54 protein-coding genes and 1 riboswitch (1 of these 55 running past the window's edge) are annotated in these 57671 nt (G+C 45.9%); of the genes, 34 read left to right on the plus strand and 20 right to left on the minus strand.

The window, feature by feature from the left end:
* Nucleotides 1-196: 196 nt before the first annotated feature.
* The 3 genes from hemG to AB4274_RS11650 are packed head-to-tail and all read right to left on the minus strand — an operon-like array spanning nt 197 to nt 2850.
* Nucleotides 197-724: a menaquinone-dependent protoporphyrinogen IX dehydrogenase gene (gene hemG, locus AB4274_RS11640; protein ID WP_017058824.1), complete on the minus strand. Its 528-nt coding sequence runs from the start codon at nt 722-724 to the stop codon at nt 197-199.
* Nucleotides 725-734: 10 nt separating this feature from the next.
* Complete coding sequence (locus AB4274_RS11645; protein WP_008223210.1) at nt 735-2192, minus strand: TrkH family potassium uptake protein; 1458 nt, start codon at nt 2190-2192, stop codon at nt 735-737.
* A 34-nt stretch (nt 2193-2226) separates the two neighbouring features.
* Entirely contained in the window at nt 2227-2850 is a 624-nt protein-coding gene (locus AB4274_RS11650; RefSeq protein ID WP_017058823.1) for a YigZ family protein, read from the minus strand.
* Between the two features lie 227 nt (nt 2851-3077).
* Between AB4274_RS11650 and fadB the strand changes: the two genes are divergently transcribed.
* The 3 genes from fadB to AB4274_RS11665 all read left to right on the plus strand — a co-directional run bounded on the left by fadB (nt 3078) and on the right by AB4274_RS11665 (nt 7662).
* Nucleotides 3078-5249, plus strand: coding sequence for a fatty acid oxidation complex subunit alpha FadB (gene fadB / locus AB4274_RS11655; protein WP_017058822.1), 2172 nt, complete (start codon nt 3078-3080; stop codon nt 5247-5249).
* Between the two features lie 26 nt (nt 5250-5275).
* Nucleotides 5276-6439 carry an acetyl-CoA C-acyltransferase FadA gene (fadA, locus tag AB4274_RS11660; RefSeq protein WP_017058821.1) on the plus strand — a complete coding sequence of 388 codons (1164 nt, stop codon included), beginning with the start codon at nt 5276-5278 and terminating at the stop codon, nt 6437-6439.
* A 242-nt stretch (nt 6440-6681) separates the two neighbouring features.
* Nucleotides 6682-7662, plus strand: coding sequence for an MDR family oxidoreductase (locus tag AB4274_RS11665; RefSeq protein WP_017058820.1), 981 nt, complete (start codon nt 6682-6684; stop codon nt 7660-7662).
* A 135-nt stretch (nt 7663-7797) separates the two neighbouring features.
* Here AB4274_RS11665 and AB4274_RS11670 read toward each other — a convergent pair whose 3' ends face one another.
* Together AB4274_RS11670 and AB4274_RS11675 are read right to left on the minus strand one after the other, a co-directional pair.
* Nucleotides 7798-8739: a LysR family transcriptional regulator gene (locus AB4274_RS11670; RefSeq protein ID WP_017058819.1), complete on the minus strand. Its 942-nt coding sequence runs from the start codon at nt 8737-8739 to the stop codon at nt 7798-7800.
* Nucleotides 8740-8895: 156 nt separating this feature from the next.
* Nucleotides 8896-9081, minus strand: a complete 186-nt coding sequence (locus tag AB4274_RS11675) for a hypothetical protein (RefSeq protein ID WP_004736674.1) — start codon at nt 9079-9081, stop codon at nt 8896-8898.
* 149 nt (nt 9082-9230) lie between these two features.
* Here AB4274_RS11675 and tusA point away from each other — a divergent pair, with 149 nt between their 5' ends.
* The gene (gene tusA, locus AB4274_RS11680) at nt 9231-9482 is read left to right on the plus strand and encodes a sulfurtransferase TusA (protein ID WP_004736675.1); all 252 of its coding nucleotides are present in this window, start codon (nt 9231-9233) and stop codon (nt 9480-9482) included.
* Nucleotides 9483-9565: 83 nt separating this feature from the next.
* Here tusA and AB4274_RS11685 read toward each other — a convergent pair whose 3' ends face one another.
* Nucleotides 9566-9820: a hypothetical protein gene (locus AB4274_RS11685; RefSeq protein ID WP_017058818.1), complete on the minus strand. Its 255-nt coding sequence runs from the start codon at nt 9818-9820 to the stop codon at nt 9566-9568.
* Nucleotides 9821-9967: 147 nt separating this feature from the next.
* Nucleotides 9968-10525: a TMEM165/GDT1 family protein gene (locus AB4274_RS11690; protein WP_004739245.1), complete on the minus strand. Its 558-nt coding sequence runs from the start codon at nt 10523-10525 to the stop codon at nt 9968-9970.
* A gap of 34 nt (nt 10526-10559) precedes the next feature.
* A riboswitch (yybP-ykoY riboswitch) is annotated at nt 10560-10735 on the minus strand.
* Nucleotides 10736-10945: 210 nt separating this feature from the next.
* On the opposite strand from AB4274_RS11690, the gene glyQ reads away from it, so the two are divergent.
* From glyQ to AB4274_RS11710, 4 genes are all read left to right on the plus strand, one after another.
* On the plus strand, nt 10946-11863 hold the full coding sequence (gene glyQ, locus AB4274_RS11695) for a glycine--tRNA ligase subunit alpha (RefSeq protein WP_017058815.1): 918 nt from the start codon (nt 10946-10948) through the stop codon (nt 11861-11863).
* A 2-nt stretch (nt 11864-11865) separates the two neighbouring features.
* Nucleotides 11866-13932, plus strand: a complete 2067-nt coding sequence (gene glyS / locus AB4274_RS11700; protein WP_017058814.1) for a glycine--tRNA ligase subunit beta — start codon at nt 11866-11868, stop codon at nt 13930-13932.
* Nucleotides 13933-14134: 202 nt separating this feature from the next.
* Nucleotides 14135-16222 (plus strand): alpha-amylase, encoded by a 2088-nt coding sequence (locus tag AB4274_RS11705; RefSeq protein WP_102397892.1) that lies wholly within the window; start codon nt 14135-14137, stop codon nt 16220-16222.
* 254 nt (nt 16223-16476) lie between these two features.
* Nucleotides 16477-17727 (plus strand): valine--pyruvate transaminase, encoded by a 1251-nt coding sequence (locus AB4274_RS11710; RefSeq protein WP_137001708.1) that lies wholly within the window; start codon nt 16477-16479, stop codon nt 17725-17727.
* A 106-nt stretch (nt 17728-17833) separates the two neighbouring features.
* On the opposite strand, the gene AB4274_RS11715 is transcribed toward AB4274_RS11710, so the two are convergent.
* Nucleotides 17834-18268: an Hsp20 family protein gene (locus AB4274_RS11715; protein WP_009848140.1), complete on the minus strand. Its 435-nt coding sequence runs from the start codon at nt 18266-18268 to the stop codon at nt 17834-17836.
* Between the two features lie 142 nt (nt 18269-18410).
* Here AB4274_RS11715 and AB4274_RS11720 point away from each other — a divergent pair, with 142 nt between their 5' ends.
* Nucleotides 18411-18533 (plus strand): hypothetical protein, encoded by a 123-nt coding sequence (locus AB4274_RS11720; protein ID WP_267869012.1) that lies wholly within the window; start codon nt 18411-18413, stop codon nt 18531-18533.
* 239 nt (nt 18534-18772) lie between these two features.
* Here AB4274_RS11720 and gyrB read toward each other — a convergent pair whose 3' ends face one another.
* From gyrB to dnaA, 4 genes are all read right to left on the minus strand, one after another.
* Nucleotides 18773-21190 carry a DNA topoisomerase (ATP-hydrolyzing) subunit B gene (gene gyrB, locus AB4274_RS11725; RefSeq protein ID WP_017058811.1) on the minus strand — a complete coding sequence of 806 codons (2418 nt, stop codon included), beginning with the start codon at nt 21188-21190 and terminating at the stop codon, nt 18773-18775.
* Nucleotides 21191-21207: 17 nt separating this feature from the next.
* Nucleotides 21208-22287: a DNA replication/repair protein RecF gene (gene recF / locus AB4274_RS11730; RefSeq protein WP_017058810.1), complete on the minus strand. Its 1080-nt coding sequence runs from the start codon at nt 22285-22287 to the stop codon at nt 21208-21210.
* A gap of 53 nt (nt 22288-22340) precedes the next feature.
* Nucleotides 22341-23441 carry a DNA polymerase III subunit beta gene (gene dnaN / locus AB4274_RS11735; RefSeq protein WP_017099673.1) on the minus strand — a complete coding sequence of 367 codons (1101 nt, stop codon included), beginning with the start codon at nt 23439-23441 and terminating at the stop codon, nt 22341-22343.
* An 81-nt stretch (nt 23442-23522) separates the two neighbouring features.
* Nucleotides 23523-24944 (minus strand): chromosomal replication initiator protein DnaA, encoded by a 1422-nt coding sequence (gene dnaA, locus AB4274_RS11740; protein WP_017058808.1) that lies wholly within the window; start codon nt 24942-24944, stop codon nt 23523-23525.
* A gap of 311 nt (nt 24945-25255) precedes the next feature.
* Here dnaA and AB4274_RS11745 point away from each other — a divergent pair, with 311 nt between their 5' ends.
* From AB4274_RS11745 to glmU, 23 genes are all read left to right on the plus strand, one after another.
* A complete protein-coding gene (locus AB4274_RS11745; RefSeq protein ID WP_009848135.1) occupies nt 25256-26005 on the plus strand; it encodes an amino acid ABC transporter substrate-binding protein in 750 nt (249 codons plus the stop codon).
* 135 nt (nt 26006-26140) lie between these two features.
* The gene (locus tag AB4274_RS11750; RefSeq protein ID WP_009848134.1) at nt 26141-26812 is read left to right on the plus strand and encodes an amino acid ABC transporter permease; all 672 of its coding nucleotides are present in this window, start codon (nt 26141-26143) and stop codon (nt 26810-26812) included.
* The gene (locus AB4274_RS11755; RefSeq protein WP_017063027.1) at nt 26809-27546 is read left to right on the plus strand and encodes an amino acid ABC transporter ATP-binding protein; all 738 of its coding nucleotides are present in this window, start codon (nt 26809-26811) and stop codon (nt 27544-27546) included. Before AB4274_RS11750 ends, AB4274_RS11755 begins: the two co-directional genes overlap by 4 nt.
* Nucleotides 27547-27752: 206 nt before the next feature.
* The gene (gene rpmH, locus AB4274_RS11760; protein WP_004735800.1) at nt 27753-27887 is read left to right on the plus strand and encodes a 50S ribosomal protein L34; all 135 of its coding nucleotides are present in this window, start codon (nt 27753-27755) and stop codon (nt 27885-27887) included.
* Nucleotides 27888-27932: 45 nt separating this feature from the next.
* Nucleotides 27933-28256, plus strand: a complete 324-nt coding sequence (rnpA, locus tag AB4274_RS11765; protein WP_017055478.1) for a ribonuclease P protein component — start codon at nt 27933-27935, stop codon at nt 28254-28256.
* Nucleotides 28223-28480, plus strand: a complete 258-nt coding sequence (yidD, locus tag AB4274_RS11770; protein WP_004735802.1) for a membrane protein insertion efficiency factor YidD — start codon at nt 28223-28225, stop codon at nt 28478-28480. Before rnpA ends, yidD begins: the two co-directional genes overlap by 34 nt.
* Before the next feature lie 2 nt (nt 28481-28482).
* Nucleotides 28483-30105, plus strand: a complete 1623-nt coding sequence (yidC, locus tag AB4274_RS11775; protein WP_372112115.1) for a membrane protein insertase YidC — start codon at nt 28483-28485, stop codon at nt 30103-30105.
* A gap of 130 nt (nt 30106-30235) precedes the next feature.
* On the plus strand, nt 30236-31597 hold the full coding sequence (gene mnmE / locus AB4274_RS11780) for a tRNA uridine-5-carboxymethylaminomethyl(34) synthesis GTPase MnmE (RefSeq protein WP_029235098.1): 1362 nt from the start codon (nt 30236-30238) through the stop codon (nt 31595-31597).
* A gap of 50 nt (nt 31598-31647) precedes the next feature.
* Nucleotides 31648-32082, plus strand: coding sequence for an FMN-binding protein MioC (mioC, locus tag AB4274_RS11785; protein ID WP_017058804.1), 435 nt, complete (start codon nt 31648-31650; stop codon nt 32080-32082).
* 482 nt (nt 32083-32564) lie between these two features.
* Nucleotides 32565-34460, plus strand: coding sequence for a tRNA uridine-5-carboxymethylaminomethyl(34) synthesis enzyme MnmG (gene mnmG, locus AB4274_RS11790; protein WP_017058802.1), 1896 nt, complete (start codon nt 32565-32567; stop codon nt 34458-34460).
* Complete coding sequence (gene rsmG / locus AB4274_RS11795; RefSeq protein ID WP_017058801.1) at nt 34460-35092, plus strand: 16S rRNA (guanine(527)-N(7))-methyltransferase RsmG; 633 nt, start codon at nt 34460-34462, stop codon at nt 35090-35092. The genes mnmG and rsmG overlap by 1 nt, the downstream gene beginning before the upstream one ends.
* Before the next feature lie 14 nt (nt 35093-35106).
* The gene (locus tag AB4274_RS11800) at nt 35107-35880 is read left to right on the plus strand and encodes a ParA family protein (RefSeq protein ID WP_029235097.1); all 774 of its coding nucleotides are present in this window, start codon (nt 35107-35109) and stop codon (nt 35878-35880) included.
* Between the two features lie 23 nt (nt 35881-35903).
* Nucleotides 35904-36785, plus strand: a complete 882-nt coding sequence (locus AB4274_RS11805; protein WP_017058799.1) for a ParB/RepB/Spo0J family partition protein — start codon at nt 35904-35906, stop codon at nt 36783-36785.
* Nucleotides 36786-36977: 192 nt separating this feature from the next.
* Nucleotides 36978-37367: a F0F1 ATP synthase subunit I gene (locus AB4274_RS11810; RefSeq protein ID WP_017058798.1), complete on the plus strand. Its 390-nt coding sequence runs from the start codon at nt 36978-36980 to the stop codon at nt 37365-37367.
* An 8-nt stretch (nt 37368-37375) separates the two neighbouring features.
* Complete coding sequence (atpB, locus tag AB4274_RS11815; protein WP_017058797.1) at nt 37376-38173, plus strand: F0F1 ATP synthase subunit A; 798 nt, start codon at nt 37376-37378, stop codon at nt 38171-38173.
* A gap of 48 nt (nt 38174-38221) precedes the next feature.
* Complete coding sequence (gene atpE / locus AB4274_RS11820) at nt 38222-38479, plus strand: F0F1 ATP synthase subunit C (protein ID WP_004411110.1); 258 nt, start codon at nt 38222-38224, stop codon at nt 38477-38479.
* A gap of 59 nt (nt 38480-38538) precedes the next feature.
* Nucleotides 38539-39009, plus strand: coding sequence for a F0F1 ATP synthase subunit B (gene atpF / locus AB4274_RS11825; RefSeq protein ID WP_032545592.1), 471 nt, complete (start codon nt 38539-38541; stop codon nt 39007-39009).
* A gap of 15 nt (nt 39010-39024) precedes the next feature.
* Nucleotides 39025-39558 (plus strand): F0F1 ATP synthase subunit delta, encoded by a 534-nt coding sequence (atpH, locus tag AB4274_RS11830; protein WP_017058795.1) that lies wholly within the window; start codon nt 39025-39027, stop codon nt 39556-39558.
* 13 nt (nt 39559-39571) lie between these two features.
* Nucleotides 39572-41113: a F0F1 ATP synthase subunit alpha gene (atpA, locus tag AB4274_RS11835; RefSeq protein WP_102321083.1), complete on the plus strand. Its 1542-nt coding sequence runs from the start codon at nt 39572-39574 to the stop codon at nt 41111-41113.
* A 48-nt stretch (nt 41114-41161) separates the two neighbouring features.
* A complete protein-coding gene (gene atpG / locus AB4274_RS11840) occupies nt 41162-42028 on the plus strand; it encodes a F0F1 ATP synthase subunit gamma (protein WP_016794171.1) in 867 nt (288 codons plus the stop codon).
* 34 nt (nt 42029-42062) lie between these two features.
* Nucleotides 42063-43466, plus strand: coding sequence for a F0F1 ATP synthase subunit beta (gene atpD / locus AB4274_RS11845; protein WP_048610850.1), 1404 nt, complete (start codon nt 42063-42065; stop codon nt 43464-43466).
* Nucleotides 43467-43484: 18 nt separating this feature from the next.
* Nucleotides 43485-43907: a F0F1 ATP synthase subunit epsilon gene (locus AB4274_RS11850; protein ID WP_004735742.1), complete on the plus strand. Its 423-nt coding sequence runs from the start codon at nt 43485-43487 to the stop codon at nt 43905-43907.
* A 183-nt stretch (nt 43908-44090) separates the two neighbouring features.
* Nucleotides 44091-45452 carry a bifunctional UDP-N-acetylglucosamine diphosphorylase/glucosamine-1-phosphate N-acetyltransferase GlmU gene (gene glmU, locus AB4274_RS11855; RefSeq protein WP_029405665.1) on the plus strand — a complete coding sequence of 454 codons (1362 nt, stop codon included), beginning with the start codon at nt 44091-44093 and terminating at the stop codon, nt 45450-45452.
* A 124-nt stretch (nt 45453-45576) separates the two neighbouring features.
* Here glmU and punC read toward each other — a convergent pair whose 3' ends face one another.
* On the minus strand, nt 45577-46788 hold the full coding sequence (punC, locus tag AB4274_RS11860) for a purine nucleoside transporter PunC (RefSeq protein ID WP_017063021.1): 1212 nt from the start codon (nt 46786-46788) through the stop codon (nt 45577-45579).
* 163 nt (nt 46789-46951) lie between these two features.
* Here punC and punR point away from each other — a divergent pair, with 163 nt between their 5' ends.
* Complete coding sequence (gene punR, locus AB4274_RS11865) at nt 46952-47866, plus strand: DNA-binding transcriptional activator PunR (RefSeq protein ID WP_017058788.1); 915 nt, start codon at nt 46952-46954, stop codon at nt 47864-47866.
* Nucleotides 47867-47966: 100 nt separating this feature from the next.
* Here the strand turns inward: punR and ilvA are convergent, their stop codons facing one another.
* From ilvA to ilvG, 5 genes are read right to left on the minus strand one after another with little or no spacing between them, the layout of a single operon-like run.
* Entirely contained in the window at nt 47967-49511 is a 1545-nt protein-coding gene (gene ilvA, locus AB4274_RS11870) for a threonine ammonia-lyase, biosynthetic (RefSeq protein ID WP_102321081.1), read from the minus strand.
* 2 nt (nt 49512-49513) lie between these two features.
* Complete coding sequence (gene ilvD, locus AB4274_RS11875) at nt 49514-51355, minus strand: dihydroxy-acid dehydratase (protein WP_372112118.1); 1842 nt, start codon at nt 51353-51355, stop codon at nt 49514-49516.
* 32 nt (nt 51356-51387) lie between these two features.
* A complete protein-coding gene (locus AB4274_RS11880) occupies nt 51388-52356 on the minus strand; it encodes a branched-chain amino acid transaminase (protein ID WP_171733076.1) in 969 nt (322 codons plus the stop codon).
* 12 nt (nt 52357-52368) lie between these two features.
* Nucleotides 52369-52653 carry an acetolactate synthase 2 small subunit gene (gene ilvM, locus AB4274_RS11885; protein WP_017055442.1) on the minus strand — a complete coding sequence of 95 codons (285 nt, stop codon included), beginning with the start codon at nt 52651-52653 and terminating at the stop codon, nt 52369-52371.
* A 1-nt stretch (nt 52654) separates the two neighbouring features.
* Nucleotides 52655-54301 carry an acetolactate synthase 2 catalytic subunit gene (gene ilvG / locus AB4274_RS11890; RefSeq protein ID WP_136982682.1) on the minus strand — a complete coding sequence of 549 codons (1647 nt, stop codon included), beginning with the start codon at nt 54299-54301 and terminating at the stop codon, nt 52655-52657.
* Between the two features lie 472 nt (nt 54302-54773).
* Between ilvG and AB4274_RS11895 the strand changes: the two genes are divergently transcribed.
* On the plus strand, nt 54774-56297 hold the full coding sequence (locus tag AB4274_RS11895; RefSeq protein WP_017058783.1) for a YifB family Mg chelatase-like AAA ATPase: 1524 nt from the start codon (nt 54774-54776) through the stop codon (nt 56295-56297).
* A 62-nt stretch (nt 56298-56359) separates the two neighbouring features.
* Here AB4274_RS11895 and AB4274_RS11900 read toward each other — a convergent pair whose 3' ends face one another.
* Both AB4274_RS11900 and AB4274_RS11905 read right to left on the minus strand, forming a co-directional pair.
* Nucleotides 56360-57316, minus strand: coding sequence for a DUF2860 domain-containing protein (locus tag AB4274_RS11900; protein ID WP_065584153.1), 957 nt, complete (start codon nt 57314-57316; stop codon nt 56360-56362).
* Between the two features lie 140 nt (nt 57317-57456).
* Nucleotides 57457-57671: the end of a thiol:disulfide interchange protein DsbA/DsbL gene (locus AB4274_RS11905; protein ID WP_017063015.1), read on the minus strand. The gene runs 385 nt beyond the window's last position; 215 of the gene's 600 nt are visible here — the last part of the coding sequence; its start codon lies off the right edge, out of view; its stop codon occupies nt 57457-57459.

A 57671-nucleotide genomic window follows, 5' to 3' on the forward strand; every position in this document is an offset into this window, starting at 1 on the left:
AAAACTTTTTTCAAGCGCTTGGCTTGGCTAATTTGGCTTGCTGATTCGTTCTGGTTTCCTAAGAAGCCATCCCGTGTCAGCGAGGTGGCATTATAGAGATTTCGATCACACTGGCAAGCCCTTTTTTAAGTTTTTTTCGTTTTTTTATTCGTTCGATTAAAAAGAACTCAAAACGCCTCAAAAGTAGGCTTTTATCTTACATATTCTTCAGTTTTTCAGTGAACAAAGAGACTTTTTCCCAGTTTGTGTACTCAACTTCCTTCGTTGTATCCGTTTCACCACCTGTCATATTCATAATAAAGCGGATCATGGTTCTATCGAACCAGTTATAACGTGGGTAATAGAGGGCACCTGCAAATACACCGATTAAAGTCGGCTGCCATGGAGACTTGGTAAGGAACTTCTTAATATACGCACTGCCTTCTGGTGTATCTTTGCCTTGGTCTTCTTTACGCGCCGTTAAGTTAACACAGAAGAACGCAACCTTGCTTGATTGCAACTGAGTAAGGTTGGCATCAATAAATTGATATAGCTTCTTATTAAGGTGGCCATAACGAATCGATGCGCCAATCAACACTCTGTCGTACTGAGCAAAGTCCACCTTGCCAATAGTGTGCAGATCTTGAAGCTCACATTCGAACTCACTCATTTCTTCTTTTATATAGTTCAAGATTTTCTTGGTCTGCCCTTCACGGCTTGAATACAAAAATAGAACTTTTGCCACAATGTTGTCCTTAGCTACGCCAAAACGTAGGGGTCAATAAGATTAATAAGGTGAAGATTTCTAGTCGGCCAAACAGCATAGATACGATAAGTACCCATTTTGCTTTGTCGTTCACATCGCCAAAGTGCACCGCGACTTCACCAAGGCCCGGGCCAAGGTTATTTAATGTCGCCGCTACCGCAGAGAAAGCACTCAACTCGTCCATACCAGTTGCAATAAGAGCCAGCATACAAACCACAAACACTAATGCGTATGCAGAGAAGAAGCCCCAGACCGCATCTACAACACGTTGTGGTAGTGCAGAACCGCCAACCTTGATGGTATAGACAGCCCGTGGGTGAACAAGACGCTTCATTTCACGAGCACCTTGCAGAGTAAGTAGTAAGATTCGAATCACTTTCATACCACCACCCGTAGAACCTGCACATCCCCCTATAAAAGAAGAGAACAAAAGCAGTACGGGTAAGAACAATGGCCACTCTGAGAAACCCGTCGTTGTAAAACCCGCGGTCGTAGAGATAGACACGGTTTGGAACAAGGCTTGGTCGAAAGCATCGTAGTACGAATCATAAGAGTGATGATTGAGCAGTAATAAGAAACAAACCAAGAACAGTACTGCCTGAATAAAGATAAAGGCGCGGAACTCAGGATCTTTCCAATAATACTTAGGATGCACACCTCCTGAAGCAAATGCAGCAAAGTGAAGCGAATAGTTACATGCGGATATAAGAAGGAACACAACTGTAATCATGTTGATCGCAGGGCTATTGAAATACCCCATGCTCGCATCGTGAGTCGAGAAGCCACCAATCGCAATAGTAGAGAAGCTATGACTGATGGCATCAAAGAAGCTCATCCCAGCAAGCCAAAACGCCACTGCACAAGCAATGGTTAAGCTCAGGTAGATGTACCAAAGCGCTTTTGCCGTTTCAGCAATACGCGGAGTCATCTTGCTATCTTTTACTGGACCCGGGATTTCAGCACGATATAACTGCATACCACCGATACCCAGAACAGGGAGGATAGCTACCGCTAATACGATGATACCCATACCACCAAACCATTGTAGGAACTGACGATAAAAAAGAATCGCCTTAGGCAGATCATCGAGGCCGACAATTACGGTCGCACCTGTCGTAGTTAATGCAGAGAAGGATTCGAAGAAAGCATCGGTTACCGACACATTGGGGTTATCGGCGATCAAAAACGGCAGCGCACCCGCACTACCGATTACCGTCCAAAACAGAACAACAATCAAAAAGCCATCACGCGCTTTCAATTCATGCTTATAACGTCGGTTTGGAAACCAGCAAGTTGCTCCACAGAATAAGAGAACGAAGAAGGTCGTCACAAATGGCACACCCGCACCATCTCGATAGATCAGTGCGACGAGCGCAGGAGCAAGCATTGATACACTAAAAAGTGCTAATAATAATCCGACGATTCGAATAATTGAGCGAAATTGCATGAGCTATTGAACGAAGCGAAATGCTTCACACTTCCTAGTTGTCTTTGACTTTCGTTACCAGTGCCTTAGCACCGCTTTTATTGATCATGGTTTGGGTAAACGAATCTACCTGAAGGAGCTCTATTTCAATAATAAGCTCAACTTGAACACCATAATCCGCTTGGACCTCAACAGCCTGATGCTGAGCCATGATGGATTGTGCGATCGGCACAAAGCCATAGTCTAACTCTAGCCGTAATTTTGTGGTTATTTTTTTCTCGATAGTTTGAAGCAGCTTGAGAGCTTGTTGTACGCCACCGCCGTAAGCCTTAACCAAACCGCCGGTTCCAAGCTTAATTCCGCCAGAGTAGCGCGTCACAACAGCCGTTAATTCACCGACACCAGAGCCCGATAGTTGCGCCAAGATAGGCTTACCCGCTGTACCCGAGGGTTCACCATCATCACTGAAACCCCAAAGCATTGAGTCTTCAGGTCGACCAGCAACAAAACCCCAACAGTTATGTCGTGCTGAAGAATGCTCTTTTTTCACCTGTTCTACGAACTGTTTTGCAGCTTCAACACTTGGAGTATGAGCAAGATGCGTAATAAAGACGCTCTTTTTTATCTCTTCTTCAAACAGAGCCGACGCAGAAGGTATTAAATAAGGCTGTTCATTCATATCGTTAACTTAGTTAATAAGAGCGACGAAGTGTATCACGCGTGAATAATAAGGGTTAGAGGATCTGTGCCATCGCACAATGTTAAACAATTGTTTAAAAAATGTATTGAAATTAATCAAGCAGAGGTACAGACTAAGACAACTGGTCTTACCAGGTATTCTACAATAATAGAAAGATAACAAGATTCTCTCAAACAATCGTGGATTGTATGTCATGGAGATAGACAATGATTTACCAAGCTAACACCCTACAGGTAAAGGAATTACAAGATGGTATTGCGGAATTAAGCTTCTGTGCACCAGCCTCTGTAAACAAACTCGACCTTGCTACTTTAGAATCACTAGATAAAGCGTTAGATGCTCTTAATGCTCACGCAGGATTACGTGGTTTAATCTTAACTTCAAACAAAGACGCGTTCATTGTAGGCGCAGACATCACTGAATTTCTTGGCCTATTTGCTAAGCCAGAAGCAGAACTTGATGAATGGTTAAGATTCGCTAATTCAATCTTCAGCAAGCTCGAAGACCTTCCTGTCCCAACTCTTTCAATGATGCGTGGCCATGCCCTTGGCGGCGGCTGTGAATGTGTACTCGCTACCGATTTCCGTATCGGTGACAAGACCACCAGCATTGGTCTACCTGAAACCAAACTTGGCATCATGCCTGGTTTTGGTGGTTGTGTGCGCCTACCTCGTGTTATCGGTGCTGACAGCGCAATGGAAATTATCACGCAAGGCAAAGCATGCCGTGCAGATGAAGCGCTTAAAGTTGGCTTGTTAGATGCGATTGTTGAAACAGACCAGTTACTAGAATCGGCAATCAATACCGTTTCTCTGGCTGCTAATGAAAAATTAGACTGGCAGCTACGCCGTAAACAAAAGACATCAGCGCTTTCACTAAGCAAACTCGAAGCGATGATGAGCTTTACCATGGCGAAGGGCTTAGTTGCTCAAAAAGCAGGGCCTCACTACCCAGCTCCGATTACTTCTGTGATTGCGATTGAAGAAGCAGCACGCAGCAATCGCGATGCAGCACTCGACATCGAACGTAAGCACTTCGTTAAGCTAGCGAAATCGGAAGAAGCAAAAGCATTAGTTGGCTTATTCCTGAATGACCAGTACATCAAAGGCTTAGCGAAACAAGCGGGTAAGTCAGCAAACAAAGCAACTGAGCGTGCAGCCGTACTTGGTGCAGGTATCATGGGCGGCGGTATTGCTTACCAATCAGCTCTAAAAGGCGTGCCAGTGATGATGAAAGACATCGCACAAGCATCGCTTGATCTAGGTATGAACGAAGCATCTAAGCTGTTGAATAAACGCTTATCACGCGGTCGCTTAGATGGATTCAAGATGGCAGGTATTCTGTCTTCTATTACTCCAAGCCTGCATTACGCGGGTGTAGAACAGTCGGATGTGATTGTTGAAGCAGTAGTAGAAAACCCGAAAGTAAAAGCAGCAGTACTGAGCGAAGTGGAAGGTTTGGTTGGTGAAGACACGGTTCTAACATCAAACACCTCTACAATTCCGATCAACCTGCTAGCGAAATCACTGAAGCGCCCAGAAAACTTCTGTGGCATGCACTTCTTTAACCCTGTGCATCGCATGCCTTTGGTTGAGATCATCCGTGGTGAACAAACTTCAGAAGAGACCATCAATCGCGTGGTTGCTTACGCAGCGAAGATGGGTAAATCCCCAATCGTTGTTAACGACTGCCCAGGCTTCTTCGTTAACCGTGTACTTTTCCCTTACTTTGGCGGTTTCAGCATGTTGCTACGCGACGGTGCTGATTTCACTAAGATCGATAAAGTGATGGAGCGCAAGTTCGGTTGGCCAATGGGCCCGGCTTACTTACTAGACGTTGTAGGCCTAGACACTGCACACCACGCACAAGCTGTGATGGCGCAAGGTTTCCCAGAGCGTATGGGCAAAGAAGGTCGTGATGCGATTGATGCACTTTACGTTGCTGAAAAATACGGTCAGAAAAACGGTAGCGGTTTCTACACATACAGCGTAGACAAGCGTGGTCGTCCGAAGAAGACCTTCTCTGAAGACATTCTTCCTATCTTGGCTGACGTATGTCAAGCACCACAAGATTTTGATGACCAAACAATTATCCAGCGCGTGATGATTCCAATGATCAACGAAGTGGTGCTTTGTCTAGAAGAAGGCATTATCGCGACACCGCAAGAAGCGGATATGGCACTGGTTTACGGTTTAGGCTTCCCTCCATTTAGAGGCGGCGTATTCCGCTACTTAGACAGTGTGGGCATTGGTAACTTCGTTGAAATGGCGAAAGGCTACCAAGACTTAGGTGCAATGTACCAAGTTCCTCAGCTATTGCTTGATATGGCAGCGAAGGGCGAAAGCTTTTACGACAGCCAACAAGCCAGTTCTCTGTAACCCACATTTGGAAAAGGAATAGCAAAATGAAAAATGTAGTTGTTGTTGATTGCCTTCGCACCCCAATGGGACGTTCCAAAGGTGGAGCTTTCCGTCACACTCGTGCTGAAGATCTGTCTGCACATTTGATGAAAGGCATTTTAGAGCGCAACCCAGAAGTAAACCCTGTCGAAATTGAAGATATTTACTGGGGTTGTGTACAACAAACACTAGAGCAAGGCTTCAACGTTGCACGTAACGCTGCCTTGCTTGCTGGTCTACCGATTGAGATTGGTGCTGTAACAGTCAACCGTTTATGTGGTTCATCTATGCAAGCTTTGCATGATGCAACTCGCTCTATCATGGTTGGTGATGCTGAAATCTGCCTGATTGGTGGTGTGGAGCACATGGGCCACGTACCAATGAACCATGGTGTTGATTTTCACCCAGGCATGTCAAAACACGTAGCAAAAGCGGCCGGCATGATGGGGCTAACCGCTGAGATGTTAGGCAAAATGCACGGTATTAGCCGTGAAGACCAAGATGCATTCGCAGCACGCTCACATGCTCGCGCTCAAGCAGCTACGGTTGAAGGTCGTTTCAAAAATGAAATCCTGCCAACCGAAGCTCACGCTGCAGACGGTTCTCTGTTCACTCTGGATTACGACGAAGTCATTCGCCCAGAGACAACAGTTGAAGGCTTATCCCAGCTGCGTCCGGTATTTGACCCAGCAAACGGCACAGTAACAGCAGGTACTTCATCAGCTCTGTCTGATGGTGCTTCTGCAATGCTTATCATGAGCGAAGAGAAAGCTAACGCACTTGGCCTTAAGATTCGCGCTCGCGTGAAGTCTATGGCTATCGCTGGCTGCGATCCTTCAATCATGGGTTACGGCCCAGTACCAGCAACCCAAAAAGCACTTAAACGTGCAGGACTAACCATTGAAGACATGGGTGTGATTGAGTTAAACGAAGCGTTTGCTGCTCAATCTCTACCTTGTGCTAAAGACTTAGGTCTACTGGATGTTGTTGACGAGAAAGTAAACCTTAACGGCGGTGCGATTGCTCTGGGTCACCCACTAGGCTGTTCTGGTTCTCGTATCTCGACGACGCTAATCAACCTGATGGAAGCACAAGACGTGAAATACGGCTTGGCGACTATGTGTATTGGTTTAGGCCAAGGTATTGCAACGGTATTTGAACGCCCATAGCGTTTACTGACTGTAATATTTGAAGGGTAATCTTTTGTGCAGCTATATTTATATAGCTGCACTTTTTATTGCTTGGCATCCAACAATGCATCGATTGTGTTCAGCTAACTCAACGAGAGAAAAACCAACCCTGACATCTATGCACAAAACGCATATATTCAATGTTGATGTTTCATTATTTTTTCTCGGATGATTCAACTAAAGTTACTTCAGTTTCCTAATATTCCTCCACGGAGCAGATCATGTTTAAAGCACTTGTACTAAACCAAGAAGACAAAAAAACTATCGCGTCAGTTTCTCAAATTGAAGAATCTCAATTACCAGAAGGTAACGTGAAGATTGATGTTAGCTACTCTTCTTTGAACTACAAAGATGGTTTGGCGATTACAGGTAAAGGGCGCATTGTTCGCAACTTCCCTATGGTTCCTGGTATCGACCTTTCTGGTGTGGTTTCACAATCTGATGACCCTCGCTACAAAGCAGGTGACGAAGTGGTTCTAACTGGTTGGGGTGTTGGTGAAGGTCACTGGGGCGGCATGGCTGAGAAAGCAAGCCTAAACGGTGACTGGTTAGTGCCGATGCCTAAAGGTCTAGACGCTAAGAAAGTAATGGCGATTGGTACAGCAGGCTTCACAGCAATGCTTTGTGTTCAAGCTATTGTCGATGCTGGCATCAAGCCTGAAGACGGTGAAATCCTAGTTACCGGCGCAAGTGGCGGTGTAGGTAGCGTATCTATCACTCTACTAAACCAACTGGGCTACAAAGTGGCAGCAGTGACTGGCCGTGCTTCTGTAAACGGTGAACTACTTAAATCACTAGGCGCGACACGTATTGTAGAGCGTGCTGAACTAGAAGAACCAGCTAAGCCACTAGAAAAACAACTGTGGGCTGGCGCTATCGATACGGTAGGCAGCAAAGTGCTTGCGAAAGTATTGGCGCAAATTGATTACAACGGTGCGGTTGCGATGTGTGGTCTAGCTGGCGGTTTTGACTTACCAACCACGGTAATGCCATTCATTCTGCGTAACGTTCGCCTACAAGGTGTTGATTCTGTAATGTGCCCTCGTGAAAAACGTATTAAAGCGTGGGAACAACTGGCTGAGCTACTACCAGAATCTTTCTACGCTCAAGCAACCAAAGAAGTGTCTTTAGACGGTGCAATTCAAGCAGCAGAAGACATCACTAACGGTCAAATCACTGGTCGCGTAGTCATTAAACTATAGGCTCTCAAACATAAAGTTATCAAACCTTAAGCAACAGCTTTAGGCTTGGATAACCCAAAACAACAAAGGGCTGATTTTTATCAGCCCTTTTGCGTTTTTGTCATTCGGGTCAAGTGAACTCAGACTCAGATCCGGTTAACCCAAACCGACATCCGCAATCCGTTTTTGAATCAACTCACCACACTCTTCTTTTACCACTCTTCTTAACCATTGTTGTGAAGCAGAAGAATCGCAACGCGAGTGCCAGATCAGTGAGTAATCAAACGGCATAAATTCAAATGGTAATGGCTTAACAACCAAGTCATAACGCTCTGCTACCAAATAAGCCAAATCAGCAGGCACAGTAATCACCAACGGCATTCTATCGACAATCGCCAATGCCGCTTCAAGGTGATAAGCACGCAGTACCATTTTTCTGGGTTGTTGATTAGCTAAAGCGTTGTCCAATAAAGCCTTAACACCATCACTGATCGCAATCATCGCATGTGGGAGTGAAACATAGTCTGCAAGGCTTAAAGGTTGATCGGCTAATGGATGGTTTTTAGATAACAGACACGACACACCAACCGGCCCCAAGACTTCTTGATGAAGTGGTGCAATGCTGCCACTCGGACGACAGATCGCCATATCAACGCGTTCGGTGCTGAGCTGTTTAAACAAATGCTCATGCTGCAACGGAGCAAACTCCAAAGAGATATTGGGTGCTTGTTCATAAATCTTAGGCAACGCATAAGGCAAGATGGTTTGCATCGCATAATCGGTGGTAGCGATCAGAAAACGTTCGCTGCAATAGTAAGGGTCAAAGTCACTCGGACTCAGCAATTGGCGAAAAGACTCCAAAGGCTGATCAATACGCTGACTGATCTCGAGTGCTTTCTTGGTAGGAATAAGGTGCTGACCTTGACGTGTAAACAACGGATCGTTTAGTAATTCTCTTAAACGCCCTAATACTCGACTGGTTGCGGATTGGCTTAAGTTAAGACGAAGCGCGGCCTGGCTTACGCTGCCCTCTTCAATCAATACCTTTAAAGCGACCAATAAATTAAGGTCTCTACGATAGATGTCTTCTAATTCCACGCCACTTACCTAGCTGTATACGATTGCCATTAGTCACTAAGTTGTTTATAGCATGCTTTAGATAAAAAAAATCCCGCAATTACGCGGGGAAGCCCAAGAAAATTTGGGGATAGTGTCGGAATGTTGTCGTATCGGAATTCGCTTGCTGTATTCGGGTTAGTGCTCTTGCTCTTCGGCTATGCCTTGCCAACGGCGCATCTCTACCCAAATACCAATAATCGTTGCTACTATGCCAAAAATAGGCATCAGTGAGGTCTCTGTCGATGAGCGTAGTACTAACGCACAAAAAGAAATAAAACAGAGAACCGAATAAATTGTTAATCTATCTAATCCTGTCAACATCGCCACTCCTTAGCTAGTTGCCTTTGCTTCAAGTTGTTATCAACTTGTTAACTAAGTTATAGGAAATGATTCTGTTTGCCAAGCACTTATTGCATATTTTTTCTGCAGACGTATTATTCACTCGTTAGATAGATATAGAGATACAAACCATGACATTCAAACCTGAACTGGCAACCCATACTTTAGAAGCTGAAGGCCTGCGTTGCCCGGAACCAGTAATGATGGTCAGGAAGACAATTAGAAACATGCAGGATGGCGATGTGTTACTGGTAAAAGCTGACGATCCTTCGACAACTCGAGATATTCCGAGCTTTTGTCGATTCATGGATCACCAGTTGGTAGGCCAAGCAACAGAAACGTTGCCTTACCAGTATTTGATCAGAAAGGGATTGGAGGCGTAACGCCCCACCGACTATCAAGTATCAAAAAAGCCGCTCGTACCTTATGTTCTTAAACAGAACTCAGAGTACGAGCGGCTTTTTGTTTATTCGCTTCTAGATTTGTTTTGCAGATGCTCCAGCTGATGCTGAATTTCTCGGATATCTTTGCGCATCGGAATAATATGCGCGACCCGAATCCAAGCCTCTACCGCAAGTGCAGTCATGATGATGGCACCCGCGACCATTGGCAGCCACATGTCCGTCAACACCATGCCTAACAGTGTAAGTGCAAGACCAAAAGTAAATAGATAACTTTGGCTTTGTGGAGTAATACCCATATAACGCGTCAACATAATCATGCCCTCGTGTTCTTAACTCACAAGATTAAAATATCATGACAAGTATGACAGTTATATGTCCATTCGCTCGATAAACCCCACAATACTGTAAGAGTATGACCTACAACACATTACTCTACTGATTGAGTATAATAAGACTCAAAACACTTACGAGTAAAACGCAGCAGCGATAGCTAAACCCACGAATAGCAAGGCTGTGATCTTACGAATCAGATCAAGAGGCATCTTATCAGCAGACAGCTTACCGATGATCACCACAGGCACATTTGCCAGCAACATACCAATGGTTGTACCCAGAATCACCCACGCTAATGCATCCGCATATTGAGCCCCTAGGATAGAGGTCGCAATTTGGGTTTTATCGCCGATCTCAGCAATAAAGAAAGCGATAAAACTGGCGACAAACGGTCCTCGGTTTGAGATCTGTTCATCGTCATCTAACTTATCGGGAATCAAAATCCAGCCAGCCATCGCAATGAAACTGACCACCAGCACCCACTTTAATACTTCAGGTGAAAGATAATCAGCAACCACGACCCCGAGCCATGCAGCAAGGGCATGATTGGCAATGGTGGCAAAGAAGATAGCCGCAATGATAGGTATCGGTTTTCGATATCGACTGGCTAATAAAAGGGATAGCAACTGGGTCTTATCACCGATCTCGGCTAAGGCGACAGTTGTAATTGAAATTGCTAAAACGCTCACGACATGCTCATTTGGGATGGAGATTATTATATTTAACCAAAGACAAACCTCGCGCCCCATCCCGGTTCACGATGCTTGTCTAAGGTCTTGCTAAGCGCCACCAAGGTGGTGGTTGCCTCGAACGCCATGATGATTTTGCATCAATTATGTTGACGAACGAACTCATTCAATAGGATATGAATAAGTAAGCTACTCCCCAAAGACCGCGAGATTTTAATCACCCACGCTTTCAAACACAAGTGTCAAACTTATCAAAATATCCACTTGTGCCGAAAAACAAACATTAAAGGCAAAAAAATCCACTAAACGACATTTTAGACCACTAATTAAACAAGATTACCCCTACTCGCTTTACGAATATCTCGGTATACTCAGAGGTTATTTTTCTCATTCATTTAAAAGAATCGCGCGAACCTGACTATGCAAAAATACGATATCAAAACCTTCCAGGGAATGATCCTCGCGCTGCAGGATTACTGGGCTCAAAACGGTTGTACCATTGTTCAACCTCTAGATATGGAAGTAGGTGCAGGCACCTCTCACCCAATGACATGTCTACGAGCACTTGGCCCAGAGCCAATGTCTACAGCTTACGTTCAACCTTCTCGTCGTCCGACCGATGGCCGTTACGGTGAAAACCCTAACCGTCTGCAGCACTACTACCAATTCCAAGTAGCGCTAAAACCATCGCCAGACAATATCCAAGAGTTGTACCTAGGCTCCCTAGAGGTTCTTGGTGTTGACCCACTTGTTCACGACATTCGCTTCGTTGAAGATAACTGGGAAAACCCAACACTAGGCGCATGGGGCCTTGGTTGGGAAGTATGGCTAAACGGCATGGAAGTAACTCAGTTTACTTACTTCCAACAGGTTGGCGGCCTTGAGTGTAAGCCAGTAACTGGCGAGATCACTTACGGTATCGAGCGTCTAGCAATGTACATCCAGGAAGTAGATTCTGTTTACGACCTAGTATGGAACGTAGCACCAGACGGTTCTAACGTGACTTACGGTGACATCTTCCACCAAAACGAAGTTGAGCAATCGACGTACAACTTCGAGCACGCAGACGTAGATTTCCTATTCACTTTCTTCGACCAGTGCGAGAAAGAGTGTAAAGAGCTACTTGAGCTTGAGAAGCCACTGCCGCTTCCAGCTTACGAGCGCATTCTAAAAGCAGGTCACGCATTCAACATCCTTGATGCGCGCAAAGCTATCTCTGTAACAGAGCGTCAACGTTACATCCTTCGTATCCGCAACCTGACTAAATCAGTTGCTGAAGCGTACTACGCGTCACGTGAAGCGCTTGGCTTCCCAATGTGTAAGAAGGAAGGTAAATAATCATGGCGAAGAATTTTCTAATTGAACTGGGTACGGAAGAGCTTCCACCAACAGCACTTCGTTCTCTAGCAGAAGCGTTTGCTTCTAACTTTGAAGCAGGTCTTAAAACGGCTGAGCTTTCTCACGAAGGCATCAAGTGGTACGCAGCACCTCGTCGTCTAGCACTTAAAGTAACTGCACTGGCTGAAGGCCAAGCAGACAAAGTGGTTGAGAAACGTGGCCCTGCTGTTTCTGTGGCATTCGATGCTGAAGGCAACGCGACCAAAGCGGCACAAGGTTGGGCTCGTGGTAACGGTATTACTGTTGAGCAAGCTGACCGTCTGAAAACAGACAAAGGCGAGTGGCTTCTTTTCAAACAAGAAGTAGCTGGCAAACCAGTTCAAGAATTGGTGATGGACATTGCTGCGAAAGCACTGGCTGGCCTACCAATTCCTAAAGCAATGCGCTGGGGTAACTCAGACATTCAATTTATCCGTCCAGTAAAAACACTGACAGTACTACTAGGTGATGAGCTTGTTGAAGGCGAAATCCTAGGCGTAGCATCTGCTCGTACTATCCGTGGCCACCGTTTCATGGGCGAACAAGAGTTCACAATCGACTCTGCTGACCAATACCCTGCGATCCTAGAAGAGCGCGGTAAAGTAATGGCAGATTACGAAGCGCGTAAAGCGATCATCCTTGCTGATTCGCAAAAAGCGGCAGCTGCGGTTGGCGGTACAGCTGACCTAGAAGATGACCTTGTTGAAGAAGTAACGTCTCTGGTTGAATGGCCAGTAGTACTGACAGCGAAGTTTGAAGAAGAGTTCCTAAAAGTCCCTTCTGAAGCTTTGGTTTACACCATGAAGGGTGACCAAAAGTACTTCCCTGTTTACGATGACAACAAGAAGCTACTACCGAACTTCATCTTCGTATCGAACATCGAGTCTAAAGAGCCTCGTCACGTTATCGAAGGTAACGAGAAAGTGGTACGCCCACGTCTTGCTGATGCTGAATTCTTCTTCAACACAGACCGTAAGCGCCCGCTTATCGACCGTCTTGCTGAACTAGACCAGGCTATCTTCCAGAAGCAATTGGGTACTATCAAAGACAAAACAGACCGCATCACAGAGCTTGCAGGCTACATTGCTGAGCAAATCGATGCTGACGTTGAAAAGTCTAAGCGTGCTGGCCTACTGGCTAAGTGTGACCTAATGACCTCTATGGTATTCGAATTTACGGATACTCAAGGTGTGATGGGCATGCACTACGCGACTCACGACGGTGAAGACGAGCAAGTTGCACTGGCACTTTACGAGCAATACATGCCTCGTTTCGCGGGTGACGATCTACCAAGCACTGGTATCTCTTCAGCAGTAGCAATGGCAGACAAGCTAGACACTATCGTAGGTATCTTCGGTATTGGCCAAGCACCAAAAGGTTCTGACCCATTTGCACTTCGTCGTGCGTCTCTAGGTGTGCTACGTATCATCGTTGAAAACGGCTACAACCTAGACCTAACCGATCTGATCGGCAAAGCGAAAGAGCTACTAGGCGACAAGCTGACTAACAAAAACGTAGAAGCTGACGTTATCGACTTCATGCTAGGTCGTTTCCGCGCATGGTACCAAGATGCTGGTTTCAGCGTTGATATCATCCAAGCGGTACTAGCACGTCGTCCAACTAAGCCTGCTGACTTTGACCAACGTGTTAAAGCGGTTTCTCACTTCCGTGAACTGGAAGCAGCAGAAGCACTAGCAGCAGCGAACAAGCGTGTAGGTAATATCCTTGCGAAATTCGATGGCGAGCTACCAGCTGAAATCGACCTAACGCTTCTTCAAGAAGACGCAGAGAAAGCACTGGCTGAAAACGTTGAAGTAATGACGGAAGCACTAGAACCAGCATTCGCAACAGGTAACTACCAAGAAGCCCTAAGCAAGCTTGCTGATCTACGTGAACCAGTTGATGCATTCTTCGATAACGTAATGGTTATGGCTGATGACGAAGCGCTTAAGAAGAACCGTCTAACGCTACTGAACAACCTACGTAACCTGTTCCTACAGATTGCTGACATCTCTCTACTGCAAAAATAAGCACAAGTGAGACAATTACTCTAAGTCATACTCTGAGTAATTAACGGTAAACACCCAAAGGGAAGCGAAAGCTTCCCTTTTTGTTTTTGTGAACCAAGCATTTGTTTGTAGAGGTCTTATTGATTAACTGAATGAAACAGCACTCAGACTGTAGAGGGCATTGTTTGCTATAACTGACCTGTTTATTCAGGGGAAGGGAACAATGAAAAAAACAGTACTCGCGCTTTCAATACTCGCACTCAGCGCATGCAGCCAAACCAGTGACAACAACCTATTACTGACAATTGATAACGACACTGTCGTATTCGAATCATCCGGTAAAGGCACCGTGATTGCAGAACAGGAACTCGCGAAAGGTAGCTATACCTTCTCTATCAGCGATACTCAAAATACCTGTGGCACCAACTATGCGCTGGCTGAAGAAAACCGCATCAAATTCAATAAACCCCTTCGCCTAGACGACTGCGCCGAGAAGTCTGAATTAGATATCAAGATCTTTCGCGCTAACACCTATCAGTTTATGCTCAACCCACAAACCAATGAACTGACCGTTCAGATAAAGCCGAAGCAACAACAAGTACAAAGCTTTGCTTGTCCGGTTCCTAGTGACGAACCAACCATCATCGACGTTGCTCAAACCTTTGATGATGGCACCGTGGTTAGAGACGCTCTTTCAGGCAAACAAGTCACAGTAACGAATGGCAGCGTCACCATGCAGCCAGCAGAAAATAGCCAAGGTGTTCTGCTGCTTGAGAAAGTAGAACCAGAAACCAAAGCTGACTTTAGTTGGGATAACGCCACGGTTTACTTCGTAATGACTGACCGTTTCCACAATGGTAATCCTGATAACGACAACAGTTACGGTCGCAGCCAAGATGAACAAGACGAAATCGGCACCTTCCACGGTGGTGACTTGGCAGGCTTAACCGAAAAACTCGATTACATAGAATCACTCGGTGCTAATGCTATCTGGATAACGTCTCCGTTAGAGCAAATCCACGGCTGGGTTGGCGGCGGTGATCGAGGTGACTTCAAACACTACGGCTACCACGGCTACTACCATCAAGATTGGACCAAGCTCGATGACAACATGGGCACCGAAGACGAGCTAAAAACCTTCATCGATACCGCGCATAGCAAAGGCATTCGTGTTGTTTGGGATGTGGTAATGAACCACACCGGCTATGCGACGCTTGCCGACATGCAAGAGTTTGATTTTGGTAAGCTCAACCTAACTGACGAAGAAGCCAAACAAACACTTGGCGAAAACTGGACAGATTGGCAACCTGCCAAAGGTCAGAACTGGCACTACTTCAACAACTACATCTCTTACAGCGACAAAGAAGCGTGGGAAAAGTGGTGGGGCAAAGCTTGGCTACGCAGCGATATCGGCGCCTATGACTCTCCGGGCTACAATAACCTCACCATGTCTTTGGCGCATCTGCCCGATTTCAAAACAGAGTCGACAGAGACAATCGGGCTGCCTAATTTCTATCGCAATAAGTCCACCAGCGCGACCGATGAACTCAAAACACCTCGTAACCATTTAATCACTTGGTTATCGGATTGGGTGCGCGAATATGGTGTCGATGGTTTCAGGGTCGATACCGCTAAACACGTTGAACTCGAAGCATGGGCAGAACTGAAAGAGAGCACCAACCAGGCACTTGCCGAGTGGAAACAGAACAACCCAGACAAGGCCTTGGATGACTTACCCTTCTGGATGACTGGCGAAGTATGGGCACACAGCGTGGTCAAATCAGATTACTTCGCTAACGGATTTGATTCGATCATCAACTTTGAATTCCAGAGTGATATCGCACCAAAGGCGCTCAAGTGCCTATCCGATCTTGATGCTGATTACCTTCGATACGCAGAGAAGATCAACAACGACAGCGAGTTCAACGTACTGAGTTACCTTTCGTCTCACGACACCTCGCTATTCTGGACACAACATGGCAGTGACTTTGCAAAACAAACCAAAGCTGCAAACGCGTTGATGCTGGCTCCCGGTGCGGTACAGATCTATTACGGCGATGAAATCGCCCGAGACTTTGGCCCAACGGGTTCTGATCCAATGCAAGGCACACGCTCAGACATGCCTTGGGATCAAATCACTGGCGAACGTGCAGAGCTGCTAGAACACTGGCAAGCGCTTGGCCAATTCCGCCAACGCCACCCAGCCGTTGCTCAGGGTAAGCACATCATCCGTAACAGCAAGGGCTACTATGCGTTCGAACGCCAATACCAAGATGACAAGGTATTAGTCGTTTATACCGGTTCGAACTAAACCTTCATTAACATAAACACCAGAAACTAAAGGGGAAGCTTAGGCTTCTCCTTTTTTTATCGCTAAAGGTACGTTCAATAAGCAAGCTGTCACTCATTAACCAAACTTTATAGAAGTTTTTTACGTGTTAGAGCATTTGGCGCTATGCGTCGCAAAAACATTGCGGTATGTTCAAGGAATACACTGATGGCAGACATAAGGTCTGCCTTAATGACACGTAACAAGCAATCACAATGAATTAGGTAAAATTAGTAATGCAGTTCTCTAAGTTTGGCGAAAAGTTTAATCGATACTCTGGAATCACTCGTTTAATGGATGATTTGAATGATGGCCTGCGCACTCCTGGCGCAATCATGCTCGGTGGTGGCAACCCAGCCGCTATCCCTGCCATGCTCGATTACTTTAACCAAGCCAGTGCCGACATGCTCGCCAGTGGAGAACTCATCGCCGCCCTCGCCAACTACGATGGTCCGCAGGGTAAAGACAGCTTCATCAAATCGTTAGCGGCAATGCTGAAAGAGACCTACGGTTGGGACATCAGCGAGAAGAACATCAGCCTGACTAATGGCAGTCAAAGTGGCTTCTTCTACCTATTCAACCTGCTAGCAGGCCAACAGCCTGACGGCTCACATAAGAAAATCCTACTGCCGATCGCACCGGAATACATCGGCTACGGCGACGCGGGTATTGATGACGATATTTTTATCTCTTACCACCCAGAGATCGAACTGCTAGAAAACCGTCAGTTTAAATACCACGTTGATTTTGAAAAACTAAAGGTTGATGACTCAGTCGCGGCTATCTGTGCATCTCGTCCAACCAACCCAACGGGTAACGTACTGACCGACGAAGAAGTGCGTAAACTGGATAAACTGGCGCGTGAAAACAACATCCCACTGCTGATCGACAATGCTTACGGCCTGCCGTTTCCTAACATCATCTTTGAAGATGTCGAACCGCTCTGGAATGAAAATACGATTCTGTGCATGAGCCTTTCTAAGCTTGGTTTGCCGGGTGTGCGTTGCGGTATCGTAATTGCGAGTGAAGAAGTAACACAAGCATTGACCAACATGAATGGCATCATTAGCTTAGCGCCAAACAGTGTTGGCCCTGCAATTGCCAATCACATGATTGAAAAAGGCGATTTACTGCGCTTAAGTAGCGAGGTAATCAAACCTTTCTATAAAGATAAGTCACTACGTGCAGTTGAACTGTTACAAGACGCTATCGACGACCCTCGCTTCCGTATTCACAAGCCTGAAGGCGCTATCTTCTTATGGCTATGGTTTGATGAGCTGCCGATCACCACCATGGAACTGTACGACCGCCTTAAAGCTCGCGGCGTATTGATTGTTCCGGGTGAATACTTCTTTATCGGCCAAGAAGACGAGTGGGATCATGCTCACCAGTGCTTACGCATGAACTACGTACAAGATGATGAGGCGATGCAGAAAGGCATTGCTATCATTGCTGAAGAAGTGAAAAAGGCTTACTCAGAGCAGTAATAAGAGCTTTTAGCTTACCGCAGGTCAAATACAAAAAGAGCACCTCATTAGGTGCTCTTTCACTTTTACTTCCCGATATTTTTTAGCTCTAAGGAGCTAACAGTAATTAGCCTTCTAGTAGACTATTACCATTGATAGCAATCTTACGTGGTTGCATCGCTTCTGGGATTTCGCGTTCGAGGTCGATGTGAAGAAGACCATTTTCCATGCTTGCTCCTACCACTTTTACGTAGTCAGCCAGTTGGAATTTACGCTCGAAATCGCGCTCTGCGATACCTTGGTATACGAAGGTTTTCTCTGCTTCTGCTTTACGCTCACCTTTCACAATTAGCATGTTCTCTTTCTGAGTCAGATCTAATTGGTCATCAGCAAAACCAGCGACTGCCATAGTAATACGGTAGTTGTTCTCGTCTTTTTGCTCGATGTTGTATGGAGGGTAACCGCCAGAAGAGTTCTTCGATGTATTCGCTTCCATCATGTTGAATAGACGATCGAAGCCGATTGCGTTGCGGTAAAGTGGAGTGAAATCTACAGTTCTCATAATGCTATCCTTTTAGTAAGCAATAGTCTTAGCTGCGAATTTTACTTGGATCTAACCTGTGTGTGACCCAGTAAACAGCTAAGAGATTCAATTCGCATTCCTCGGGTTTCACCTCTATTGGCGACAACGCTGGGACATGGCAATGAATCAATTTTTAAGTTGTGTGCTGCCAAAGTTATCCTCTATTGAGCGATACTTCGTTAGCGGTAATGAAGGTTCTGTTTCTTCTCTTGTAGAGCAAGACAGTCATCCTCTTCACAAATAGATATATGGATTGAGCAAAATAGTTTCAAGGGGTTATTTTCAATTATTTTTGCAACTCAATATTTTTCAATATCTTACAAACATAAAAAAGCACCATCCAAAGGATAGTGCTTTAAAATGATTTTAGTTTTTTGAGACGAAGCTATTTGGCTTTAGTTCAAGGAAGAGGCGCGGAGCATACGAATGTATGTGAGCACCTCTGACACAGAAATTAAGCCAAAGAGCGAAGTATCAAAGAGACTAAACGTCTAGGTTTGCTACTTTCAGTGCATTCTCTTCGATGAAGTTACGACGAGGTTCAACTTGGTCACCCATTAGCGTCGTAAACAACAAATCAGCACCAACAGCATCTTCAATTGTTACTTGCATCATACGGCGAGTTTCAGGATCCATCGTGGTTTCCCAAAGTTGATCAGGGTTCATCTCACCTAGACCTTTGTATCGCTGTAGGCTTAGACCACGACGAGACTCTTTCACTAACCAGTTCAGAGCATCAACGAAGCTAGAAACTTCTTGAGTACGCTCGCCACGCTTAATGTAAGCGCCTTCTTCAATCAAGCCATCAAGTGCTTCAGAAAGGTCCGCTAGCTTACCAAACTCTTTAGAGTTAATAAGATCGATGCTCAGAAGATGCTCATGAGTCACACCATGAGTACGAACCACAATCTTAGGAACGCTTAAGCCTAGCTCTTCGTGTTTTTCAACTTCAAGGCTGTATTGGCTCGCACCTACTTCTTTCGCGTTTAGCTGCTCAACAAGCTGCTTACCCCAAGCTTCAACTGCCGCGTCATCATGACACTGCTCGGCCGTTAGACGAGGAACGTAAATCAGTTCGTGAACCAATGCGCGTGGGTAACGGCGGCTCATACGATCAACAAGCTTGATGCCTGCATTGTATTGCTGAACAAGCTTCTCTAAACCTTCACCTGCAAATGCTGGCGCTTCAGGGTTTACGTGCAGTTCTGCGTTGTCTAAAGCCAAAGATACTTGATACTGGTTCATCGCATCTTCATCTTTAATGTACTGCTCTTGCTTACCTTTCTTCACTTTGTAAAGTGGCGGTTGAGCAATGTAGATGTAGCCACGTTCAATCAGCTCTGGCATTTGACGGTAGAAGAACGTCAGTAGCAGGGTACGGATGTGAGAACCATCGACATCGGCATCGGTCATGATGATGATGTTGTGGTAACGCAGTTTATCTGGGTTGTATTCGTCACGACCAATACCACAACCAAGAGCGGTGATTAGCGTTGCTACTTCTTGAGAAGACAGCATTTTATCGAAACGTGCTTTCTCTACGTTAAGGATTTTACCTTTCAGCGGTAGGATTGCTTGGTTCTTACGGTTACGCCCCTGCTTAGCTGAACCGCCAGCAGAGTCTCCTTCCACAATATATAGTTCAGACAGTGCAGGATCTTTTTCCTGACAGTCAGCAAGCTTACCAGGAAGACCCGCTAAATCTAATGCGCCTTTACGACGAGTCATTTCACGAGCTTTACGCGCTGCATCACGAGCACGTGCTGCATCAATAATTTTAGAACAAACTGTTTTCGCTTCACCTGGGTTCTCAATAAGGAACTCAGACAACTTCTCACCCATTGTAGATTCAACGGCAGACTTCACTTCTGAAGAAACCAGCTTATCTTTAGTTTGGCTTGAGAACTTAGGATCAGGCACTTTAACAGAAACAATCGCCGTCAGACCTTCACGAGCATCATCACCAGAGGTCGCAGTCTTCGCTTTCTTAGAGAAGCCTTCCTTGTCCATGAAGCTGTTCAGAGTACGCGTTAGCGCCGCACGGAAACCTGCTAAGTGAGCACCACCATCGCGTTGAGGGATGTTGTTGGTGAAACAGTAGATGTTTTCTTGGTAGCCGTCATTCCACTGCATCGCAACTTCAACGGTAATACCGTCTTCGCGCTCAGAGTTAAAGTGGAAGATTTTTTGGATGATTGGCGTTTTGTTAGTATTAAGGTGTTCAACAAACGCTTGGATACCGCCTTCGTATTCGAAGTGATCCATTTTGTCTTCTTCGCGCTCGTCAATTAGCTTAATTGATACACCTGAGTTCAAGAATGATAGCTCACGTAGACGCTTAGCTAAAATGTCGTAATGGAACTCGATGTTAGTGAAGGTTTCTTCACTCGGCCAGAAACGAATCTCTGTACCTGTTTTATCCGTGTCACCGATAACCGCTAGTGGCGCTTGAGGCTCACCGTGGCTGTAGGTTTGAGTGTGGATTTTGCCACCGCGGTGGATAGTAAGAGTAACTTGCTTAGAAAGTGCGTTAACTACTGAAACACCAACACCGTGCAGACCACCAGATACCTTGTACGAGTTATCATCGAACTTACCACCCGCGTGAAGAACCGTCATGATTACTTCGGCTGCAGATACGTTTTCTTCTGGGTGCAATTCTGTTGGAATACCACGGCCGTCATCGCTCACAGACACAGAACTATCTTCATGGATAGTTACAATGATGTCATTACAGTGACCAGCTAGCGCTTCATCAATAGAGTTATCTACCACCTCAAAAACCATGTGGTGCAGACCGGTACCATCATCCGTGTCGCCAATGTACATTCCAGGACGCTTACGTACCGCATCCAGACCCTTCAGTACTTTAATACTCGATGAATCGTAATTATCTGACATAGTTACTCTCTGACTAATTATCCTTGCTCTATTTTGCCATGTTCCACATGAAACATCCTGCTATTTTCGTCATGCATATCTGCAATCTGATCAGCGGTAATAGAGCTTACAAAAACTTGAGCCTGGGTCGCCTTTAAACACTCAGCAAGACGTGCTCGGCGTTGGCTATCTAATTCGGAAGCGAAGTCATCTATCAAATAGATGCACTGCTTACCTGTCATTTGAGTGAGGTGTTGCCCTTGTGCTACTCGTAGCGCGCACACCATCAACTTCAATTGACCTCGTGACAAGACATCTTCCACTGGAGTGCCGTTCACTTTTATCTTCAGATCCGCTTTGTTTGGCCCACTAAAGGTGTAACCAAGCTGCTGATCCCTTTCAAAATTCTTTTCTAATATATCGGCGTACGGGGTGTCTTTGTCCCAGCCACGATAGTAGTTAATCTTTATCTCAAACTCAGGAAGGAAGGTCGCACAGATTTCTTCGGCGACTTCTTTGAGCTGATCAACGTAGGTGGCACGCCACTGACTGATGCTTTCTGCTAAACGGGCCAATTCTTGGTCCCAATAGCTCAGCTCTCGATAGTGCGTTGCCGTTTTCAATAAGGCGTTTCGCTGCTTATTGAGGCGCTTTACCCTGCCCCACGCATCATAAAAGCCCGACTCACTGTGGAAGACTCCCCAATCAATGAATGCTCGGCGATGCTTAGGTCCATCGGTTAGTAAATCAAACCCTTCAGGGTGAATCAACTGCAAAGGTAAGACTTGAGCTAACTGAGCCAACTTTTGCCCAGTTTGACCGCTTATTTTAACCTCTGTCGTGCCATCGCGCTGCTTATTAATGCCAATTGGCAGCTCAAATTGATCCGAGGTCATAAAACGGCCATGTACAAACAGCTCACTACACTCGTTTTGTATGATACGACCGGTAAGTGAACTCTTGAATGAGCGACCATGTCCGAGCAGATACACAGCTTCAAGGACACTGGTTTTGCCGCTTCCGTTAGCCCCTATAAGAAAGTTAAAGCCTGATGACGGTTGAATGTCACAGGCTTCAATATTTCTAAACTGCTTAACGATTAAGCGCGATAAAGGCATAACGTCTTCATATTAATCTTCAATCACGACTCGGTAGGTCAACATAGGGCTGCTTATAAGCGAATTGGCATAACAACGTACATCGCGCTGTCATCTTGTGCGTTCTCGATAAGAGCACTCGCATTGGCGTCTGACATTGAGATGCGAACCTGTTCACAACGCAGTGTGTTCAGAACATCCAATACGTAGCTTACGTTGAAGCCAATCTCTAGCGCGTCACCGTCGAAGTTAACATCGAGTACTTCTTCTGCTTCTTCTTGCTCTGGGTTGTTCGCGGTAATGCGCATCTCGCTATCCACAAGGTTAACGCGAACACCACGGAATTTTTCATTCGATAGAATCGCAGCACGAGAAAATGCTGAACGTAATTCATCACAGCCAGCTTCAAGTGTCTTGGTGGTATTTTGCGGCATTACGCGGCGATAATCAGGGAAACGACCATCAACCAGCTTAGAAGTGAAGACATAGTTGTTCACTTCAGCTCGCACGTTAGAGTTACCAATTTGCAGTGTTACTGGCTGTTCAGGTGCATCCAATAGCTTCACTAACTCTTGAACACCTTTACGAGGAACAATGATCTGCTTCTGAGCAAAATCCGCACCCAGTTGTGCTTGAGATACTGCCATACGGTGACCATCGGTCGCTACGCTGCGCAGGATAGAGCCTTCAATCTCAAACAACATACCGTTGAGGTAGTAACGAACATCTTGGTTCGCCATTGAGAATTGTGTTTTCTCGATAAGACCGCGAAGTTCAGCTTGTGTCACTGACACTTCAACTTCACTGCTCCAGTCTTCAATATTTGGAAAATCTGCCGCAGGTAATGTTGCTAAAGAGAAGCGGCTACGACCAGAGCGAACCTGAATACGGTCACCATCCAATACCACCGTGATCACTGAGTTATCTGGCAATCCACGGCAGATATCTAGGAATTTACGTGAAGGTACTGTAATGCTACCCGCTTCGAAATCACCTTCAAGCGTTACACGGCTGATCAGTTCAACTTCTAGATCCGTCGCTGTCATCGACAACACGTTATCTTCTACTTTAATCAGTAGGTTTCCTAGAATTGGAAGCGTTGGCCTGCCACCGAGTGCGCCAGATACTTGTTGTAATGGCTTAATCAGGTGACTACGTTCAATGGTAAATTTCATATCTTGCTCTTACGGTCTAAATGGCACTGCGTAATAGTACGTGGCCAAGATTCTGCTTATTAAGGTTAAGAATACTGTGTATTAAGAAGAAAGGGTACGAATCAAGTTCGAATAATCTTCTTTAATGTCGTGGCTCTCTTCACGCAGCTGAGCAATCTTACGACAAGCATGTAGTACCGTCGTGTGGTCACGACCACCGAATGCATCGCCAATCTCAGGCAAGCTGTGGTTTGTTAGCTCTTTCGCCAGTGCCATCGCCAATTGACGTGGACGAGCAACAGAACGAGAACGACGCTTAGACAATAGATCAGCGACTTTGATTTTGTAGTACTCAGCGACTGTCTTTTGAATGTTATCAATAGTGACCAGTTTTTCTTGCAGGGCAAGTAAGTCACGCAGTGCTTCACGCACGAAGTCGATCGTGATCGGGCGGCCAGTGAAGTTTGCATTCGCAATAACACGGTTCAATGCGCCTTCCAGTTCACGAACGTTAGAGCGTAGACGCTTGGCAATAAAGAACGCCACTTCATCCGCAAGGTGAATTTGGTGGTCTTCGGCTTTCTTCATCAAGATCGCAACACGTGTCTCAAGCTCTGGTGGCTCAATCGCTACCGTCAAACCCCAGCCGAAACGAGATTTAAGACGATCTTCTACCCCGTTGATCTCTTTTGGATAACGGTCAGACGTTAGGATGATCTGTTGGTTGCCTTCAAGCAGCGCGTTAAAGGTATGGAAGAACTCTTCTTGAGAACGCTCTTTATTAGCAAAGAATTGGATGTCATCGATAAGCAATGCATCAACACTACGGTAGTAGCGCTTAAATTCTTCGATCGCGTTGTTTTGCAGAGCCTTTACCATATCCTGAACAAAACGCTCTGAGTGCATGTAAACCACTTTCGCATTCGGCTTATTATCAACAATGGCGTTACCCACCGCATGCAACAAGTGCGTTTTACCTAAACCAGTGCCGCCGTATAGGAACAACGGGTTGTAGGCTGTACCTGGGTTATCAGAAACCTGACGTGCCGCAGCCAAACCGAGTTGGTTCGACTTACCTTCAACAAAGTTATTGAACTTATGTTTTGGGTTCACGTTTGAGCGGTGATTCAAGTCAACCGCGACAGGCTCTTCATCACGCCAGATATTATGGACAGGTTTGCGAGCTTGTAATTGCGCAGGTGCTGATGACTCAGCGGCCACATCAGCTGCAGTGCGAGTCTGAGTTGGTGTCGGTGTCGCAGGCTTTGGTGCAATCACACGCTTGCTTCCCACTTCAAAATGAAGATGTGGGATATCGTTACCGCAATATTCTTGCAGCAGACGGTTAATGCTATTTAGATACTTATCACGAACCCAATCGAGTACGAAACGGTTCGGTGCAAATAGAGTTAGAGTATTGTCATTGAGTTCCGCTTGTAACGGACGAACCCACATACTGAATTCTGTAGCTGGTAACTCTTCTTGAAGCTGTTGCAAACACTGCAACCAAAGCGAAGATGACACGGTGCCCTCACTCTATTTAAAGTAATATGAAATGACCGCTAATTTTACCTGTTGATAAGTCAGATCACCAGCAATTGATCACAGATCCAGTGAATAAGATCCAAGTTATTCACAATAAATTTGTAATTTATCGGTGGATCCACACATCTTGCCCCTAATTTACTCACACAATGATCCACTTATGCCCGGATCCTTGCTAGTTATCCCCAAATCGGGAATTCAATCTGGTTATGGTTAATAACATCTGGTTATTTATTCTAGTGAGCATTTTCCCAGTAACATCCAAACCCATAAATATAAGGAGTTACCAAATGAATAACTGGATTAAGGCTGCAATTGCGGCTATCGCACTCTCTGCTGCTACTGTTCAAGCTGCGACTGAAGTTAAAGTCGGCATGTCTGGTCGCTATTTCCCGTTTACGTTCGTTAAACAAGACCAGCTACAGGGTTTTGAAGTGGATTTATGGGATGAGATCGGTAAGCGTAACGATTACAAGGTTGAATACGTAACGGCAAACTTCTCTGGTCTGTTTGGTCTTCTTGAAACGGGTCGCATCGATACCATTTCAAACCAAATTACAATGACGGATGCACGTAAAGCGAAATACCTATTCGCAGACCCATACGTAGTAGACGGCGCACAAATTACCGTTCGTAAAGGTAATGACAGCATTAAAGGCATCGAAGACCTTGATGGCAAGACGGTTGCGGTAAACCTAGGCTCAAACTTTGAACAACTGCTTCGCAGCTACGACAAAGATGGCAAGATCAATGTAAAAACCTACGATACAGGTATTGAACATGACGTGGCACTGGGTCGTGCCGATGCATTCGTAATGGATCGCCTATCAGCACTAGAGCTTATCAAGAAGACTGGTCTACCATTACAACTAGCAGGTCAGCCATTCGAAACAATTGAAAACGCTTGGCCTTTCGTCGACAACGATAACGGCAAAAAACTGCAAGCAGAAGTAAATGAAGCATTAGCAGCAATGCGCGCAGATGGTACGCTAGAAAGTATCTCTCAGAAATGGTTTGGTGCGGACATTACTCAGAAGTAATTACTCACTTTCTCCATTCAAGGCCCACTGCTTTATACAGCGGTGGGCTTTTTGCTTTTGTGCACTGATTAAAAAACCTGATACAACAGTACTTACATATAGAACAACACTGCCAATAAAAATACGAGATAGATTATGGGATTTGACTTTAATTACATGCTAGAGCTGTTGCCAATACTACTGAAGTATTTAGGCACCACGATGGAGATGGCGACCTGGGGCTTGTTCTTTGCTCTGATCCTGTCTCTGATACTGGCGAATATTCGTGTATTCAAAATCCCAGTGCTCGACCAACTGAGCCAGCTGTACATTAGCTTCTTCCGAGGCACACCACTGTTGGTGCAGCTGTTCCTCCTTTATTACGGCTTACCACAAGTCTTCCCGTGGATGGTTGGGTTGGATGCCTTCAGCGCCGCTGTGATTGGCTTAACCCTGCACTTTGCCGCGTATATGGCAGAAAGTATTCGTGCCGCGATTATCGGTATTGATCGCAGCCAGATGGAAGCCAGCCTTTCGGTCGGTATGACAACCAGCCAAGCGATGCGCCGAGTGATCTTACCGCAAGCAACTCGCGTGGCACTGCCGTCGTTGATGAACTACTTCATCGATATGATCAAGTCGACTTCACTTGCCTTCACCCTAGGTGTCGCCGAAATCATGGCTAAAGCTCAGATGGAGGCTTCTTCAAGTTTCCGCTTCTTCGAGGCTTTCTTAGCAGTCGCACTGATTTACTGGGGCGTGGTGGTTATCCTCACTCGTATTCAAATTTGGGCCGAAGTGAAACTGAATAAGGCGTATGTACGATGATCAAATTACAAAGTATCCACAAGCAGTTTGGTGACACCGAAGTTTTGAAAGGGATCGACCTAGAAATCAAACAAGGTGAGATAATTGTCATCATAGGTTCAAGTGGTACGGGTAAATCTACCCTACTGCGTTGTGTGAATTTTCTAGAGCAAGCCGATCAAGGCACGATTTCGATTGATGATATCAAGGTTGATACTCAGAAACACACTAAGGCAGAGGTGCTTGCACTGCGTCGTAAGACCGGTTTTGTGTTCCAAAACTATGCACTGTTCGCTCACCAAACCGCGAGACAGAATATTGCTGAAGGTTTAATTACCGTTCGTGGTTGGAAAAAACAGCAAGCCCATGAAAAAGCACAACAAATACTTGATGATATTGGCTTAGGTGACAAAGGTGATAGCTACCCAGCCGCGCTCTCTGGTGGCCAGCAACAACGGGTGGGTATTGGCCGTGCAATGGCACTACAACCCGAGCTTTTACTGTTTGATGAGCCGACTTCAGCGCTCGATCCTGAGTGGGTTGGCGAAGTGCTTAACCTAATGAAAAAACTGGCAAATCAGCATCAAACCATGCTGGTGGTTACCCATGAAATGCAGTTCGCGAGAGAGGTCGCAGACCGAGTGATCTTCATGGCTGACGGTCATATTATCGAGCAGGGATCTCCACAGGATATTTTTGGTAATCCACAGGATCCTAAATTAAAAAAATTCTTAAATAAGGTTGGGATCGACTAAGGATCCTTGTGATTTTAGTTATTCTACGTATAATCCCCCGACCGGAATTTTAGTTAACCCAATCATTGACACTTTTTGTGACAGTGATTACAATTCCGCCTCTTTGTTGAGAGGCGTCGGTTTTCCTTTCTTATATAAAGAAGAGAAAAAATGCCCACGCCGGGTTTAACAAAAACCTAAAACTACTGATCAGTAAGGTAATTACAATGAAACGCACTTTTCAACCTACAGTTCTAAAGCGTAAGCGTACTCACGGTTTCCGTGCTCGCATGGCTACTAAGAACGGTCGCGCAACAATCAATGCACGTCGTGCAAAAGGCCGTAAGCGTCTTTCTAAGTAATCTTTGATTATTTTGAATAAGCTAGCCTTCGGTCGGGAGTTACGCTTGTTAACTCCCGAACATTATCAAAATGTCTTCAAGCAAGCTCATCGAGCTGGCTCCCCTCATTTCACCATCATTGCCCGAAATAACTCTCTTTCAAATCCTCGTCTTGGATTAGCCGTTCCGAAAAAGCAGATTAAAACCGCCGTGGGTCGTAACCGATTCAAGCGTCTTACTCGTGAAAGCTTTCGTAACACTCAACACAAACTTCCTAACAAAGATTTTGTTGTAATCGCTAAGAAGAGCGCGCAAGATTTAAGCAATGAAGAAATGTTCAAGCTACTCGACAAATTATGGCTTCGCCTGTCTCGCCCTTCGCGTGGATAGCGCTAATACCCATCTATTTTTATAGATGGTTTATTAGTCCACTCATCGGCCCACGCTGCCGATTTACTCCAACCTGCTCTTTATATGCGATAGAAGCGTTGAAAGCTCACGGTTTTGTAAAAGGGTGTTGGTTATCAGGCAAACGTCTATTAAAATGCCATCCTTTGAACGAAGGGGGCTTTGACCCCGTTCCACCAGTCCAAAAACAAGACAGAGATAAATAACGATGGATTCTCAACGTAATATCCTGTTAATCGCATTGGCTTTGGTTTCTTTCCTACTGTTCCAACAATGGAACGTAGCTCAGAATCCAGCACCACAAGCGGTTGAGCAGGCACAATCTGGCAGCACCCTACCAGCGCCATCTTATGCAGATGATCTAGACCCGGCTCCTGGTCAAGTTGCTTCTTCTGCTAAAACTATCACAGTAACAACTGATGTACTGACTCTGTCAATTGATACGGTTGGTGGTGATGTCGTTAAAGCAAACCTAAACGATTACTCTGCTGAGTTCGATTCTGAAGATACGTTTGTTCTTCTTAAAAACGAACCAGGTCACCAATTTATCGCACAAAGCGGTCTAGTGGGTCCTCAAGGTATCGATTTAAGCAGCACAAACCGCCCAAGCTACACAGTTTCAGCAGACAGCTTCACGCTTGCTGATGGTCAGGATGAACTACGCATCCCGATGACTTACCAAGCGAACGGCCTTGATTACACGAAAACATTCATCCTTAAGCGTGGCAGCTACGCAATGGATGTTGAATACGATGTAGTCAACAACTCTGGTAACAACGCGACATTCGGCATGTACGCTCACCTGCGTCAGAACGTAATGGATGACGGCGGTAGCCTAACAATGCCAACTTACCGTGGTGGTGCTTACTCTACGGAAGATACGCGTTACAAAAAATACAGCTTCGACGACATGCAAGATCGCAACCTGTCTCTTAACCTATCAAACGGTCAAGGTTGGGCAGCGATGATTCAGCACTACTTTGCAAGTGCATGGATCCCACGCGACGAAGCAGGCAGCAACCTTTACACTCGTGTAATTGGTAACCTTGGCGACATCGGTGTTCGCATGCCGAACAAAACCATCGCTACTGGCGACGAAGCAAACTTCAAAGCAACGCTTTGGGTTGGTCCTAAACTTCAAGACCAAATGGCTGCTGTTGCACCTAACCTAGACCTAGTAGTTGACTACGGTTGGTTATGGTTCATTGCTAAACCACTTCATACTCTGCTTTCGTTCATTCAAGGCATCGTTGTGAACTGGGGTCTGGCAATCATCTGTCTAACTTTCATCGTTCGTGGTGCTATGTACCCACTAACGAAAGCTCAGTACACGTCTATGGCGAAAATGCGTATGCTTCAGCCTAAGCTGACTGCAATGCGTGAGCGTATCGGCGACGACCGTCAACGCATGAGCCAAGAAATGATGGAGCTTTACAAGAAAGAGAAAGTAAACCCACTAGGTGGCTGTTTACCTATCCTTCTGCAAATGCCTATCTTCATTTCGCTATACTGGGCACTAATGGAGTCTGTTGAACTGCGTCACTCACCGTTCTTCGGTTGGATTACTGACCTTTCAGCACAAGACCCATACTACATCTTGCCACTTCTGATGGGTGCTTCAATGTTCCTAATCCAGAAGATGAGCCCGACAACTGTAACGGATCCAATGCAGCAGAAGATCATGACCTTTATGCCGGTTATGTTCACATTCTTCTTCCTGTTCTTCCCTTCAGGTCTGGTTCTATACTGGCTAGTATCGAACATCGTAACTCTGATTCAGCAAACGCTTATCTACCGCGCGCTGGAAAAGAAAGGCTTACATTCTAAGTAAGTTCGATAATAGAAAGAGACAAAGAAAGGCGACCAAAAGGTCGCCTTTTTGTTTTTAGCTGATTACAATTCAGCTAATTGATTAATCGTGAGCGCCCCTTTTTGGCTTTCACATGCTAGCAGGCACAACTATGACTACAGATACGATTGTTGCTCAAGCGACTGCACCCGGCCGTGGCGGCGTCGGTATTATTCGCGTTTCAGGCCCACAAGCAGCCCAAGTTGCGCTTGAAGTTACCGGCAAAGTACTGAAACCACGTTACGCTGAGTACACCCCTTTTAAATCTCACGATGGTTTAGAGCTAGACCAAGGCATCGCGCTTTACTTTCCTAACCCGCACTCGTTTACCGGTGAAGACGTTTTAGAGCTGCAAGGCCACGGTGGTCCTGTGGTAATGGATATGCTCATCAAGCGCATCCTCGCTATTCCAGGGCTACGCGCAGCACGCCCAGGTGAGTTCTCGGAGCGTGCCTTCTTGAACGACAAGATGGATTTAACCCAAGCAGAAGCGATTGCTGACCTCATTGATGCCAGTTCAGAAGAAGCGGCGAAATCAGCTCTGCAATCGTTGCAAGGTGAGTTCTCGAAACGCATTAATACGCTGGTGGACTCTCTGATTCACTTACGCATCTATGTTGAAGCCGCTATCGACTTCCCAGAAGAAGAGATTGATTTCCTTGCTGACGGTAAAGTAAGTGCTGACTTACAAGCTATCATCGACAACCTCGAAGCGGTTCGCCAAGAAGCCAATCAAGGTGCCATCATGCGTGAAGGTATGAAGGTGGTGATTGCAGGTCGTCCTAATGCCGGTAAGTCGAGCTTACTGAATGCATTATCGGGTAAAGACTCCGCGATTGTGACTGATATTGCAGGTACAACCCGTGATGTACTTCGTGAACATATCCATATTGATGGTATGCCACTGCACATTATTGATACCGCAGGCCTGCGTGAAGCCTCGGATGAAGTCGAAAAAATCGGTATTGAACGCGCTTGGGAAGAAATTGCTCAAGCCGATCGCGTTTTATTTATGGTCGATGGCACCACTACCGATGCAACCGACCCGAAAGATATCTGGCCAGATTTCGTTGATCGTCTGCCGAATAACATCGGAATGACCGTGATTCGTAACAAAGCCGATCAAACCGGTGAAGATCTCGGGATTTGCCATGTTAATGATCCAACTCTGATTCGACTATCAGCAAAGACGGGACAAGGCGTTGATGCACTACGTAATCACTTAAAAGATTGCATGGGCTTTGCTGGTGGCAATGAAGGTGGCTTCATGGCACGTCGTCGCCACTTAGATGCCCTAGAACGCGCATCTGAGCATCTAGATATTGGCCAGCAACAGCTCGAAGGCTATATGGCAGGGGAAATCTTGGCAGAAGAACTGCGTATAACGCAGCAACACCTTAACGAGATTACTGGTGAATTCAGTTCCGATGACCTACTCGGCCGTATCTTCACCTCTTTCTGTATTGGTAAATAACCTTTAAAGGCCGGCTCATGCTGGCCTTTTTCTTTAGTAAGGACAGCTTAATGATCCACATTATTACAGGCAGCACCTTAGGTGGTGCAGAGTACGTTGGCGATCACCTTAATGATCTTCTTGAAGAGCAAGGCCACGAGATCACCCTTCATAATCAGCCTGAATTCGATGATATTCCCCAACAAGGCTTTTGGTTGCTGGTGACTTCAACTCATGGTGCGGGTGAATTTCCAGATAATATTAAGCCGTTTATCGACGCATTGACCCAGCAATCTCCAGATTTAAGCCCGGTTCGCTTTGCTGTCGTGGCGCTTGGTGATTCGAGTTACGATACCTTCTGTTTGGCGGGAAAATCAGTCCACAGCCAGATGAAAGAGCTCGGTGCTCAGCCTATTTCTGACTGTTTTACCATCGATGTATTGGAAACTCCGGTACCAGAAGACGCAGCAGAAGCTTGGTTCAACGATCATAGCGACCAGTTTTAACCTCTCTCCTCTCTCAAAAAGCGGCTTATGCCGCTTTTTTTGTCTCTGAACATCGTGATTGTGAATAACTTTTTTTCAAAAACATCGAAAATTAGCGATCTATTTTCAATTTCTGCTGTGGATAAGATCATACATATACGGTGATTAACCTATAGTTATCCAAATAACAAGTTTTAGGCTAATTTCCTCCTGTGAATAAGTAGCCATTTTGATCCCAGCTAATCCTCATCCTGATCAAAGTTAGATCACATCATTTGATCCAAAAAAGATCCATGATCTCGTTGATCATTTCCGACTTATCCACAGATACCCTCGATCCTAATAATAGATCTAATAAAAGATCTCCTTAAAGATCTTATCTATATTAATTAAAAACAGCTTTTTCGAAAAATCCCAAAAACGTTTTCTCAGGCTATGAAAACAGGTAGAATATCGCTCCTTTTTATCAATCTAGAAAACGTTTGAATACCTGAGGTCGGTTCATGCTTTATCACGAAAAATTTGACGTCATCGTTGTTGGTGGTGGCCATGCAGGAACGGAAGCCGCACTCGCATCTGCACGTACTGGTCAAAGTACGTTATTACTTACTCATAATATCGATACACTAGGACAAATGTCTTGTAACCCAGCCATTGGCGGGATCGGTAAGGGCCACTTGGTAAAAGAGGTCGATGCAATGGGTGGATTAATGGCGCAAGCTATTGATCATGCAGGTATTCAGTTCAGAACATTGAACGCATCAAAAGGCCCTGCGGTTCGTGCTACTCGTGCACAAGCTGACCGCGCACTGTACAAAGCCTTTGTTCGTAACGTTCTTGAAAACACGCCAAACCTGACTTTGTTCCAACAGTCGGTTGATGACTTGATCGTTGAACAGGATCAAGTGGTAGGTGTGGTAACGCAGATGGGCCTTAAGTTCCGCGCAAGCGCTGTGGTTCTGACTGTGGGCACATTCCTAGGCGGCAAGATCCATATTGGTATGGAAAGTTCTTCAGGTGGCCGTGCTGGTGATCCACCATCGATCGCACTGGCTGACCGTCTTCGTGATCTTCCATTCCGAGTTGATCGCCTGAAAACAGGTACTCCTCCTCGTATCGATGCGCGTAGCGTTGATTTTTCTGAGCTTGAGGTTCAGCACGGTGATAACCCGACGCCTGTTTTCTCGTTCATGGGCAGCCGAGCTCAACAACCTCGTCAAATTCCATGTTACATCACGCATACCAATGAAAATACGCATGACGTAATTCGTGCCAACCTTGATCGCAGCCCTATGTACGCGGGTGTGATTGAAGGCATTGGCCCTCGTTACTGCCCTTCGATTGAAGACAAAGTAATGCGTTTTGCTGACAAGAACAGTCACCAAATTTTTATTGAGCCAGAAGGTCTAACGACTCACGAGCTATACCCGAATGGTATCTCTACCAGTCTGCCGTTTGATGTACAGGTTCAAATTGTTCGTTCGATGAAGGGCTTTGAAAATGCTCATATCGTTCGCCCTGGCTATGCGATTGAGTACGATTTCTTTGATCCTCGCGACCTTAAGCTGACTTACGAAACTAAGTTTATCAAAGGTCTATTCTTTGCGGGTCAAATCAACGGTACCACTGGCTATGAAGAAGCGGCTGCACAAGGCTTGATGGCCGGTCTGAATGCAAGTTTGTTTACTCAAGGCAAAGAAGGCTGGAGTCCACGTCGTGACCAAGCTTACATGGGCGTGCTTATCGACGACCTATCTACCATGGGTACCAAAGAACCTTACCGCATGTTTACGTCTCGCGCGGAATACCGTCTGCTGCTTCGTGAAGACAACGCCGATATCCGCTTGACTGAAAAGTCGCGTGAACTTGGCCTTGTTGATGACGCTCGTTGGGCTCGTTTCAACGAGAAGATGGAAAACATGGAGAAGGAGCGTCAACGTCTGAAAGAGACTTGGATTAATCCAAAATCTGAAGATATTGATCAACTGAACCAAATTCTGAAAACACCAATGTCTCGTGAAGCGAGCGGTGAAGATCTTCTTCGTCGCCCTGAAATGACTTATTCACAGTTAACCGCATTGGATCGTTTTGGTCCTGCACTGGAAGATCAACAAGCGTCTGAGCAAGTTGAGATCCAAGTGAAGTACGATGGTTACATTCAGCGTCAACAAGACGAAATTGAAAAATCACTGCGTCATGAAAACACCAAACTGCCTGCTGATATCGATTACAGCAAGGTAAAAGGACTTTCTAACGAAGTGGTTCTTAAACTAACGACAGCTAAGCCTGACTCAATTGGTATTGCTTCGCGAATTTCAGGTATCACACCTGCAGCAATCTCAATTCTGTTGGTTTACTTGAAAAAACACGGCCTGTTGAAAAAAGGTGAGGAAGCATAATGAGCGCATTACGCGAAAAACTGGATCACCTTATTGGCCAGACTGAACTTGAAGTATCTGAAAAACAACGTGGCCAGTTGGTTGGCTACGTTGAGTTACTGAACAAGTGGAACAAAGCTTATAACCTAACATCAGTTCGTGACCCACAAGAAATGATGGTGAAACATATCTTAGATAGCATCATTGTTAGCACTCACTTACAAGGTAAGCGCTTTATCGATGTGGGTACGGGACCTGGTCTTCCTGGGATTCCGCTCTCAATCATGAATCCAGACTGCGAGTTTTACTTGCTAGACAGCCTAGGTAAGCGTATTCGTTTTATCAAACAGGTGATTCATGAGCTGGGTATCGACAACGTGGTACCGGTTCAAAGTCGCGTTGAAGAATTTCAACCAGAAGAAAAGTTTGATGCAGTGCTCAGTCGTGCATTTGCGTCAATGACAGACATGGTAGAGTGGTGTCACCATTTACCTAAAGAGCAATCCGGTGTATTTTTGGCTCTTAAGGGACAACATCCTAGAGACGAAATCGACCTGTTACCTGAATGGTGTTCAGTGACAGACATTAAAGCTTTGCAAGTGCCAGAGCTTGATGGAGAGCGTCATCTAGTTACTTTATCGCGTCAGGGATAATCAGCGAGGCCATAGTGGGTAGAATCGTAGCAATTGCCAACCAGAAGGGTGGCGTAGGAAAAACAACAACTTGCATTAATTTAGCAGCATCAATGGCGGCAACAAAACGCAAGATATTGGTTGTTGACCTCGATCCTCAAGGTAATGCCACTATGGCGAGCGGTGTCGACAAGTATCAAGTTGAAGCAACAGCTTACGATTTGTTGGTTGAAGACACCCCATTTGATGAGGTGGTTTGCCGGAGTACATCTGGCAATTATGACCTCATCGCCGCGAACGGTGATGTTACTGCGGCAGAAATCAAGCTGATGGAAGTGTTTGCTCGTGAAGTTCGTTTAAAAAATGCACTCGAACCCATTCGCAATAACTATGATTTCATCTTTATTGATTGTCCGCCCTCATTAAACCTTCTTACAATCAACGCGATGGCTGCGGCCGACTCCGTATTGGTTCCTATGCAATGTGAATACTTTGCTTTGGAAGGTTTGACTGCATTGATGGATACCATCAGTAAGCTAGCGGCTGTTGTAAACGAGAACCTGAAGATCGAAGGTCTTCTGCGTACTATGTACGATCCTCGCAACCGCTTATCGAACGAAGTATCTGATCAACTCAAAAAACACTTTGGTAGCAAAGTCTACCGAACTGTGATCCCTAGAAATGTGCGTCTGGCAGAAGCCCCGAGTCACGGCAAGCCAGCAATGTACTACGACAAATATTCCGCAGGAGCTAAGGCTTACCTTGCTCTTGCTGGCGAAATGTTGCGTCGTGAAGAAGTCCCAGTATAGATCCAACCAAAGGAATTCGCTCAATGTCTAAGCGTGGTTTAGGAAAAGGGCTAGATGCATTGCTTGCAACTAGCTCATTGGCTCGTGAAAAACAGCAAGTTGCTTCTCATAGTCAGGCGTTGTCGGCTGATGGTGAGCTTATTGAACTGGCTGTTGGTTGCTTGAAGCCTGGTGTATATCAACCGCGTAAGGATATTGCGCCTGAAGCGCTAGAAGAGCTGGCAGCATCAATTCAATCTCAAGGCATTATCCAACCGATCGTAGTTCGCCCATTGGCGCACGACCAGTTCGAGATTATTGCTGGTGAACGTCGTTGGAGAGCGGCTCGTCAAGCTGGCCTTAAACAAGTGCCATGTTTGGTCAAGAGAGTCGAAGACAAAGCCGCTATCGCGATGGCGTTGATTGAGAATATTCAGCGTGAAGATCTGAATGTTATCGAAGAAGCACAAGCGCTAGAGCGACTACAGAACGAATTTGAGCTGACACACCAACAAGTCGCTGATGTAATCGGTAAATCGAGAGCTACGGTGAGTAACTTATTACGTCTAAATCAGCTCGAAAATGAAGTAAAAGGTTTAGTTTCCAATAAACAACTGGAAATGGGGCATGCTCGAGCACTGCTTGCGCTTGAAGGTGATACCCAGGTTGAAGCAGCAAACACTGCGGCAACCAAAAAAATGACCGTGCGTCAAACTGAGCAACTTGTCAAAAAGTGCTTAAAACCAGACGTTGAAGGTGAATCGAAGCCTGAAGACACAGAAGCTATCGAACTTTCACGAAGACTCACGGAAAAATTGCAAGCAAACGTTTCAGTTACTCGTTCTGTTAGCGGTAAGTCAAAAGTGACAATTACTCTTGATGAGCCTCACAAATTAGAGCAACTTATTGCTAAACTAGAGTACTAAATGAGATAATTGATTTAGGTCAATTATGTAATAAACAAGTAATTTCGTACAAAAGTTGTAGGTTTGTATACAAAAATGTAAATGATTGCTGCATTGTTATTGCAATCAATTTGGCTGAACGTATAATTTTCGCCAATTTCTCAGCACGCTTTTAAGCGAGTAGTAAAGAAGGCTTAAAAGAGGAACGAATACATGGTAGCGGCGTTAGCAAGACCAGGACGAGTGCTTGCAAAGCAAATGTTATTGATCGAGCTTAGCGCGGTTATATTAGTGGCGATAGGGTTAGGTTTAGCTGTTAATCCTGATTGGGGTTTTGCTGCATTAATCGGTGGCGGTATTTTTGTCATCGCAAATGCAGTTTTTTGTGTGTGTGCTTTCCTATTTAGTGGAGCTCGCGCAACTAAGTTAGTTGCGGCGTCGTTCTATGCAGGCGAAGCGCTAAAAATCCTTATCACAGTTCTACTATTCTCTATTGTCTACATGTATATGCAGGTGGAATTAGTTCCCCTCAAACTGACCTATTTACTGGTTCTAGGTATTAATATCTTTGCGCCAGTGCTTTTCATTAACAATAAAAAATAGGATGAGTTATGGCTGCGCCAACAGCATCCGGATACATTGAGCACCACTTACAAAACCTTTCTTTAGCTAAGTTTGGTCTTGTAGAGGAGACAAGTTTCTGGAACGTACATATAGACAGTCTGTTTTTTTCGGTGTTGACAGGGATGTTATTCCTTTGGGTTTTTCGCTCAGTCGCTAAGAAAGCAACAGTAGGTGTACCTGGTAAGCTTCAGTGTTTTGTTGAAATGGTAGTTGAATTCGTTGATGGCAACGTTAAAGACACTTTCCATGGCCGCAACCCTCTGATTGCTCCATTAGCACTGACTATATTCTGCTGGATTATTTTAATGAACTTGATGGACTTAGTGCCTATCGATTTCTTACCATATCCTGCGGAGCATTGGCTAGGTATCCCTTATTTGAAAGTGGTTCCTTCAGCTGATGTTAATATAACCATGTCAATGGCCTTAGGTGTTTTTGCTCTGATGATCTACTACAGCATCAAAGTAAAAGGCTTAGGTGGATTCGCCAAAGAACTTGCTTTACATCCATTTAATCACCCAATCATGATCCCGTTTAACCTACTGATTGAAGTGGTATCGCTACTCGCGAAGCCTCTATCACTTGGTATGCGTCTATTCGGTAACATGTTCGCAGGTGAGGTTGTATTCATTCTTTGTGCGGCAATGCTACCGTGGTATTTACAATGGGTAGGCTCTCTACCTTGGGCTATCTTCCATATCTTGGTTATTTTGATTCAAGCATTTGTTTTCATGATGTTAACAATTGTTTATTTATCAATGGCCCATGAAGATGGCGATCACTAAAAATTTTTAAGTTTTATTCTAACTATTAATGTTAATCGGAGAACGTAAATGGAAACTGTACTAAGTTTTTCAGCAATCGCTGTTGCTATTATTGTTGGTCTTTGTGCCGTAGGTACTGCAATTGGTTTTGCTATTCTTGGTGGTAAATTCCTAGAAGGCGCTGCGCGTCAACCTGAAATGGCTCCAATGCTACAAGTTAAGATGTTCATCATCGCTGGTCTACTGGATGCTGTTCCAATGATCGGTATCGTAATCGCACTACTATTCACGTTTGCTAACCCATTTGTTGGTCAACTAGCAGGCTAATTAACTGTTAATTAGTTAATTAAATTTTTGTAGTTGATTCTTAACGAGGGGTAGCTGTTGTGAATATGAACGCAACTCTGTTAGGTCAAGCAATTGCTTTTTCTATGTTTGTTTGGTTCTGCATGAAATATGTATGGCCACCAATCATGCAAGCAATTGAAGAGCGTCAGAAAAAAATTGCTGACGGTCTAGTAGCCGCTGAACGCGCTGCTAAAAACTTGGATCTAGCACAAGCCAACGCTTCTGACCAATTGAAAGAAGCGAAGCGCACCGCAACTGAGGTTATTGAACAGGCAAATAAACGCAAGGCTCAAATTATTGATGAAGCTCGCGAAGAGGCTCAGGCAGAACGCCAGAAAATCTTAGCGCAAGCGGAAGCCGAAATTGAAGCTGAGCGCACACGTGCCCGTGATGACCTGCGCAAACAAGTCGCAACTCTGGCAATTGCTGGTGCTGAGAAAATCCTTGAGCGTACAATCGATAAAGATGTACACGATGATCTTCTTAACAACATTACTGCAAAACTTTAAAGCAAGGGGCTGTATATGTCTGATTTGACTACAATCGCACGCCCCTATGCTAAAGCAGCGTTTGACTTTGCGGTAGAGAAAGGTGAGCTAGACCAATGGGGTCAGATGCTTACTTTTGCTGCCGAAGTGGCACAAAATGATGATGTTCACAATTTCTTAAGCAGCTCTCAAACTGCTGAAAAATTAGCTGAAGTATTCATTGTAATTTGTGGCGAACAATTTGATGAATTCGGCCAGAACTTGATAAAAGTAATGGCAGAGAATGGCCGCTTAATGGCTTTTCCTGATGTTTGCAAAGAGTTCTTATTGCTCAAACAAGAGCACGAGAAAGAGATCGACGTTGAAGTCACTTCAGCGGTTGAACTTTCTAAAGAACAACGCGCAGAGATCAGCAGCAAATTGGAACAGCGCTTAGCGCGCAAAGTTCAGCTGAATTGCAGTATAGATGAGACTCTACTTAGTGGAGTTATTATTCGAGCCGGAGACCTAGTCATCGATAACTCAGCGCGCAGTCGTTTAGACCGCCTGAGCGATGCATTGCAGTCTTAATGGGGATTGGAGCATGCAACTTAATTCCACTGAAATTAGCGATCTAATTAAACAACGTATTGAATCTTTCGACGTTGTTAGTGAAGCTCGCAATGAAGGTACTATCGTTTCGGTAAGCGATGGCATCCTTAGCATTCACGGCCTAGCGGACGTGATGCAAGGTGAAATGATTGAACTACCGGGTGGCCGTTACGCGCTAGCACTTAACTTGAACCGTGATTCGGTTGGTGCTGTTGTAATGGGCCCATATGCTGACCTACAGGAAGGCATGAAAGTTACAGGTACGGGTCGTATTCTCGAAGTACCAGTAGGTCCTGAAATGCTTGGTCGTGTGGTAAACACGCTAGGTGAGCCAATTGATGGTAAAGGTCCTATTGATGCGAAATTGACTTCGCCTGTAGAAATTATCGCACCAGGTGTAATCGACCGTAAATCGGTAGATCAACCTGTTCAAACTGGTTACAAGTCAGTTGACTCAATGATCCCTATCGGTCGTGGTCAGCGTGAACTTATTATCGGTGACCGTCAGACTGGTAAAACAGCGATGGCGATCGATGCGATTATTAACCAAAAAAATTCTGGTATTTTCTCTATCTACGTTGCAATCGGCCAAAAAGCGTCGACTATCGCTAACGTAGTTCGCAAACTAGAAGAGCACGGCGCACTAGCAAACACTGTTGTTGTTGTTGCATCGGCTTCTGAATCTGCAGCGCTGCAATACCTTGCACCGTATGCTGGTTGTGCGATGGGTGAATACTTCCGTGATCGCGGTGAAGATGCACTGATTGTTTATGATGATCTATCTAAGCAAGCTGTCGCTTACCGTCAGATCTCACTACTGCTTAAGCGTCCACCAGGTCGTGAAGCGTTCCCTGGTGATGTTTTCTACCTTCACTCTCGTCTACTAGAGCGTGCTGCTCGTGTAAGCGAACACTACGTAGAAGAATTCACTAAAGGCGAAGTGAAAGGCAAGACGGGTTCTTTAACTGCTCTTCCTATCATCGAAACGCAAGCTGGTGACGTATCTGCATTCGTACCGACGAACGTAATCTCGATTACCGATGGTCAGATCTTCCTACAAACTGAGCTATTCAACGCGGGCGTACGTCCAGCTGTTGACCCTGGTATCTCAGTTTCTCGTGTAGGTGGTTCGGCGCAGACTAAAATCATCAAGAAGCTATCTGGCGGTATCCGTACTGCTCTAGCTCAATACCGTGAACTTGCAGCATTTGCTCAGTTCTCTTCGGATCTTGATGAAGCGACTAAGAAGCAGCTAGACCACGGTCAAAAAGTTACAGAACTGATGAAGCAGAAGCAATACGCTCCTATGTCTGTATTTGACCAAGCTCTAGTAATCTTCGCTGCAGAGCGTGGATACCTTCAAGACGTTGAACTTTCTAAAGTTCTAGACTTTGAAGCTGCTTTACTGTCGTTTGCTCGTGGTCAATATGCCGATCTAGCAACACAGATCGACACAACGGGTGCTTTCAATAAAGAAATCGAAGCTGAGCTGAAGAAGCTTGTTGACGATTTCAAGGCAACCCAGACCTGGTAATTGGTAGGTGGTCTTAGGGCCACCTCATACCATTAACGGAGAGTAACGATGGCCGGCGCAAAAGAGATACGTAATAAAATCGGTAGTGTTAAAAGCACACAGAAGATTACGAAAGCAATGGAAATGGTAGCAGCTTCAAAAATGCGTCGTTCTCAAGACGCAATGGAAGCTACTCGTCCATATGCAGAAACAATGCGTAAAGTGATCGGTCATTTGGCTAATGGTAGCCTCGAGTATAAGCATCCTTATCTTGAGGAACGTGAAGCCAAACGTGTTGGTTACATCATCGTTTCTACAGACCGTGGTCTTTGTGGTGGTTTGAACATTAACTTGTTCAAAAAAGCCATGAACGACATGAAAGATTGGTCTGAGAAAGGTGCTGACGTTGAACTTGCAATTGTAGGTTCAAAAGCGACAGCATTTTTCAACAACAGCGGCGCGAAAGTAGCAGCTCAAGTTTCTGGTCTGGGCGATCGTCCAAGCCTTGAAGACTTGATTGGCTCTGTAAGCGTTATGCTGAAGAAATATGATGAAGGCGAATTAGATCGCCTGTTCGTAGTGTTCAACAAGTTTGAAAACACTATGGTTCAAGAACCAACGATCGATCAATTACTTCCTTTGCCTAAATCAGACAGCGAAGAAATGAAACGCAGTCATTCTTGGGACTACATTTATGAGCCCGAGCCAAAACCACTACTAGATGCACTATTGGTTCGCTATGTCGAATCTCAAGTGTACCAAGGTGTGGTTGAGAACCTTGCTTGTGAGCAAGCGGCTCGAATGATTGCAATGAAATCAGCAACAGATAACGCTGGTGACATTATTGATGACTTAGAACTTGTGTATAACAAAGCGCGTCAAGCGGCGATTACACAAGAACTTTCTGAGATCGTTTCAGGCGCAGCTGCGGTTTAAGCTTAGGTAAAACTAAATAGTTAGAGGATTAACGATGGCTACAGGTAAGATCGTACAGATCATCGGTGCGGTAGTCGACGTAGAGTTCCCACAGGGTGAAGTACCTCGTGTATACGACGCTCTGAATGTTAATGAAGTACAAGAACGTCTAGTTCTTGAAGTTCAGCAACAACTTGGCGGTGGCGTAGTTCGCGCAATCGTAATGGGTAGCTCTGATGGTTTACGTCGTGGTTTGACAGTTGAAAATACTGGCGCTCCAATCTCAGTACCAGTAGGTACTAAGACATTGGGTCGTATCATGAACGTCCTAGGTGACGCGATTGATGAGTGTGGCGAGATTGGTGCTGAAGAGCATTACGCCATTCACCGTGAAGCTCCAAGCTACGAAGAGCAGTCTAACGAGACAGCTCTTCTAGAAACTGGTGTTAAAGTAATCGACTTGATTTGTCCATTCGCTAAGGGTGGTAAAATCGGTCTATTCGGTGGTGCTGGTGTAGGTAAGACCGTTAACATGATGGAACTTATCAACAACATCGCACTTCAACACTCAGGCCTATCTGTATTTGCAGGTGTAGGTGAGCGTACTCGTGAAGGTAACGATTTCTACTTTGAGATGCAGGAAGCAGGTGTTGTAAACATCGAAAAACCTGAAGAATCAAAAGTAGCGATGGTTTACGGTCAGATGAACGAGCCACCAGGTAACCGTCTACGTGTTGCACTGACTGGTCTAACAATGGCAGAGCGCTTCCGTGACGAAGGTCGTGACGTTCTACTGTTCGTTGATAACATCTACCGTTACACACTAGCAGGTACTGAAGTATCAGCACTTCTAGGTCGTATGCCTTCTGCGGTAGGTTACCAACCTACACTAGCTGAAGAAATGGGTGTTCTACAAGAGCGTATCACGTCAACTAAATCTGGTTCTATCACGTCTGTACAGGCGGTATACGTACCAGCGGATGACTTGACTGACCCGTCTCCAGCAACAACGTTCGCTCACTTGGATGCAACGGTTGTACTTAACCGTAACATCGCATCTATGGGTCTATACCCAGCGATCGACCCGCTAGATTCTACTTCACGTCAACTGGATCCATTGGTAGTTGGACAAGAGCACTACGACATCGCTCGTGGCGTTCAGTCTACTCTTCAGCGCTATAAAGAGCTGAAAGATATCATTGCTATCCTAGGTATGGACGAGCTATCTGAAGAAGATAAGCAAGTTGTATCTCGTGCTCGTAAGATTGAGAAGTTCCTAACTCAGCCTTACCACGTAGCGGAAGTATTTACAGGTGACCCAGGCGTTTACGTACCTCTTAAAGAGACTCTACGTGGCTTCCAAGGTCTTCTATCTGGTGAATACGATGACATTCCAGAGCAAGCGTTCATGTACTGTGGTGCAATTGACGAAGCTATCGAGAATGCTAAGAAGCTATAAGGCTAACTAGGAGGCGATATGGCAGCAATAACCTTTCACCTAGACGTTGTAAGTGCAGAGAAACAAATTTTCTCAGGCCTTGTTGAGACGTTTCAGGTGACCGGTAGTGAGGGTGAGCTTGGTATTTTCCATGGTCATACTCCACTGCTGACCGCTATCAAGCCTGGTATGGTGCGTATTGTTAAGCAGCACGGCCACGAAGAAATCATTTATGTTTCTGGTGGTATGGTAGAAGTTCAGCCTGGTACAGCGACTGTACTGGCTGATACAGCTATCCGTGGTGAAGAGCTAGACGCAGCAAAGGCGGAAGAAGCTAAACGCAAGGCTGTGGAGAATATCCAAAATCAGCATGGCGACATAGACTTCGCACAAGCGGCCGGTGAACTGGCTAAAGCCATTGCTCAGTTACGAGTTATCGAACTGACAAAACAGCGTCGTTAGTCTTTTTAAGATTATAGACTCTGAGATAAAGGCGACCTAAGGGTCGCCTTTTTGCATTTTTGATGTTCTCAAAAATGCTTCTTTTACGTATCACTACTGGTTAAATGGTTATTGCGATTTAATTTTTCGGCCAAAAACGGTTACAATATCGGCTTAATAAAAATAACGTTGGATAGGTTTACAATGAAGTTTAGCGCGGTAATTCTCGCGGCGGGCAAAGGCACTCGCATGTATTCAAACACACCAAAGGTTCTGCACACACTTGCGGGTAAGCCAATGGTGAAGCATGTTATCGATACCTGTAATGGTCTAGGCGCTCAAAACATCAACCTGGTTTACGGCCACGGTGGTGATCAGATGAAGGCTACTCTAGCTGAAGAATCTGTAAATTGGGCACTGCAAGCTGAGCAACTGGGTACAGGCCACGCGGTGGATCAAGCATCTGCACATTTCGCTGATGATGAAAAAGTATTGGTGCTCTACGGTGATGTTCCACTGATCTCACCTGAAACCATTGAAAACCTATTAGACGCTCAACCAAACGGTGGTATCGCGCTACTTACGGTCGTGCTAGACAACCCAATGGGATACGGTCGCATTATTCGTCGTAATGGCCCTGTTGTGGCTATCGTTGAGCAGAAAGATGCAACGGATGAGCAGAAGCTTATCAAAGAGATCAACACTGGTGTTATGGTGGCGACAGGTGGCGATCTGAAGCGCTGGTTGTCTGGTCTAAGTAACGACAACGCACAGGGCGAATATTACCTGACTGACGTTATCGCAGCGGCTCACGACGAAGGTCGTGCGGTTGAAGCAGTACATCCAGTAAGCCCTATTGAAGTGGAAGGCGTGAATGACCGCTCTCAACTTGCTCGTCTAGAGCGCGCTTACCAAGCTGAGCAAGCAGATAAGCTATTGAAGCAAGGCGTAATGCTTCGTGACCCAAGCCGTTTTGATCTGCGTGGTGAACTGCAGTGCGGTATGGATGTTGAGATTGATACTAATGTTATCATCGAAGGCAGCGTAAGCATTGGCGACAACGTGGTTATCGGCACCGGTTGTGTCTTGAAAGACTGTGAGATCGATGACAACACCATCGTGCGTCCATACAGCGTAATTGAAGGTGCAACGGTCGGTGAAGACTGTACGGTTGGTCCTTTTACTCGTCTACGTCCTGGCGCTGACATGCGTAATAACTCGCACGTCGGTAACTTCGTAGAAGTGAAAAATACTTGTCTTGGTGAAGGTTCTAAAGCGAATCATTTAACGTATTTAGGCGATGCTGAAATTGGTCAGCGTGTAAACGTAGGGGCGGGTGCAATTACTTGTAATTATGATGGTGCGAATAAGTTTAAGACCATCATTGGCGACGACGTATTCGTTGGTTCAGACAGCCAATTAATCGCGCCTGTTACGATTGGTAATGGTGCTACCGTTGGAGCTGGCTCTACCGTAACACGCGATGTTTCTGAAAATGAGCTAGTTATCAGCCGTGCGAAAGAACGTAAGATTGCTGACTGGCAGCGTCCGACTAAGAAAAAGTAGTCTCTTAACAAATAAGATGATTTAAATGAAAGTCAGTAGTACCGCTACTGGCTTTTTCTTATTTATCTAGATATAAAAAAAGAGCGAGTAATCTCGCTCTTTTTTGTTTTCGTTAACTTAGAAACTAGTCTTGTTTCTCGTCAGCGACTACTCGAGAGTTGTCAGGTGTCGCGAAGTGTTCAGAAAGCTCTTTGTTCGAAACAATATAGCCAACCCACAACGCACCCAAACAGATCACAACGGCAATACCCGTCGCGCTTAGTGCCTGGCTAGCCATTGCCGCGACCAATGCACTTGATAGGCCACTGATACTGATTTGCAGGCTGTTTTGTAGACCAGCAGCTGTTGCTGGGCTTTGTTTAGCGCTTGATAGAGCACGGTTTACTACGATTGGGTAAAGTGCGCCGTTTGCGACAGCAATCAAACAGAAAGGCGCAAGTAGAGGCCAGATTGACGTCAGTTCCCACTGTGATGCGATAAAGATAAGCATCGCCGCTACACTGAACAAACCGATAAGGTTTCTTAGTACAACGCCATCGCCATATTTCTTCACTGCTTGCTTACCGAAGTAACCACCCGCCATGAACGCGATTGTTTGTGGGATAAAGCTCAAACCGATGTCTTTTGCTTCATAACCTAGTTGAGCCATGATCTCTGGCATACCCGTTAGGTAAGCGAAGAACGCTGCAGATGCTGAAGCAAACATTAAGACATTGCCCATGTAAGGCTTTGATTTAAGTAACATCTTGATGTCTGTCTTAATCGATGTCTGTTTTACTTCAGGCGCTTCTTTTGGTTGAGCCATTGTTGTCGCCACTAGCAGTGCACCCATCAAGGTTAATGTGATGAAGATGCTGTGCCAACCAAAACTATCCGCCAGTAACACACCTAGCTGAGGTGCTAGTGCAGGAGATAGCGCAACCAAAGGCATGATGGTTGCAAAAATTTGTTGGCTACTGCTTTGTGAGTAACGCTTGATAACCATTGCTTGCCAGATTACCGCTGGAGCACATACACCGATCGCTTGAATGAAGCGTAGTGTCAGTAGGTGCCATACCTCGGTGCTGAATGCCAAGCCGAATGAAGCCGCAGTAAAGATAACAAGACCAACCGCCAACGTATTACGGTGACCATACTTGTCACTCGCCAGACCCCAAAGAAGCTGACCCATTGCCATACCGCCAAGGAATACCGTTAGAGACAGAGCAATTTGCTCTGGGCCGGTTGCGAAATCAACTTCCATTGCCTTAAATGCAGGAAGGTACATATCGGTCGCAATAAAGCCAAGCATTGAAAGAACTGCAAGGTAGACCAATTGAAATTTAGAAATATTCATAAGATGCCATTAAGCTAAAGGTAGTGATGTTTTTATCATCAAAAAAATTGTTTGATATACAGAAGTGAAAGCCCCTGTTTATTTATGCTGACATTCTATTTTTCAGACCTGATAAAATAAAACGCTAAAATATGTGGTTATCAATCAAAAAATTTGAAGGCTTATGTTCTCTAAATCCTCTTTAGAAATGCTCGATACGGTAGCGCGCTTGGGCAGTTTTACCGCGGCGGCTGAGCAGTTGCACAAAGTGCCCTCGGCGATCAGTTATGGTGTCAGACAGGTCGAACAAGAACTGGATGTGCTGCTTTTCAGGCGTTTACCGAGAAAGGTTGAGCTCACTCCGGCAGGTGAACTGTTCATTGAAGAGGCACGTGCGTTACTGAGACAGATGGAAGAGGTCAGTGCTCAGACTCGCCGAGCAGCGCGTGGTTGGAAGAAAACCTTGCGCCTAACGCTCGATAACGTGGTTAAGCTCGATAAGATGAAGCCGATGATTGAAGAGTTCTATCAAACCTTTGAGTTTGCAGAGCTTCAGATCAACATGGAGGTGTTTAATGGCTCTTGGGAAGCGATTGCACAGGGCAGAGCGGATATTGTGATTGGCGCAACCTCAGCGATTCCGGTCGGTGGCGACTTTGAGGTTAAAGATATGGGACGCCTAGATTGGGCGTTTGTAATGTCGCCCAGTCACCCGTGTGTGCGAGAGCAAAACCTCAACGAAGAATTTGTTAGCCAGTATCCCGCGATATGTTTGGACGATACCTCTAGTGTGCTCCCTAAGCGACACACAGGCCATTACTCAAATCAAAGACGCCTATTGTTACCTAACTGGTATAGCGCCATAGAGTGTCTTAAGAATGGAGTTGGGGTGGGTTATATGCCGAGGCACATTGCCGCGCCAATTATCGAGCAAGGCTTGCTGGTGGAAAAAATACTGCCTGAACCGAGCCCGCAGAGTCATTGTTGTTTGGTCTGGCGAAAAGACGATAACCATAAACTGATCGAATGGATGGTGAAGTACCTAGGATCGAGTGAGCAACTTCACCAAGATTGGTTGGATCATCGCAAGGCGATCTAATGATCTGTTTACAAGAAGATCCTTTTCAAGCTTGAGCTGAATCAGCACCAATAAAAAGAGCGAGTAAATACTCGCTCTTTTTTGATTCGGTCGTTAACTCTTAAGACAAGAAGAACTTGTAGGAAGGGTTGTCGGTTTCATCTTTACACTGATAGCCAAGCTCTCGTAGATGTGTTGAGAACTGAGCCAAATCATCATCATCAAGCTCAAAGCCACACAATACACGGCCGTAGTCGGCACCGTGATTACGATAATTGAACAGGCTGATATTCCAGTGGGTACCTAAGGTATCAAGGAATTTAATCAATGCACCTGGGTATTCTGGGAACTCAAAGCTGTATAGGCGTTCTTTCAGTGGTTTCGATGGTTTGCCGCCAATCATGTAGCGAATGTGCAGTTTTGCCATCTCATCATCCGACAGATCGACAACTGGGTAGCCGCCTTCACGTAGGTCATTGATGATGTGCTCAAGTTCTTCCTGACCACCTTGCAGACGTACACCAACGAAGATATTCGCTAGGCTTTCGTCGTTGTGGCGGTAGTTAAACTCCGTCACTGCTCGGCCACCAATAATATTACAGAACTCTAGGAATGCTCCTTGTCGCTCTGGAATCGTAACCGCAAGTAGACCTTCTCGCTTCTCACCTAGTTCACAACGTTCAGAGACATAACGCAGACCGTGGAAGTTGGTGTTAGCACCAGACAATACCGTTGCTAATTGCTTGTCTTGCAGTTGGTTCTGTTCAGCAAACTTTTTCAAACCAGCCAGAGCAAGCGCTCCTGAAGGTTCAGCAATCGCACGAGTGTCTTCAAAGATGTCTTTCACCGCAGAGCATATCTCATCGCTAGAGACTGCAATGTGACCGTCAATGTACTGTTGGCAAAGACGGAATGTCTCTTCACCAATGCGTTTAACCGCAACACCATCAGCAAACATACTGACTTGATCCAGTACTACTGGCTCACCGGCATCCAGTGCTGCTTTCAAGCAAGATGAATCTTCAGGTTCAACCGCGATGACTTTTATTTCCGGCATCAATTGCTTAACTAGCACGGCAACACCCGCAGCCAAACCACCACCACCGACAGGCACAAAGATGTAATCCATGTGACCATTTTGCTGAAGCATTTCCATACCCATGGTGCCCTGTCCGGCGATCACCAATGGGTGATCGAATGGAGGCACAAAGGTGTAGCCATGTTCAGCGGAAAGGCGTTCTGCTTCAGCTTTAGCTTCATCAAAGTTGCTGCCGTGTAGAACTACGTTACCGCCAAAGCCACGTACCGCATCAACCTTGATGTCTGGTGTGGTTTTTGGCATCACAATCGTGGTTTGAATACCAAGCTTAGAACCGGACAGCGCCATACCTTGAGCATGGTTACCTGCCGATGCTGCAATCACACCTGCGGCTTTCTGTTGCTCTGAAAGGCTTGATACCATGTTGTAGGCACCACGTAGCTTGAACGAGTGCACCGGCTGACGGTCTTCTCGTTTAAGCTGAACCTGATTACCAATGCGCGCGCTTAGACGCGGCATATCCTGTAGAGGTGTTACGATTGCCGCTTCGTAAACCGGCGCTCTCAGGATCTGACGCAGGTAATCTGCGCCACTTTGTTTTTTGGGACTGGAGGTGCCGTCACTCATAGTTAGCCCTCAAGTTTAGACTTATCACGTACTGCGCCTTTGTCGGCACTGGTCGCCATGCTTGCGTAAGCTTTCAGTGCGAAAGACACTTCACGCTGACGGTTTTCTGGTTTCCAGCCTAGTGCGTCTTGCTTAACACGACGCGCTTCTAGTTCAGCTTCAGGCACATCAAGTGTGATCGAACGGCTAGGGATGTCGATAGTGATGATATCGCCAGTGTTTACTAGACCAATCACACCGCCACTTGCTGCTTCTGGAGAAGCGTGACCGATAGACAGACCCGATGTACCACCCGAGAAACGACCATCTGTTAATAGAGCACAAGACTTGCCTAGACCCATTGATTTTAGGTAAGTGGTTGGGTAAAGCATTTCTTGCATGCCCGGACCACCTTTAGGACCTTCGTAACGAATAACAACCACTTCGCCCGCTTTCACTTTGCCACCTAAGATGCCATCAACAGCACTATCTTGGCTTTCAAATACGATAGCTGGGCCTTGGAATTTCAGGTTTTCTTCATCAACACCCGCGGTCTTAACGATACAACCATCAACGGCGATGTTACCTGAAAGTACCGCTAGGCCGCCTTCTTGGCTGAAGGCGTTCTCTTTGGTACGAATACAACCATCGACGCGGTCATCATCAAGGCGATCCCAACGACAATCTTGTGAGAAAGCTTTGGTAGTACGGATACCAGCAGGGCCTGCGCGGAAGAACTTAAGCACGGCTTCGTCTTCTGTCTGCATGATGTCGTATTGAGCAAGTTGTTCTTGCATGCTTAGACCAAGAACGGTGCGAGTTTGGTTGTTCAGTAGACCTGCACGATCAAGCTCACCTAGGATAGCCATTACGCCACCAGCACGGTGAACGTCTTCCATGTGGTATTTAGGTGTTGAAGGCGCAACCTTACATAGGTGTGGAACGCGGCGAGACATCTCATCGATATCACCCATATCAAAATCAATCTCACCTTCTTGAGCTGCCGCTAAAAGGTGAAGTACTGTGTTACTTGAACCGCCCATCGCGATATCTAGCGCCATTGCATTATCAAAGGCTGCGCGGTTAGCGATGTTGCGTGGCAGTGCTGATTCGTCGTCTTGCTCGTAGTAACGCTTAGTTAGGTCAACGATGCGTTTACCGGCATTGATGAACAGCTCTTCACGGTCTGCGTGTGTTGCCAGCATAGAACCGTTACCTGGCTGAGATAGGCCAAGTGCTTCTGTTAGACAGTTCATTGAGTTGGCTGTGAACATACCTGAACATGAACCACATGTCGGGCATGCAGAACGTTCTACTTGCTCACTTTGCTCATCAGAAATGGTTGGATCAGCACCCTGAATCATCGCGTCAACAAGGTCTAGCTTGATGATTTGATCTGAAAGCTTGGTTTTACCCGCTTCCATTGGACCGCCAGATACAAAGATCACTGGGATGTTAAGACGCATTGCTGCCATCATCATTCCCGGAGTGATTTTGTCACAGTTAGAGATACATACCATCGCATCTGCACAGTGTGCATTGACCATGTATTCTACTGAGTCTGCGATAAGCTCACGTGATGGCAGTGAGTACAGCATGCCGCCGTGACCCATTGCGATACCATCATCAACTGCGATGGTATTGAATTCTTTAGCGATACCGCCCGCTTTCTCGATTTCACCCGCAACCAGTTGACCCATGTCTTTAAGGTGAACGTGGCCTGGTACGAATTGAGTGAAAGAGTTTACAACCGCGATGATTGGCTTACCGAAGTCATCATCTTTAACGCCAGTTGCACGCCATAAAGCGCGCGCACCAGCCATGTTGCGTCCGTGGGTAGTTGTTGCTGAACGATAGATTGGCATTGCTTAAATCCTTATAAATACTTGGCTGTTGCTTACTTAGTTGATTGTGTTTGGCTTTCTGAAGCGTGGTTTTCTGGATAAACGTAATCTAACCAGCCCCACTTATCTTCAGTGGTGCCATTGAATAGGCCAAAGTAAGCCGCTTGAACTTTTTCAGTGATAGGACCGCGTTTGCCTTCACCTACTGTAATTTTGTCTACACTGCGAACCGGAACGATCTCTGCAGCTGTGCCTGTCATGAATACTTCATCGGCAAGATATAGCGCTTCACGAGCAATGTTCTCTTCACGGATCTCATAACCCATGTCTTTTGCTAGTGTCATGATCGAATCACGCGTGATACCCGGCAGAATCGCACTGGTCGCTGGTGGTGTGGATAGCACGCCGTTACGTACCACAAAGATGTTCTCACCAGCCCCTTCAGAAAGGTAACCATCAACACTCAGTGCGATGCCTTCATCGTAACCATGACGGCGAGCTTCGCCACCAACTAATAGTGAAGATAGGTAGTTACCACCGGCTTTTGCTGCGGTTGGGATCGTGTTTGGAGCGGCACGGTTCCAGCTAGAAATCATTGCATCAACGCCGTTTTCTAGTGCTTCTTCGCCTAGGTAAGACCCCCAAGGGAAAGCAGCGATGATCAGTTCCATCTCAGTATTTTCTGGCGGGCAGACACCCAAACCAACGTTACCTACGAAACCTAGAGGGCGGATGTACGCTGACTCTAGCTTATTTTGGCGTAGCGTTTCGCGAGTCGCTTCCATAATTTCTTCCTCAGTGTAAGGAATAGGGAAGCGATAGATTTTTGCTGAGTCTTTTAGGCGCTTAGCATGTTCAGGGTGACGGAAGATAACCGGCCCTTTTGGTGTGTTGTAACAACGAACACCTTCAAACACAGAAGTACCGTAGTGCATTGCGTGAGTCAGGACGTGAACGTTCGCCTCTGCCCAAGGAACCATCTCACCGTTAAACCAAATATAGTCTGCTGTTTTAGCTGTCATGTTTGCGGTTCCTTATGCGTTTATCTTTTGTTGTAAGTTGTTGTTTGGCAGTTCATTACGGCTGATCGAGATAACGTCAACGGTACGTACATCCCACAGCTTTTCGATTTGGTTTACCAAGAACGAGATCGGACGGTCACTGTCTACGATGATCTCAACACTCGCCACTTTGCTTTCGTGGTTTTGAGTGCCCGCAACTTGCTTAACAATGAAGCCACGGTGGCGGATAACACGAAGAACACGCTCTAGTAGTACAGGCTTATCATCGGCTTTGATGTCTAATAGGTATCTTTTCATGTTATGTGTTCTCCAACATCTCACTGTTTGAAGCACCTGGCGGTACTAGTGGCCATACGTTTTCTTCTTCATCGATAAGAACATGAAGTAGGTAAGCGGTTTTGCTCTCTAGCATCTCTTTCAATGCTGGTTCTACTTCTTCTTTACGAGTGATGGTTTTGCCCGGGATATCGAACGCTTTCGCGAGCATCACGAAATCAGGGTTGTCATCTAAGATAGTTTCACTGTGGCGGCCATCAAAGAACAGCGATTGCCATTGGCGAACCATGCCCAAACGAGAGTTATTAAGCAGTACCATCTTCACTGGGATCTGACGACGCTTCAATGTGCCAAGCTCTTGAATGTTCATCATGAACGAGCCGTCACCAGAGATAAGTATAGATTGGTCGTCAGGACGCCCAACCGATGCACCCATTGCAGCTGGCAAGCCAAAGCCCATGGTGCCTAAACCGGCAGAGGTAATGAAGTTCTGTGGATCGCGAGGCTGAATGTGCTGAGCTGCCCACATTTGGTGTTGGCCCACATCAGTCGATACGATAGAGCTTGCTGGCATCATGTCTGACAGTTGCTTCAACAGCAGTGGAGCAAAAATCAGATCACCAGGGTGGTCGTAACGCCATTTGAATGAGCTACGAAGACCTTCAGAGTGATGAACCCAAGAGGAGATGTCTTGGCTTAGCTCTAGTTGAGGCATGATCTTGTTGATGTCACCGCGAATTGGCGCATTGGCAAGACGCAGTTTGCTGAACTCAGCGGCATCGATATCGATATGGATAACCTTAGCATGCGGCGCAAAGGTATCGAGTTTGCCAGTTACTCGGTCATCAAAACGAGCACCGACAACAATCAACAGGTCACTCTCTTGAACCACAAGGTTAGCGGCTTTAGTGCCGTGCATACCCAGCATGCCAAGGTAGTGTGGGTCGTCACGTTCGATAGTGCCCAAGCCTTTCAGTGTGCTTACTGCTGGCATTGGGTTTAGGCGTAAAAACTCACGAACCGCATCGGTTGCTTTAGCAAGTTGAACACCACCACCTACGTATAAAACAGGACGGGTCGCTTGAGACAAAAAGTACTGTGCCTGTTCAATGGCATCAGTTGTCGCAACAGGAATTGCGGGTGGAGTAAATTCAGGAAGAGCGTTAACAGGTGCTTCTGCTAGTTGAACGTCTTTAGCGATATCGACGATAACCGGGCCAGGGCGGCCAGACTTTGCTACCACAAACGCTTCAGCGAGGGTTGGAGCTAGCTCTTCAATATCAGTTACTAGGTAGCTGTGTTTAGTACATGACAGAGACATACCAATCACATCCATTTCTTGGAATGCATCGGTACCAATGTGGGAACTTGCAACTTGACCAGTGATGGCAACCATTGGGATAGAGTCCATAAAGGCATCAGCAAGGCCAGTAACTAGGTTGGTAGCACCTGGGCCAGACGTTGCCATACAAACAGCGACATCTTGTGTTGCTCGAGCCATGCCGATCGCGGCCATAGCGGCGCCTTGCTCATGGCGACATAGGATATGTTCAACCCCGCCGTCATAGAGTGCATCGTAGATTGGCATGATGGCACCACCGGGGTAACCAAATACGGTCTCAATTCCTTGTTGCTTGAGTGCGGATACGACTAGTTCTGCGCCTTTCATCGGAATTCTCCCGTATTACCTTTATTTTGGTAACTGTTTCCTTTGTCTCTGCACATCTTGTGCTCCCATTCTTCCTGTAAATCGGCAAAGCCGAAAATGCTCAAAAATATAAAAATCGAATGTTTAAATTAGAAAAAACCCCCGGACTTGTCAGTGCGGGGGTTTTTTCTAATTCGTGGTTACTTTCTTCCCACTCGCCCCCGCGCAGTCTTAATAATGACTACGATAATCAGGTTAATCAGTGCGTAAATGCGAGCGTTAAAAATCATAATATTCGAGTTTTCTCGTTTATTGTCTTCAGTAAATGTCTACATCTCTAGTGTTATCACACAAATCTGCCGCATGACAAGGGAAATGTCATTCTTTTTTCACATTAAAATACCATTCCACCAAGCTATATAACAACCTTATCGCTTTGGTGAGCAACGAATATCCAGAGCGAATACTTTTAAATCAAAGACAAAGGAAAGTTATGGGACTCGCGATAATTCATAGCCGAGCTAGTGTGGGTGTAGAGGCGCCAGAAGTGACCGTTGAGGTGCATATAAGCAACGGAATGCCTGGCTTCACGCTGGTGGGTCTACCTGAAACAACGGTCAAGGAATCTAAAGACCGAGTGAGAAGCGCGATCATCAATTCTCGCTTTGAGTTTCCATCGAAAAGAATCACGGTCAATCTCGCCCCAGCCGATTTGCCCAAAGAAGGTGGCCGTTTTGACCTGCCCATCGCGCTTGGGATTTTGGTGGCGTCAGATCAGCTTCCGACATCAAAAATAGCTCAACATGAATTTATCGGTGAGTTGGCATTGTCAGGAGAACTTCGCTCGGTAAAGGGCGTTTTGCCTGCGACGTTAGCCGCCGACAGTGTAGAGCGATGCTTAGTTGTCCCACATCATAACGGTGATCAGGCTGCGCTGGTGGGCAAGGGAGCGCATAAATCTGCACAAACCTTGTTGGAGGTTTGTGCTGACATGTGTGGACAGGCTCAGCTTGGGCTATATAGAACGGAACATCATCAGGCTGATGTTTCAGTGCTTCGCGACCTACAAGATATTATCGGCCAACAACAAGGCAAGCGAGCTCTAGAGATAGCCGCTGCTGGGAATCATAACTTATTGTTTCTTGGCCCACCCGGAACCGGAAAAACTATGCTCGCTTCTCGACTGCGTGACCTATTACCTGAAATGAGTGATGACGAAGCGATGGAAACCGCGTCGGTGGCCTCGTTAACGCAACAAGAAATCAATCAATACAACTGGAAGCAACGACCTTTTCGCTCTCCTCACCATTCCAGTTCAATGGCGGCATTAGTGGGTGGTGGTTCGGTGCCTCGCCCCGGAGAGATCTCTTTAGCGCATAACGGCTTATTGTTCTTAGATGAGATGCCGGAGTTTGAGCGCAAGGTGCTTGATTCATTACGAGAGCCACTAGAGTCGGGCGAGATCATTATCTCCCGTGCTGCGGGCAAGACTCGTTTTCCTGCGCGTTTTCAATTGGTCGGTGCACTTAACCCAAGTCCAACGGGTTATTACGAAGGTAACCAGGCGCGCGCCAACCCACAGATCATCCTGCGTTACCTCAATCGCTTATCTGGGCCCTTGCTGGATAGGTTCGATATGTCATTGGAGATACCTCTGTTGCCAAAAGGAATGTTGGCCGAAGGCGGTGATCGCGGTGAAACCACTCAAGTAGTTAAGCAAAGGGTTAGGCAGGCGCGAGAGTTAATGCTATCTCGCAACCATAAATCGAATGCACTGTTAGGTAGCCGAGAAATTGAGAAGTATTGCCCACTGCGACGCGAAGATGCAGAGTTTCTTGAGACAGCACTACATCGCTTGGGTTTATCGATTCGTGCTTATCATCGAATTATTAAGGTGGCACGAACCATTGCCGACCTTGACGGTAACGAGCAGATCGAAAAGAAACATCTATCAGAAGCGCTAGGCTATCGCGCGATGGATCGCTTGCTGAAACAACTCACGGCTCAAGCTGTCTAGCAAGCAGAAAAAGCCTGCTTAGATGCAGGCTTTCGTTGGATTGCAGTTCATACTCGCTAAGGTTAGAACTTGTAGTTCAAGCCAACTGAAACTATATATTGAGACTCGTCGTAGAAGGTAATGTTCGAGTCGCTGGTGCCGTAGCCTGCCAGTGAAATAAACGACCAGTTTTCCCAATCCATGAATTGATCATACTCATAGGCGGCGAATAGGTTGATATTGTCGTCGCTGCGTTTCTTGTCGTAGATCGGGTTGCTCGCATCGTAAGAGCGTTGGCTGTAACCCGCTGTTAGTGCGTACTGGTGACGCCCCATGCCACCAAACAAGCTTACCTCACCACCGAATTGGTCGTAAGATTCAGCTTTACCATCAGCATCACGTGTTTGGTAGATGACGGATGGAATAAGCATCATGGTACGACTGAGTGGCAGGCGATATTGACCTTTCAAGTAGAGAGTATTGGCATCTCGTTTGAGCTCTTGATCTTGAATATCATCCTTGTCGACATCTTTGGTCGCATAGGCCATGTCTAGCGAGAAAGCTGAGCCCGCAATGTTGCTTAGCTTCAAACGAAACGCATTGCCAGTTTCATCGGTCTTGGTGCGAGCTGATGTGGTGTTGTATGGATCAGCCCAAGTTTCACCAGACATAATGGTTGGCAGCAGTGAAGCGTCGATCACCATGCCTGACTCAAGTTGGTATTTGTAACCGACTTCGAGAACTACAGTACCTGTTGCTACATCATCTCGCGCGGTACCTGTGTATACCTGATGGTTTAGCTTTTCACCAAAGGTATAAGCAACACTACCTAAAGGAGCAACCAGAAAAGAGCTTTCCGAAGAAGCCTTCTGATCTGTGGATGAAAGATTGCTATCAGCATCGGTATTAAAGTTCGAGGTGGAAGAGGTAACCCCGGTATTGAGAGAGATTTCACCACTGAAACCTTGTTGGTCTGCAAGCTTGGCAAAAGCGGGAGAAGCCGCAACGCTCAATGCCAAGAGAGTTATTTTTATTTTCATTCAAGGGCTCCTTGCCCACCGGTTCTTAGGACGGGTTATTAATAGCAGTAAAGCTTTAAACTTCCAGGTTAATTATTTATCAATAATGATTTTTGAACTAGCAAAAAAAAAGGAAGCCGAAGCTTCCTTTCATCAATGGCTTACTTCTTTAATAAGAAGTTCACGAGCTCGAAGTACTCATCAAGAGAGTTGATACCTTGAGCTTCTACTAGGTAGCGGTTGTTAACCACAACAGCGGGTACACCTGAAAGGCCGCTGTCTTTGAATGCTTTGTCGAAGCGACGAACCATAGAATCTACAGCAAAGCCGTTATACGCAGCATCGAATTTCTTCGCATCAACGCCTTCGTCTAGGA

Origin of the sequence: Vibrio sp. 10N.261.55.A10 (assembly GCF_041470825.1) — a bacterium.
In the GTDB taxonomy this organism is placed as follows: Bacteria; Pseudomonadota; Gammaproteobacteria; order Enterobacterales; family Vibrionaceae; genus Vibrio; species Vibrio crassostreae_C.

What these genes read in the sequence shown, in the direction of transcription:
- AB4274_RS11645 (WP_008223210.1), bottom strand. Translation starts at nt 2,192, where the DNA reads ATGCAATTTCGCTCAATTATTCGAATCGTCGGATTATTATTAGCACTT.
- AB4274_RS11650 (WP_017058823.1), bottom strand. Translation starts at nt 2,850, where the DNA reads ATGAATGAACAGCCTTATTTAATACCTTCTGCGTCGGCTCTGTTTGAA.
- fadB (WP_017058822.1), top strand. Translation starts at nt 3,078, where the DNA reads ATGATTTACCAAGCTAACACCCTACAGGTAAAGGAATTACAAGATGGT.
- fadA (WP_017058821.1), top strand. Translation starts at nt 5,276, where the DNA reads ATGAAAAATGTAGTTGTTGTTGATTGCCTTCGCACCCCAATGGGACGT.
- AB4274_RS11665 (WP_017058820.1), top strand. Translation starts at nt 6,682, where the DNA reads ATGTTTAAAGCACTTGTACTAAACCAAGAAGACAAAAAAACTATCGCG.
- AB4274_RS11675 (WP_004736674.1), bottom strand. Translation starts at nt 9,081, where the DNA reads ATGTTGACAGGATTAGATAGATTAACAATTTATTCGGTTCTCTGTTTT.
- tusA (WP_004736675.1), top strand. Translation starts at nt 9,231, where the DNA reads ATGACATTCAAACCTGAACTGGCAACCCATACTTTAGAAGCTGAAGGC.
- AB4274_RS11685 (WP_017058818.1), bottom strand. Translation starts at nt 9,820, where the DNA reads ATGATTATGTTGACGCGTTATATGGGTATTACTCCACAAAGCCAAAGT.
- glyQ (WP_017058815.1), top strand. Translation starts at nt 10,946, where the DNA reads ATGCAAAAATACGATATCAAAACCTTCCAGGGAATGATCCTCGCGCTG.
- glyS (WP_017058814.1), top strand. Translation starts at nt 11,866, where the DNA reads ATGGCGAAGAATTTTCTAATTGAACTGGGTACGGAAGAGCTTCCACCA.
- AB4274_RS11705 (WP_102397892.1), top strand. Translation starts at nt 14,135, where the DNA reads ATGAAAAAAACAGTACTCGCGCTTTCAATACTCGCACTCAGCGCATGC.
- AB4274_RS11710 (WP_137001708.1), top strand. Translation starts at nt 16,477, where the DNA reads ATGCAGTTCTCTAAGTTTGGCGAAAAGTTTAATCGATACTCTGGAATC.
- AB4274_RS11715 (WP_009848140.1), bottom strand. Translation starts at nt 18,268, where the DNA reads ATGAGAACTGTAGATTTCACTCCACTTTACCGCAACGCAATCGGCTTC.
- AB4274_RS11720 (WP_267869012.1), top strand. Translation starts at nt 18,411, where the DNA reads ATGAATCAATTTTTAAGTTGTGTGCTGCCAAAGTTATCCTCTATTGAG.
- gyrB (WP_017058811.1), bottom strand. Translation starts at nt 21,190, where the DNA reads ATGTCAGATAATTACGATTCATCGAGTATTAAAGTACTGAAGGGTCTG.
- recF (WP_017058810.1), bottom strand. Translation starts at nt 22,287, where the DNA reads ATGCCTTTATCGCGCTTAATCGTTAAGCAGTTTAGAAATATTGAAGCC.
- dnaN (WP_017099673.1), bottom strand. Translation starts at nt 23,441, where the DNA reads ATGAAATTTACCATTGAACGTAGTCACCTGATTAAGCCATTACAACAA.
- AB4274_RS11745 (WP_009848135.1), top strand. Translation starts at nt 25,256, where the DNA reads ATGAATAACTGGATTAAGGCTGCAATTGCGGCTATCGCACTCTCTGCT.
- AB4274_RS11750 (WP_009848134.1), top strand. Translation starts at nt 26,141, where the DNA reads ATGGGATTTGACTTTAATTACATGCTAGAGCTGTTGCCAATACTACTG.
- AB4274_RS11755 (WP_017063027.1), top strand. Translation starts at nt 26,809, where the DNA reads ATGATCAAATTACAAAGTATCCACAAGCAGTTTGGTGACACCGAAGTT.
- rpmH (WP_004735800.1), top strand. Translation starts at nt 27,753, where the DNA reads ATGAAACGCACTTTTCAACCTACAGTTCTAAAGCGTAAGCGTACTCAC.
- yidD (WP_004735802.1), top strand. Translation starts at nt 28,223, where the DNA reads ATGGCTTCGCCTGTCTCGCCCTTCGCGTGGATAGCGCTAATACCCATC.
- yidC (WP_372112115.1), top strand. Translation starts at nt 28,483, where the DNA reads ATGGATTCTCAACGTAATATCCTGTTAATCGCATTGGCTTTGGTTTCT.
- mnmE (WP_029235098.1), top strand. Translation starts at nt 30,236, where the DNA reads ATGACTACAGATACGATTGTTGCTCAAGCGACTGCACCCGGCCGTGGC.
- mioC (WP_017058804.1), top strand. Translation starts at nt 31,648, where the DNA reads ATGATCCACATTATTACAGGCAGCACCTTAGGTGGTGCAGAGTACGTT.
- mnmG (WP_017058802.1), top strand. Translation starts at nt 32,565, where the DNA reads ATGCTTTATCACGAAAAATTTGACGTCATCGTTGTTGGTGGTGGCCAT.
- rsmG (WP_017058801.1), top strand. Translation starts at nt 34,460, where the DNA reads ATGAGCGCATTACGCGAAAAACTGGATCACCTTATTGGCCAGACTGAA.
- AB4274_RS11805 (WP_017058799.1), top strand. Translation starts at nt 35,904, where the DNA reads ATGTCTAAGCGTGGTTTAGGAAAAGGGCTAGATGCATTGCTTGCAACT.
- AB4274_RS11810 (WP_017058798.1), top strand. Translation starts at nt 36,978, where the DNA reads ATGGTAGCGGCGTTAGCAAGACCAGGACGAGTGCTTGCAAAGCAAATG.
- atpB (WP_017058797.1), top strand. Translation starts at nt 37,376, where the DNA reads ATGGCTGCGCCAACAGCATCCGGATACATTGAGCACCACTTACAAAAC.
- atpE (WP_004411110.1), top strand. Translation starts at nt 38,222, where the DNA reads ATGGAAACTGTACTAAGTTTTTCAGCAATCGCTGTTGCTATTATTGTT.
- atpH (WP_017058795.1), top strand. Translation starts at nt 39,025, where the DNA reads ATGTCTGATTTGACTACAATCGCACGCCCCTATGCTAAAGCAGCGTTT.
- atpA (WP_102321083.1), top strand. Translation starts at nt 39,572, where the DNA reads ATGCAACTTAATTCCACTGAAATTAGCGATCTAATTAAACAACGTATT.
- atpG (WP_016794171.1), top strand. Translation starts at nt 41,162, where the DNA reads ATGGCCGGCGCAAAAGAGATACGTAATAAAATCGGTAGTGTTAAAAGC.
- atpD (WP_048610850.1), top strand. Translation starts at nt 42,063, where the DNA reads ATGGCTACAGGTAAGATCGTACAGATCATCGGTGCGGTAGTCGACGTA.
- AB4274_RS11850 (WP_004735742.1), top strand. Translation starts at nt 43,485, where the DNA reads ATGGCAGCAATAACCTTTCACCTAGACGTTGTAAGTGCAGAGAAACAA.
- glmU (WP_029405665.1), top strand. Translation starts at nt 44,091, where the DNA reads ATGAAGTTTAGCGCGGTAATTCTCGCGGCGGGCAAAGGCACTCGCATG.
- punC (WP_017063021.1), bottom strand. Translation starts at nt 46,788, where the DNA reads ATGAATATTTCTAAATTTCAATTGGTCTACCTTGCAGTTCTTTCAATG.
- punR (WP_017058788.1), top strand. Translation starts at nt 46,952, where the DNA reads ATGTTCTCTAAATCCTCTTTAGAAATGCTCGATACGGTAGCGCGCTTG.
- ilvA (WP_102321081.1), bottom strand. Translation starts at nt 49,511, where the DNA reads ATGAGTGACGGCACCTCCAGTCCCAAAAAACAAAGTGGCGCAGATTAC.
- ilvD (WP_372112118.1), bottom strand. Translation starts at nt 51,355, where the DNA reads ATGCCAATCTATCGTTCAGCAACAACTACCCACGGACGCAACATGGCT.
- AB4274_RS11880 (WP_171733076.1), bottom strand. Translation starts at nt 52,356, where the DNA reads ATGACAGCTAAAACAGCAGACTATATTTGGTTTAACGGTGAGATGGTT.
- ilvM (WP_017055442.1), bottom strand. Translation starts at nt 52,653, where the DNA reads ATGAAAAGATACCTATTAGACATCAAAGCCGATGATAAGCCTGTACTA.
- ilvG (WP_136982682.1), bottom strand. Translation starts at nt 54,301, where the DNA reads ATGAAAGGCGCAGAACTAGTCGTATCCGCACTCAAGCAACAAGGAATT.
- AB4274_RS11895 (WP_017058783.1), top strand. Translation starts at nt 54,774, where the DNA reads ATGGGACTCGCGATAATTCATAGCCGAGCTAGTGTGGGTGTAGAGGCG.
- AB4274_RS11900 (WP_065584153.1), bottom strand. Translation starts at nt 57,316, where the DNA reads ATGAAAATAAAAATAACTCTCTTGGCATTGAGCGTTGCGGCTTCTCCC.